Origin of the sequence: Pseudomonas lopnurensis, assembly GCF_015070855.1 — a bacterium.
GTDB lineage: Bacteria > Pseudomonadota > Gammaproteobacteria > Pseudomonadales > Pseudomonadaceae > Stutzerimonas > Stutzerimonas lopnurensis.
Genome location: NZ_JADDIX010000092.1, coordinates 100,982 through 147,462, shown reverse-complemented (window position 1 = coordinate 147,462; position 46,481 = coordinate 100,982). Strand labels below are relative to the sequence as shown.

General features: G+C 64.2%; 54 protein-coding genes (1 of these 54 cut by a window edge). 24 read left to right on the top strand and 30 right to left on the bottom strand.

Features of this window, described 5'->3' with window-relative positions; genetic code table 11:
• Positions 1-120 precede the first annotated feature (120 nt).
• The 14 genes from queC to aspS form a co-directional block, all read right to left on the bottom strand.
• Positions 121-795 (bottom strand): 7-cyano-7-deazaguanine synthase QueC, encoded by a 675-nt coding sequence (gene queC, locus IN820_RS19765; RefSeq protein WP_193682591.1) that lies wholly within the window; start codon positions 793-795, stop codon positions 121-123.
• Positions 796-854: 59 nt separating this feature from the next.
• On the bottom strand, positions 855-1,502 hold the full coding sequence (queE, locus tag IN820_RS19760) for a 7-carboxy-7-deazaguanine synthase QueE (RefSeq protein ID WP_193682602.1): 648 nt from the start codon (positions 1,500-1,502) through the stop codon (positions 855-857).
• A gap of 120 nt (positions 1,503-1,622) precedes the next feature.
• The gene (gene ybgF, locus IN820_RS19755; RefSeq protein ID WP_193682590.1) at positions 1,623-2,429 is read right to left on the bottom strand and encodes a tol-pal system protein YbgF; all 807 of its coding nucleotides are present in this window, start codon (positions 2,427-2,429) and stop codon (positions 1,623-1,625) included.
• Between the two features lie 6 nt (positions 2,430-2,435).
• Positions 2,436-2,939 (bottom strand): peptidoglycan-associated lipoprotein Pal, encoded by a 504-nt coding sequence (gene pal, locus IN820_RS19750; RefSeq protein ID WP_193682589.1) that lies wholly within the window; start codon positions 2,937-2,939, stop codon positions 2,436-2,438.
• A gap of 48 nt (positions 2,940-2,987) precedes the next feature.
• The gene (gene tolB / locus IN820_RS19745) at positions 2,988-4,289 is read right to left on the bottom strand and encodes a Tol-Pal system beta propeller repeat protein TolB (RefSeq protein WP_193682588.1); all 1,302 of its coding nucleotides are present in this window, start codon (positions 4,287-4,289) and stop codon (positions 2,988-2,990) included.
• The gene (gene tolA / locus IN820_RS19740) at positions 4,286-5,284 is read right to left on the bottom strand and encodes a cell envelope integrity protein TolA (RefSeq protein ID WP_193682587.1); all 999 of its coding nucleotides are present in this window, start codon (positions 5,282-5,284) and stop codon (positions 4,286-4,288) included. The genes tolB and tolA overlap by 4 nt, the downstream gene beginning before the upstream one ends.
• The gene (tolR, locus tag IN820_RS19735) at positions 5,284-5,724 is read right to left on the bottom strand and encodes a protein TolR (protein ID WP_193682586.1); all 441 of its coding nucleotides are present in this window, start codon (positions 5,722-5,724) and stop codon (positions 5,284-5,286) included. Before tolR ends, tolA begins: the two co-directional genes overlap by 1 nt.
• Before the next feature lie 11 nt (positions 5,725-5,735).
• Positions 5,736-6,428 carry a protein TolQ gene (gene tolQ, locus IN820_RS19730; RefSeq protein WP_193682585.1) on the bottom strand — a complete coding sequence of 231 codons (693 nt, stop codon included), beginning with the start codon at positions 6,426-6,428 and terminating at the stop codon, positions 5,736-5,738.
• Between the two features lie 3 nt (positions 6,429-6,431).
• Positions 6,432-6,875, bottom strand: coding sequence for a tol-pal system-associated acyl-CoA thioesterase (gene ybgC, locus IN820_RS19725; RefSeq protein WP_193682584.1), 444 nt, complete (start codon positions 6,873-6,875; stop codon positions 6,432-6,434).
• 51 nt (positions 6,876-6,926) lie between these two features.
• Positions 6,927-7,979, bottom strand: a complete 1,053-nt coding sequence (gene ruvB, locus IN820_RS19720) for a Holliday junction branch migration DNA helicase RuvB (protein WP_193682583.1) — start codon at positions 7,977-7,979, stop codon at positions 6,927-6,929.
• A 3-nt stretch (positions 7,980-7,982) separates the two neighbouring features.
• Positions 7,983-8,588, bottom strand: coding sequence for a Holliday junction branch migration protein RuvA (gene ruvA, locus IN820_RS19715; protein WP_193682582.1), 606 nt, complete (start codon positions 8,586-8,588; stop codon positions 7,983-7,985).
• A 188-nt stretch (positions 8,589-8,776) separates the two neighbouring features.
• Entirely contained in the window at positions 8,777-9,301 is a 525-nt protein-coding gene (gene ruvC / locus IN820_RS19710) for a crossover junction endodeoxyribonuclease RuvC (RefSeq protein ID WP_193682581.1), read from the bottom strand.
• Between the two features lie 273 nt (positions 9,302-9,574).
• On the bottom strand, positions 9,575-10,324 hold the full coding sequence (locus IN820_RS19705; RefSeq protein ID WP_193682580.1) for a YebC/PmpR family DNA-binding transcriptional regulator: 750 nt from the start codon (positions 10,322-10,324) through the stop codon (positions 9,575-9,577).
• Positions 10,325-10,410: 86 nt separating this feature from the next.
• The gene (gene aspS / locus IN820_RS19700; protein ID WP_193682579.1) at positions 10,411-12,186 is read right to left on the bottom strand and encodes an aspartate--tRNA ligase; all 1,776 of its coding nucleotides are present in this window, start codon (positions 12,184-12,186) and stop codon (positions 10,411-10,413) included.
• Positions 12,187-12,609: 423 nt separating this feature from the next.
• Here aspS and IN820_RS19695 point away from each other — a divergent pair, with 423 nt between their 5' ends.
• Positions 12,610-13,080 carry a Dps family protein gene (locus IN820_RS19695; protein WP_193682578.1) on the top strand — a complete coding sequence of 157 codons (471 nt, stop codon included), beginning with the start codon at positions 12,610-12,612 and terminating at the stop codon, positions 13,078-13,080.
• 693 nt (positions 13,081-13,773) lie between these two features.
• Positions 13,774-14,379, top strand: coding sequence for a cold-shock protein (locus IN820_RS22895; protein ID WP_313025739.1), 606 nt, complete (start codon positions 13,774-13,776; stop codon positions 14,377-14,379).
• A 235-nt stretch (positions 14,380-14,614) separates the two neighbouring features.
• Here the strand turns inward: IN820_RS22895 and IN820_RS19685 are convergent, their stop codons facing one another.
• Together IN820_RS19685 and IN820_RS19680 are read right to left on the bottom strand one after the other, a co-directional pair.
• On the bottom strand, positions 14,615-14,821 hold the full coding sequence (locus IN820_RS19685; protein ID WP_193682577.1) for a SlyX family protein: 207 nt from the start codon (positions 14,819-14,821) through the stop codon (positions 14,615-14,617).
• A 2-nt stretch (positions 14,822-14,823) separates the two neighbouring features.
• A complete protein-coding gene (locus IN820_RS19680) occupies positions 14,824-15,246 on the bottom strand; it encodes an HIT family protein (protein WP_193682600.1) in 423 nt (140 codons plus the stop codon).
• Positions 15,247-15,688: 442 nt separating this feature from the next.
• Between IN820_RS19680 and IN820_RS19675 the strand changes: the two genes are divergently transcribed.
• The 4 genes from IN820_RS19675 (at position 15,689) to IN820_RS19660 (ending at position 20,355) form a co-directional block, all read left to right on the top strand.
• The gene (locus IN820_RS19675; RefSeq protein ID WP_193682576.1) at positions 15,689-16,951 is read left to right on the top strand and encodes an OprD family porin; all 1,263 of its coding nucleotides are present in this window, start codon (positions 15,689-15,691) and stop codon (positions 16,949-16,951) included.
• Positions 16,952-17,115: 164 nt separating this feature from the next.
• Complete coding sequence (locus tag IN820_RS19670; RefSeq protein WP_193682575.1) at positions 17,116-18,831, top strand: proline--tRNA ligase; 1,716 nt, start codon at positions 17,116-17,118, stop codon at positions 18,829-18,831.
• 9 nt (positions 18,832-18,840) lie between these two features.
• Positions 18,841-19,776, top strand: a complete 936-nt coding sequence (locus IN820_RS19665) for a hypothetical protein (RefSeq protein ID WP_193682574.1) — start codon at positions 18,841-18,843, stop codon at positions 19,774-19,776.
• A 6-nt stretch (positions 19,777-19,782) separates the two neighbouring features.
• Complete coding sequence (locus tag IN820_RS19660) at positions 19,783-20,355, top strand: lytic transglycosylase domain-containing protein (protein WP_193682573.1); 573 nt, start codon at positions 19,783-19,785, stop codon at positions 20,353-20,355.
• Between the two features lie 184 nt (positions 20,356-20,539).
• Here IN820_RS19660 and IN820_RS19655 read toward each other — a convergent pair whose 3' ends face one another.
• Positions 20,540-20,998 (bottom strand): TlpA family protein disulfide reductase, encoded by a 459-nt coding sequence (locus IN820_RS19655; RefSeq protein ID WP_193682572.1) that lies wholly within the window; start codon positions 20,996-20,998, stop codon positions 20,540-20,542.
• A 233-nt stretch (positions 20,999-21,231) separates the two neighbouring features.
• Between IN820_RS19655 and IN820_RS19650 the strand changes: the two genes are divergently transcribed.
• Entirely contained in the window at positions 21,232-21,624 is a 393-nt protein-coding gene (locus IN820_RS19650; protein WP_193682599.1) for a hypothetical protein, read from the top strand.
• A 395-nt stretch (positions 21,625-22,019) separates the two neighbouring features.
• Here the strand turns inward: IN820_RS19650 and IN820_RS19645 are convergent, their stop codons facing one another.
• Entirely contained in the window at positions 22,020-22,214 is a 195-nt protein-coding gene (locus IN820_RS19645; protein WP_193682571.1) for a hypothetical protein, read from the bottom strand.
• 149 nt (positions 22,215-22,363) lie between these two features.
• Positions 22,364-23,596, bottom strand: coding sequence for a virulence factor BrkB family protein (locus IN820_RS19640; RefSeq protein WP_193682570.1), 1,233 nt, complete (start codon positions 23,594-23,596; stop codon positions 22,364-22,366).
• 163 nt (positions 23,597-23,759) lie between these two features.
• Here IN820_RS19640 and arsC point away from each other — a divergent pair, with 163 nt between their 5' ends.
• The 3 genes from arsC to IN820_RS19625 are packed head-to-tail and all read left to right on the top strand — an operon-like array spanning position 23,760 to position 25,118.
• On the top strand, positions 23,760-24,113 hold the full coding sequence (arsC, locus tag IN820_RS19635) for an arsenate reductase (glutaredoxin) (protein ID WP_193682598.1): 354 nt from the start codon (positions 23,760-23,762) through the stop codon (positions 24,111-24,113).
• Entirely contained in the window at positions 24,110-24,715 is a 606-nt protein-coding gene (gene wrbA / locus IN820_RS19630) for an NAD(P)H:quinone oxidoreductase (RefSeq protein ID WP_193682569.1), read from the top strand. Before arsC ends, wrbA begins: the two co-directional genes overlap by 4 nt.
• Positions 24,708-25,118: a DUF2069 domain-containing protein gene (locus tag IN820_RS19625; RefSeq protein ID WP_193682568.1), complete on the top strand. Its 411-nt coding sequence runs from the start codon at positions 24,708-24,710 to the stop codon at positions 25,116-25,118. The genes wrbA and IN820_RS19625 overlap by 8 nt, the downstream gene beginning before the upstream one ends.
• Before the next feature lie 126 nt (positions 25,119-25,244).
• On the opposite strand, the gene hda is transcribed toward IN820_RS19625, so the two are convergent.
• The 3 genes from hda to IN820_RS19610 are packed head-to-tail and all read right to left on the bottom strand — an operon-like array spanning position 25,245 to position 28,148.
• Positions 25,245-25,949, bottom strand: coding sequence for a DnaA regulatory inactivator Hda (gene hda / locus IN820_RS19620; RefSeq protein ID WP_193682567.1), 705 nt, complete (start codon positions 25,947-25,949; stop codon positions 25,245-25,247).
• Positions 25,946-27,043 (bottom strand): AI-2E family transporter, encoded by a 1,098-nt coding sequence (locus IN820_RS19615; RefSeq protein ID WP_193682566.1) that lies wholly within the window; start codon positions 27,041-27,043, stop codon positions 25,946-25,948. Before IN820_RS19615 ends, hda begins: the two co-directional genes overlap by 4 nt.
• Positions 27,044-27,086: 43 nt before the next feature.
• Positions 27,087-28,148 (bottom strand): DUF2066 domain-containing protein, encoded by a 1,062-nt coding sequence (locus IN820_RS19610; RefSeq protein WP_193682565.1) that lies wholly within the window; start codon positions 28,146-28,148, stop codon positions 27,087-27,089.
• Positions 28,149-28,471: 323 nt separating this feature from the next.
• On the opposite strand from IN820_RS19610, the gene purM reads away from it, so the two are divergent.
• The 5 genes from purM to dapC are packed head-to-tail and all read left to right on the top strand — an operon-like array spanning position 28,472 to position 32,869.
• Positions 28,472-29,530, top strand: a complete 1,059-nt coding sequence (gene purM / locus IN820_RS19605; protein WP_193682564.1) for a phosphoribosylformylglycinamidine cyclo-ligase — start codon at positions 28,472-28,474, stop codon at positions 29,528-29,530.
• Positions 29,530-30,171 carry a phosphoribosylglycinamide formyltransferase gene (purN, locus tag IN820_RS19600; RefSeq protein ID WP_193682563.1) on the top strand — a complete coding sequence of 214 codons (642 nt, stop codon included), beginning with the start codon at positions 29,530-29,532 and terminating at the stop codon, positions 30,169-30,171. The genes purM and purN overlap by 1 nt, the downstream gene beginning before the upstream one ends.
• Positions 30,172-30,179: 8 nt before the next feature.
• Positions 30,180-30,890, top strand: a complete 711-nt coding sequence (locus IN820_RS19595; protein WP_193682562.1) for a DUF3108 domain-containing protein — start codon at positions 30,180-30,182, stop codon at positions 30,888-30,890.
• A 57-nt stretch (positions 30,891-30,947) separates the two neighbouring features.
• Positions 30,948-31,616, top strand: coding sequence for a COG3650 family protein (locus IN820_RS19590; protein WP_193682561.1), 669 nt, complete (start codon positions 30,948-30,950; stop codon positions 31,614-31,616).
• A 56-nt stretch (positions 31,617-31,672) separates the two neighbouring features.
• The gene (gene dapC, locus IN820_RS19585) at positions 31,673-32,869 is read left to right on the top strand and encodes a succinyldiaminopimelate transaminase (protein ID WP_193682560.1); all 1,197 of its coding nucleotides are present in this window, start codon (positions 31,673-31,675) and stop codon (positions 32,867-32,869) included.
• Between the two features lie 43 nt (positions 32,870-32,912).
• On the opposite strand, the gene IN820_RS19580 is transcribed toward dapC, so the two are convergent.
• Positions 32,913-33,074 carry a hypothetical protein gene (locus tag IN820_RS19580; RefSeq protein WP_193682559.1) on the bottom strand — a complete coding sequence of 54 codons (162 nt, stop codon included), beginning with the start codon at positions 33,072-33,074 and terminating at the stop codon, positions 32,913-32,915.
• A gap of 13 nt (positions 33,075-33,087) precedes the next feature.
• Entirely contained in the window at positions 33,088-33,333 is a 246-nt protein-coding gene (locus IN820_RS19575; RefSeq protein WP_193682558.1) for a hypothetical protein, read from the bottom strand.
• Positions 33,334-33,450: 117 nt separating this feature from the next.
• On the opposite strand from IN820_RS19575, the gene IN820_RS19570 reads away from it, so the two are divergent.
• From IN820_RS19570 to IN820_RS19550, 5 genes are all read left to right on the top strand, one after another.
• Positions 33,451-33,780 (top strand): thioredoxin family protein, encoded by a 330-nt coding sequence (locus tag IN820_RS19570; protein ID WP_193682557.1) that lies wholly within the window; start codon positions 33,451-33,453, stop codon positions 33,778-33,780.
• A 95-nt stretch (positions 33,781-33,875) separates the two neighbouring features.
• Positions 33,876-34,247, top strand: a complete 372-nt coding sequence (locus IN820_RS19565) for an ArsC family reductase (RefSeq protein ID WP_193682556.1) — start codon at positions 33,876-33,878, stop codon at positions 34,245-34,247.
• A 43-nt stretch (positions 34,248-34,290) separates the two neighbouring features.
• On the top strand, positions 34,291-35,325 hold the full coding sequence (gene dapD, locus IN820_RS19560) for a 2,3,4,5-tetrahydropyridine-2,6-dicarboxylate N-succinyltransferase (RefSeq protein WP_193682555.1): 1,035 nt from the start codon (positions 34,291-34,293) through the stop codon (positions 35,323-35,325).
• A 92-nt stretch (positions 35,326-35,417) separates the two neighbouring features.
• Positions 35,418-36,623, top strand: a complete 1,206-nt coding sequence (locus tag IN820_RS19555; RefSeq protein WP_193682554.1) for an aminotransferase class V-fold PLP-dependent enzyme — start codon at positions 35,418-35,420, stop codon at positions 36,621-36,623.
• Positions 36,620-37,033 (top strand): SufE family protein, encoded by a 414-nt coding sequence (locus IN820_RS19550; RefSeq protein ID WP_193682553.1) that lies wholly within the window; start codon positions 36,620-36,622, stop codon positions 37,031-37,033. Before IN820_RS19555 ends, IN820_RS19550 begins: the two co-directional genes overlap by 4 nt.
• Before the next feature lie 39 nt (positions 37,034-37,072).
• Here IN820_RS19550 and IN820_RS19545 read toward each other — a convergent pair whose 3' ends face one another.
• The 3 genes from IN820_RS19545 to IN820_RS19535 form a co-directional block, all read right to left on the bottom strand.
• Positions 37,073-38,194, bottom strand: coding sequence for a beta-ketoacyl-ACP synthase III (locus IN820_RS19545; protein WP_193682552.1), 1,122 nt, complete (start codon positions 38,192-38,194; stop codon positions 37,073-37,075).
• Between the two features lie 251 nt (positions 38,195-38,445).
• On the bottom strand, positions 38,446-39,366 hold the full coding sequence (locus IN820_RS19540) for a c-type cytochrome (protein ID WP_193682551.1): 921 nt from the start codon (positions 39,364-39,366) through the stop codon (positions 38,446-38,448).
• Positions 39,363-40,013: a c-type cytochrome gene (locus IN820_RS19535; RefSeq protein ID WP_193682550.1), complete on the bottom strand. Its 651-nt coding sequence runs from the start codon at positions 40,011-40,013 to the stop codon at positions 39,363-39,365. Before IN820_RS19535 ends, IN820_RS19540 begins: the two co-directional genes overlap by 4 nt.
• Positions 40,014-40,276: 263 nt before the next feature.
• Here IN820_RS19535 and IN820_RS19530 point away from each other — a divergent pair, with 263 nt between their 5' ends.
• A complete protein-coding gene (locus tag IN820_RS19530) occupies positions 40,277-40,801 on the top strand; it encodes a hypothetical protein (protein ID WP_193682549.1) in 525 nt (174 codons plus the stop codon).
• 108 nt (positions 40,802-40,909) lie between these two features.
• On the opposite strand, the gene IN820_RS19525 is transcribed toward IN820_RS19530, so the two are convergent.
• Positions 40,910-41,134: a DUF3820 family protein gene (locus IN820_RS19525; protein WP_193682548.1), complete on the bottom strand. Its 225-nt coding sequence runs from the start codon at positions 41,132-41,134 to the stop codon at positions 40,910-40,912.
• Positions 41,135-41,453: 319 nt separating this feature from the next.
• On the opposite strand from IN820_RS19525, the gene IN820_RS19520 reads away from it, so the two are divergent.
• On the top strand, positions 41,454-42,848 hold the full coding sequence (locus tag IN820_RS19520; RefSeq protein ID WP_193682547.1) for a cytochrome B6: 1,395 nt from the start codon (positions 41,454-41,456) through the stop codon (positions 42,846-42,848).
• A gap of 151 nt (positions 42,849-42,999) precedes the next feature.
• A complete protein-coding gene (locus IN820_RS19515; RefSeq protein ID WP_193682546.1) occupies positions 43,000-43,524 on the top strand; it encodes an ankyrin repeat domain-containing protein in 525 nt (174 codons plus the stop codon).
• 68 nt (positions 43,525-43,592) lie between these two features.
• Here IN820_RS19515 and IN820_RS19510 read toward each other — a convergent pair whose 3' ends face one another.
• Positions 43,593-44,675 carry a diguanylate cyclase gene (locus IN820_RS19510; protein ID WP_193682545.1) on the bottom strand — a complete coding sequence of 361 codons (1,083 nt, stop codon included), beginning with the start codon at positions 44,673-44,675 and terminating at the stop codon, positions 43,593-43,595.
• Positions 44,676-44,897: 222 nt separating this feature from the next.
• Positions 44,898-45,368 carry a Cys-tRNA(Pro) deacylase gene (gene ybaK / locus IN820_RS19505; protein ID WP_193682544.1) on the bottom strand — a complete coding sequence of 157 codons (471 nt, stop codon included), beginning with the start codon at positions 45,366-45,368 and terminating at the stop codon, positions 44,898-44,900.
• Positions 45,369-45,439: 71 nt separating this feature from the next.
• On the opposite strand from ybaK, the gene glpD reads away from it, so the two are divergent.
• Positions 45,440-46,481, top strand: partial view of a glycerol-3-phosphate dehydrogenase gene (glpD, locus tag IN820_RS19500; RefSeq protein WP_193682543.1) — the 5' portion only. Its footprint extends 503 nt past the window's final position; the window shows 1,042 of its 1,545 coding nt (coding positions 1-1,042); it begins with the start codon at positions 45,440-45,442; the stop codon falls past the right edge of the window.

Here is a 46,481-nt window from a genome sequence, read left to right as displayed (position 1 = left end):
GACCAATTGGTTAAAAGCCAACTGCTCTACCAACTGAGCTAACGACCCAATGCGGGGCGCATGATACTGATTTGATTGATTAAATCAAAGTTTTTTTTAAAAAATCTCAGCGAAGAGCTTTTAGCGATAACGGGTCGGGTCGGCCAGCCCGGCCTCGGCGAAGCCCGCGGCACGCAAACGGCAGCTGTCGCATTTCCCACACGCACGCCCATCCTCGTCCGCCTGGTAGCAGGAAACGGTCATTGCGTAATCCACACCCAGGCGAGCGCCTTCCTGAACGATCCGCGCCTTGCTCATATCCTGCAGCGGCGCCTGGATGCGGAAGCCTACCCCTTCGACACCGGCCTTGGTCGCCAGATTGGCCATGCGTTCGAAGGCCTCGACGAACTCCGGGCGGCAATCCGGGTAGCCCGAGTAATCGACCGCGTTGACACCGATGAAGATGTCCCGGGCACCGAGCACCTCGGCCCAGCCCAGCGCCAGCGAGAGGAACACGGTGTTGCGCGCCGGCACGTAGGTCACGGGAATGCCTTCGCTCGGCGCCTCCGGCACGTCGATGCTGTCATCGGTCAATGCCGATCCGCCGATGCCGTTCAGGTTGAGCCCTATGACCTTGTGCTCGGCCACGCCCAATTGCCTGGCAACTCGCTCGGCGGCCTGCAGCTCGGCGCGGTGCCGCTGGCCGTAGTCGAAGCTCATGCTGTAGCAGCGGTAGCCCTGGTCGCGCGCGATGGCCACGACCGTGGCCGAATCGAGCCCACCGGACAGCAGGATGACGGCTTTCTTCTCATTCATTTCGCGATTCCCTCAAAACGGATGCCGGCCGCCGCAAGGAAACCGGCGGACCTGACGACTCAATGCCCTGGTGCGTCGTTCCAGATGATCTTGTGCAACTGCAGTTGCAGACGCACCGGCAGATTGTCCGCAACGATCCAGTCGGCCAGTGCGCGCACGTCCACCTGGCCATGGCTGGGCGAGAACAGCACTTCGCCGGCCCGCTGATCCAGGCGGTACTCGATCAGCTTGGAAACGGCCCAGTCGTAATCCTCACGGGAGCAGATGACGAACTTCACCTGGTCGTTGGGCGTCAGGTAGCCGATGTTCTCGTAGCGGTTGCGCTGCACCTCGGCCGAACCCGGCGTTTTCAGGTCCAGCACGCGGCTGACCCGCTCGTCCACGGCGGAAATATCGAGCGCACCACTGGTTTCCAGCGATACCGCGTAACCGGCATCGCACAGCTGCCGCAGCAACGGCAGGCAGTTCGGCTGAGCCAGCGGCTCGCCGCCGGTAACGCAGACATAACGGGGATTGTAGGCGCCGACGCGTTCGATGATCGCATCGAGCGGCAGCGGCTCTCCGCCACTGAATGCATAGGCGGTATCGCAATATTGACAGCGCAGGGGACAGCCGGTCAGGCGAACGAACACGGTGGGCAGACCACTGGTACGTGTTTCCCCCTGCAGCGAGTAGAAAATCTCGGTAATTCGCAGGGTCTGGTGCATATCGGCCACGGGCGTGACGGCTAAACAGGCCATCCGCCTCCGTTGCGGGAAAAGGGTGGCGATTCTAACGAAAAAACCCGCGCAATGGGCGGGTTCATTCGTTCACGCCGTCGGGATTGGTCAGCGATTGAGCTGACGCTGAGCCAGCTGCGCAGCCGAGGTATTCGGATATTGCGCGATGACCTCGCGCAGGATGCCCTGCGCCCTGTCACGATTGCCCAGGCGCTGCTCCACATCGGCGAGCTTGTAGAGCGAATCCGGCACCTTGCTGTGCTGCGGGTATGCCTGACTGACCTTGGCGAACGCTTGCCCGGCGCCTTGCAGGTCGCCTTTGGCCAGATTCACCTCACCCAGCCAGTACTGGGCGTTGCCGGCGTACCGGCTGTTGGGGTATTTGCGCAGGAATGCCGCGAAGGCCTGGCTGGCCTTGTCGAAATCCTTCGCCTTGATGAGATCGAAGGCGGCGTCGTAGTACAGCTTCTCCTGCTCCGGATCACCCGCCTGGCTGCCGGCCTGGGCCTGGCTGGCAGCCGGGGCGTCGACATTGGCGGCGGCGGGCTCGCGGGCAGGCCCAGCCTGATTCGCACCGGCGGCTCCGCCCGACAGGCGTCGGTCGAGATCCTGGTACCGCTCCAGCCCCTCCTGCTGCAGGCGCTGGATCTGATTCTGTTGTTCCTCGAGCATGCCGCGCAGTTGCGCGATCTCCTCCTGCATCTGCTGCAGTTGCATGAAGAGCATGCCCTGCGCCGAAGACGGAGCCGCAGCCCCGCCTCCGGCATAGGCACCGTCATTGCTCGGCGCGCTCGTGGAGTAGCCGGGGCTGCCGCTGCCGGCACCCTGTTCGTAATCCACGACCGGCACTTGGGCCGCCGCGATGAGCGGCAGACCGAGCACTGCGAAAGTCAGAGCATGACGGTACTTGCGCATGACGAATTACTTACGCAGTTCGACGCGACGGTTCTGAGCCCAGGACTGCTCGTCGTTACCCATGGCGACCGGACGCTCTTCGCCGTAGGAAACCAGTTCCAGCTGAGCCGGGGAAACACCCTGCAGGACCAGGTAACGCTGAACGGCCTTGGAGCGGCGCTCGCCCAGAGCCATGTTGTACTCGCGGGTACCACGCTCGTCGGTGTGGCCTTCCAGAACGACGCGAGCGCCGTTGCCTTTCAGGTCCTTGGCGTGAACGTCCAGCGCGCGCATGGCTTCCGGCTTCAGGTCGGAGCTGTCGTATTCGAAGTAGAAGGTGGTGATGGCGCGCAGAGCGGCTTCTTCGCTCAGGCTGCCGTCGATGGCGCCGGAATCGGCACCGTAACCAGCGTTCGGATCGATAGCGCCCGAGCCTTCGCCCGAATCGTCGCCGCCCTTGGAGGAACAACCGACAGCAACAGCCATGGCCAGAGCCAGAGCGGTGAACTTACCGAATTTCAGCATTTCCATCTGTAACAACCCCAGGTGTGTTTTTGGTTAAAAAGCGTTGATACCGCATCAGTTCAGGTAAGGGGACCAGGACGGCTCTCGGACTTCGCCTTGAGCTGTAGGAAGCGGGAGCCTAACGCGTCCGTTGATGGACACGAGCATCAAGACTCCCCGGCCCTGCTGGCGGGTGGCGTAGATTAGCATGGTGCCATTAGGCGCAACAGTGGGTGACTCATCCAGACTGGTATCCGAAAGTATCCGCAGATTGCCGCGTTGCAGGTCCTGCGCGGCGACCTTGAAATTGGTATAGCCGTCCTGGCGGTGGATCATCACCAGGGTCTTCTCGTCGGCCGACAATTTCGGGTTGGCGTTGTAGTTGCCCACGAAGGTCACGCGCTCGGCCGCATTGCTGCCCAGCCGCTGCTTGTATACCTGCGGCTTGCCGGCACGGTCGGACGTGTAATAGATGGTCTGACCGTCGGCGCCCCAGAAGGGTTCGGTGTCGATGGCGTAGTGATTGGTCAGGCGCTGCAACTGCCGAGAGCCGAGGTCCATCACGTAGATTTCCGGGTTGCCATCCTTCGACAGCACGAAGGCCAGGCGATTGCCGTCCGGCGAGAATGCCGGCGCACCATTCAGGCCTTCGAAACTGGTGATCTGCTCGCGCCGCCCGGTGTCGACATGCTGGATGAAGATACGCGGGCGCTTCTGCTCGAACGAGACATAGGCGATGCGACGACCATCCGGCGAGTAGCGCGGCGAAAGGATCGGCTCGCGCGATTGCAGCAGGGTCACCGCACGGGCACCGTCATAATCGGAACGCTGCAGGGTATAGCGGGTATTCGTGCCGCCCAGGCGCTCGGCGGTCACGTACAGCAGGCGGGTGGAAAAGGCGCCCTTGATGCCGGTGAGCTTCTCGAACGACTGATCCGCCGCGTAGTGCGCCATGTCGCGCAGCTGCTCCTGGCTACCGCCGACGGTTCCGCTCATGACCTGCTGCTCGGTGGCCACGTTGAACACCTCGTAGCGTACCTGCAGGCGGCCACCCGACGGCTCGATGTTGCCCACCATGACGTACTGGGCGCCGAGGGCTTTCCAGTCACGATAGATGATCTCGCTGCCACGGCTGGGCATGCTGATCATGTTCTGCCGTGGGATCGGCTGGAAGATGCCGGAGTTGCGCAGGTCATTGCCGACGATCTCGGCCATGTCCTCGGGCAGCACGGTACCGCCCTGCCAGCCGAAGGGAACCACGGCAATGGGGATGGCTCTGTCGGCACCACTGGTGACGACGATGTTTTTCTCCTGTGCAACCGCGCTGCCCAGCAGGCAGCAGAGCAGGACAAGTAAACCTCGAAGGGAGTTGATCACAACGCTAGATCCTCAGGCGTAAATGTCATTTTGAATGACCGATAGGGCTGGAATTCCTGGGGGGTGAGCCCCTGCATTTCCGTCAGCCGTCCGATGTTCTTCACTGCGGCCACCGCAGAGTTGTCGAATGGCACGTCACCGCTCGATCTCGACACGCTGACGTTGGTGATGGTGCCATCCGGAAGCATGTTGACCTGGAGCTGAACCGTCATGTTGTTGCGCGCCGACGGCGGGCGGGTCCAGCCTTCTGCCGCACGCAAGCGAATCAGATCGTCGAAATTTCCAGACGTTTGATCGCCCTGAGTATCCGCCAAGGCCTGCTGACGCTGGGTATCTTCGGCGAGCAGTTCGGCGAGCGCCTGGGCCTTCTTGTCTTCCGCCGCCTTGCGCGCCGCCTCGGCCGCGGCCTTCTTCTTCGCCTCTTCGGCTGCCTTCTGCTTCGCGGCCTCAGCCGCCGCTTTCTTCTTGGCTTCCTCCGCCGCTTTGCGCTTGGCCTCTTCGGCGGCCTTCTTCTTGGCCTCTTCCGCTGCTTTTTTCTTGGCCGCCTCTTCTGCAGCCGTCTTCTTGGCGATTTCGGCCTGCTTCTGCTGCTCGACCTTCTTGGCCTCTTCAGCCTTCTTCGCCGCAGCCGCCTTTTCAGCCGCCGCTTTCGCCGCCTCGGCCTTTCGAGCCTCCTCGGCTTTCTTTTGTTCCGCCGCCCGGGCCGCCGCCTGCTTCTCCTGCTCCTGCTTGCGCTGCTCCATCTGCTCGGTTTCGAACTGCTTGGCAGCGGTCTTCTGCGCCTCCCCGGCGATCTTCTGGTTGGTCTGGGTGGTCGCCTGGCTCTGCGATTTCAGTTGATACAGCGTAGCCTGCACGATCGGCTTGGACGGCGGCAGTTCCGGCGTCATGCCGAAGCTGACGAAGAGCATGCCGAAGATGATGACGTGCAGGCCGACCGCCAGCACGGTCGGCCAGAAGTAGCTCTGCGAAGGCGACGACTCACGCTGCTGCATCAAGGAGCCTCGGTGATCAGGCCGACGTTGCCCACGCCCGCATCCTGCAGACCACCCATGGCAGCCATGACCGAGCCATAGTCCACGGCCCTGTCGCCACGAATGAACACCTGGGTGTCCGGCCGCTGACGCATGATCGCCACGACCGCCCGGGTCATGTCCTCGAGCGCGACGGCTTCGTTACCCTTGCTCTCGGTATCCACTTCACTGCCGACGTTCCAGTAATAGGACTTGTCGGCCTTGATGGAAATGGTCAGCACCTGCTTGTCGTTGTCCTGCGGCAGGACCTCGCTGCTGACCCTGGGCAGGTCCACCTTGACGCCCTGGTTGAGCATCGGTGCGGTCACCATGAAGATCACCAGCAGCACCAGCATCACATCGATGTAGGGCACCACGTTCATCTCGGCGACGGGCTTGCGTCTGTTGCGGATTCTGGCCATGGCCGTGGGCCTCAATCTTCGGTGGTATGGACTTTACGGTGAAGGATGGCCTGGAACTCGTCGGCGAAGGTGTAGTAGCGGCCGATGAGCATCTCGCCACGCGCGGCGAAGCGGTTGTAGGCAATGACCGCGGGGATGGCGGCGAACAGGCCGATCGCGGTGGCGATCAGCGCCTCGGCGATCCCCGGAGCGACGGTCGCCAGGGTGGCCTGCTGGACCTGAGCCAGGCCGCGGAAGGAGTTCATGATCCCCCAGACGGTGCCGAACAGGCCGATATAGGGGCTGGTGGAACCGACGGTGGCAAGGAACGGCAGGCTCTGCTCGAGCTTCTCCTCCTCCCGCGAAATCGCCACGCGCATGGCACGGTTGACGCCGTCCATCACCGCATCGGGATCGACGCCCGACTGTTGGCGCAGACGGGAAAATTCCTTGAAGCCGGCGCGGAAGATCTGCTCGACACCCGAATCCGGGTCCGGATTGCTGCCGGCCTGGCGATAGAGCTTGGACAGGTCGATGCCCGACCAGAAGCGCTCCTCGAAGGTATCCAGCGCTCGCTTCGCGGCGCGCAGCATGTTGCCGCGCTGAAAAATCAGAATCCACGAGGTCACCGAAGCGGCGACAAGGATCAGCATGACCAGTTGCACCACGAAGCTGGCGTTGCTGATCAGGCTCCACATGGACATGTGATCGACGTTGGCTTCCACGCTTTACTCTCCTGCAGGGGGTAGACCCGCGCCAGCGAAGGCTGCGCGCAGCACTTCGGGAATGACCCGGGGTTTCAAACTTTCGGCACGTACGCAGGCCACCAGCACCTGCCCCTCACAAAGCAGCACATCGTCCACCGCGCGCCGGACCTGCTGGCGAAAACGCAGGCTGGCACGGTTCAGCGCGACCACCTCGGCACTCACCAGCAGCTCGTCGTCCAGGCGCGCCGGCGCGAAATAGCGCGCCTCGCTCGAATGCACGACGAACAGCAAGTCCTCGCCGGCCAGCTGCGACTGGGCGAATCCCAGGCTGCGCAACCGCTCGGTACGAGCTCGCTCCATGAATTTGAGGTAGTTGACGTAGTAGACAATGCCGCCCGCATCGGTGTCCTCGTAATAGACTCGACAGCGGTGGGTGAAGATTTCAGCTCCGGCTTGCGCGCGCATACTAGTGCTCGGCCCTGTAAATGCCAATCGGGTAAGAGAACAATATTTTCTTCAAACTGTGTCGTCGCCGAACAGGTCCGGCGTCGGGACGTCGCCCATGCGTTTCGGCAGGTTCAAACCGAAGTGCAGGTAGGCGTGCCTCGTGACCACGCGGCCACGTGGCGTGCGCATGATGTAGCCCTGCTGGATCAGGTAGGGCTCGAGCACGTCCTCGATGGTGTGTCGTTCCTCGCTGATCGCCGCCGCCAGGCTGTCGACGCCCACCGGCCCGCCATCGAACTTCTCGATCAGGGTCAGCAGCAGGCGGCGATCCTGATGGTCGAAGCCGCGTTCGTCGACATCCAGCATGTTCAACGCCAGGTCGGCGATCTGCCGGGTGATCTCGCCCCGCCCGCGCACTTCGGCGAAGTCCCGCACCCGGCGCAGCAGGCGGTTGGCGATCCGCGGCGTGCCGCGCGCGCGGCGCGCGATCTCGAAGGCACCTTCGGCTTCGGTCGGCAGCCCGAGGATGCCGGCGGAGCGGCTGACGATGGTCGCCAGGTCCTCGGTGGAATAGAACTCCAGGCGCTGGACGATCCCGAAACGATCACGCAGCGGGTTGGTCAGCATGCCGGCACGGGTGGTCGCCCCGACCAGGGTGAACGGCGGCAGGTCGAGTTTGATCGAACGCGCCGCCGGTCCCTCGCCGATCATGATGTCCAGCTGGAAGTCCTCCATCGCCGGATACAGCACCTCCTCGACGATCGGTGAGAGGCGATGGATCTCGTCGACGAACAGCACGTCGCCGGCTTCCAGGTTGGTCAGCAAGGCCGCGAGATCGCCCGGGCGCTCGAGCACCGGGCCCGAGGTGCTCTTGATCGACACACCCATTTCCTCGGCAATGATGTTCGCCAGGGTGGTCTTGCCGAGACCGGGCGGGCCGAAGATGAGGGTATGGTCGAGCGCTTCGCCGCGGCCCCTGGCGGCACGGATGAACAGGTCCATCTGCTCGCGCACGACCGGCTGGCCGATATAGTCGGCCAGCCTCAGCGGGCGGATGGCGCGGTCCAGCTGTTCGTCGCGGTCGCGACTGCCGGCGGTGACAAGACGATCGGCTTCGATCATGCCTTACACCATGCCCTTGAGGGCTCGGCGGATCAATTCTTCACTGCTCAAACCGTCTTCCTGTATGGCGGATACCGCGCGGCTGGCCTCCTGCGGCTTGAAGCCCAGGGAGATCAACGCGCTGACCGCATCGTTCTCGGCGCTTGAGACTGCCGTTTTACTGCTGGGTTCCACCACGAAGGTGGCAATGGCCGGCATGCTTTCCCAGGCCTTGAAGCGATCCTTGAGCTCGACCAGCAGGCGCTCGGCGGTCTTCTTGCCGACGCCTGGAATCTTGACGAGTACCGAAGTGTCCTGGGCCTGCACGCAGCGCACCAGTTCGTCCACCTCCAGTCCGGACATCAGCGCCAGCGCCAGCTTCGGCCCTACCCCATTCAAGCGGATCAGCTCGCGGAACAGCTCGCGCTCGCGTTTTTCGAAGAAGCCATAGAGCAGTTGCGCATCCTCACGCACCACCAGATGGGTATGCAGGGTCACCGGTTCGCCGGCCGCCGGCAGACGATAGAGCGTCGTCATCGGCACCTCGACTTCGTAGCCGATTCCATGCACATCGAGGATCAGGTGCGGCGGCTGCTTCTCCGCCAGGGTGCCACGCAAACGTCCGATCACAGTCCCGCTTCCTCCACGGCCGCGAAGCCCGGCTCCCGGCCAATCGAATTGTTTCCGCCCATGGCGTAATGCCGTTCGGATAAGGCAGAGATTACTTCGTAGGAGCGCGCCATGCGCGCGAATCGTGGGCGTGGCCCGCTCCTACATGTTCCTGCATCCCACTTGCGGCCCATGGCGGACGATCACGATTACAGCCGCAGACGCCCGCCGCGCCGCTTGGCGCCGACCAGTCCATGAGGGATCAGGCTTTGCCGATGATGGGCATGGCACAGCGCGATGGCCAGCGCATCGGAAGCGTCGATCTGCGGTTTCTGCACAAGCTTGAGCAGGTGCATGACCATCATCTGCACCTGCTGCTTGTCCGCGCCGCCCGTGCCGGCGATGGCCTGCTTGACCTGGGTGGCGGTGTACTCGGCGATCTGCAGGCCCGCCTCGGCACCGGCGACGATGGCGGCGCCTCGCGCCTGGCCGAGCTTCAGCGCCGAGTCTGCATTGCGCGCCATGAACACCTGCTCGATGCCCATGGTCACCGGGCCGTAGGTACGAATCACCTCGCTGACGCCGCAGAACACCGCCTGCAGCCGCTCGGACAGCTCGCCGCTGCCGGTGCGAATGCAGCCGGAGGCCACGTATTCGCAGCCGCGCCCGGTGTCGCGCACCACCCCGTAGCCGGTGATCCGCGACCCGGGGTCGATTCCCAAAATCAGCGTCATGCCCATGGCCGTGCTGTCTATTTATCCAGTGAGCGAGTATACGGAGGCGCCACCCGCAGCGCCACCGGCGCCGTCACAGGGCGCGCCGTCCACCATGGCAATGGCAACCACGCGGGTTTCACCCGCCCTACGGTTCGCACGGTGCTCGCTCTGACGTAGGGCGGGCTGCAACCCGCCAAGCGCGGCCCGCATCTGCACCAGAGCCCCGGGATGGCACCCACAAAAAACCGGAAGCGCATCAGGCGACTCCCGGCTTTTCTGGCGCCCGACAACTCAGCCCAGCTGCTGCATGATCTCGTCGGAAATCTCGGCGTTGTGGTAGACGTTCTGCACGTCGTCCAGGTCTTCCAGCGCATCGATCAGGCGCAGCACCTTCTGCGCCGTCTCGACGTCGGTGACCGGCGCCGCGATCGACGGGATCATCGCCACCTCGGCCTCGTCGCCCTTGAATCCCGCTTCGGTCAGCGCCTCGTTGACCGCGAGGAAGTCGGCGAAGCTGGTATAGACCTCGACCGAACCGTCTTCCTGGCTGACCACGTCATCGGCACCCGCCTCCAGCGCAGCCTCCATCAGGGCATCCTCGTCGACGCCTGGGGCATAGCTGATCTGCCCCTTGCGCTCGAACATGTAGGCCACCGAACCATCGGTGCCCAGGTTGCCGCCATGCTTGCTGAAGGCATGGCGCACTTCGGCGGCGGTACGGTTGCGGTTGTCGGTCATGGCCTCGACGATGATCGCCACGCCGCTGGGGGCATAGCCTTCGTAGCTCAGCTCGACCATGTTGTCGGCATCGCTAGAGCCGGCGCCGCGGGCGATGGCGCGATCGATGGTGTCGCGGGTCATGTTGGCGGTCAGTGCCTTGTCCACGGCCAGGCGCAGGCGCGGGTTGTCGGCCGGCACGCCGCCGCCATGCTTGGCGGCCACGGTCAGTTCGCGGATCAACTTGGTGAAAATCTTGCCCCGCTTGGCGTCCTGGCGCTCCTTGCGGTGCTTGATATTGGCCCATTTGGAATGACCAGCCATAACTCACTCCTATCAAGTTCTGAGCTGCAAGCCGCAAGCTACAAGCCTCAAGCAAGGCTCTTGCAGCTTGAAGCTTGCAGCTGCCTTTATTCCGCCTTGGGCTGCTCGCGCAGGCGGATGTGCAGTTCGCGCAGTGCCTTGCTGTCCACCGCACCCGGCGCCTGGGTCATCACGTCCGCGGCGCTCTGGGTTTTCGGGAAGGCGATCACTTCGCGGATCGACTGTGCGCCGGTCATCAGCATCACCAGGCGATCCAGGCCGAAGGCCAGGCCACCGTGCGGCGGCGCACCGTATTTCAGCGCATCGAGGAGGAAGCCGAACTTCTCTTCCTGTTCCGCCTCTTCGATGCCGAGGATGCGGAACACCGCCTGCTGCATTTCCTTGCGGTGGATACGGATGGAACCGCCACCCAGTTCGGTGCCGTTGAGCACCATGTCGTAGGCGCGCGAGAGCGCGGCGGCCGGGTCGGCCTCCAGCGCCTGCGGGGAGCACTTGGGCGCGGTGAACGGGTGGTGCAGCGCACTCAGCGAACCGTCGTCGTTCTCTTCGAACATCGGGAAGTCGACCACCCACAGCGGCGCCCAGTCGCAGGTCAGCAGCTTGAGGTCATGGCCGAGCTTGATGCGCAGCGCGCCCAGCGCCTCAGACACGATCTTCGCCTTGTCGGCGCCGAAGAACACGATGTCGCCGTCCACCGCGCCGACGCGATCGAGGATCACGTTGAGGTTGTCCTCGGGGATGAACTTGACGATCGGCGACTGCAGGCCCTCGACACCCTTGGCGCGCTCGTTGACCTTGATGTAGGCCAGCCCCTTGGCGCCGTAGATGCCGACGAACTTGGTGTAGTCGTCGATCTGGCTGCGCGGCATGCTCGCCGCACCCGGTACGCGCAGGGCGGCGACGCGACCTTTCGGATCGTTGGCCGGACCGCTGAAGACCTTGAATTCGACCGCGCTCAGTTGGTCGGCGACGTCCACCAGCTCCAGCGGGATGCGCAGGTCGGGCTTGTCCGAGCCGTAGCGGCGCATGGCCTCTTCGAATGGCATGTGCGGGAACTCGCCGAATTCCAGGCCCAGCACTTCCTTGAACAGCTTGCGGATCATGCCCTCGGTGATGGCCATGATGTCCGCCTCGTCGAGGAAGCTGGTCTCGATGTCGATCTGGGTGAATTCCGGCTGGCGATCGGCGCGCAGGTCTTCGTCGCGGAAGCATTTGGCGATCTGATAGTAGCGGTCGAAGCCGGCCACCATCAGCAGTTGCTTGAACAACTGCGGCGACTGCGGCAGGGCAAAGAAGCTGCCAGGATGGGTGCGACTGGGGACCAGGTAGTCACGCGCGCCTTCCGGAGTGGCACGGGTCAGGATCGGCGTCTCGACATCGAGGAAGCCGTTCTCGTCCAGGTAGCGGCGAATGCTGGTGGTGATGCTCGAGCGCAGCTTGAGCTTCTCCGCCATTTCCGGGCGACGCAGGTCGATGAAGCGATAGCGCAGGCGGGTCTCCTCGCCGACGTCGCTGTATTCGTTGAGCGGGAACGGCGGGGTTTCCGACTCGTTCAGCACTTCCAGTTCGTAGCCCAGCACCTCGATGGCACCGGAGGCCATGTTCGGGTTGACCGCTCCGGCGGGACGCAGGCGCACCTTGCCGGTCACCTTGATCACGTATTCGCTGCGCACGCGGTCGGCGGTGGCGAAAGTCTCGGCACGATCGGGATCGAAGACCACCTGGGCCAGGCCTTCACGATCGCGCACATCGAGGAAGATCACCCCGCCGTGGTCACGACGGCGATGAACCCAGCCGCAAAGAGTGATTTCCTGGCCGTCCAGGCTTTCGTTCAGTTGGCCGCAATAGTGGCTGCGCATCATGGTGGTGTTCGCTTCTCGTATCTTGAATTCGTTGGGGCGCTCGAGCCGCGACAGGCAGACGGCACCGTAGCTGCGTCTGTGCGGAAACGGGCATCTGCTGCCAGCCGTGCCGCACTGCGCAAGGGTGCCTGCCTCTACCAGCATGGCGATCGAGCCGCCGGGCACAAGGGCGGGATTATATCCGCATAATCGCCACGGCGCAGCCGTCGGCCGGCCGATCAGGCGATTGGCCGTAGACGATGATTGAACTCCGCCCGAGACAGCGCCTTCTTATTGATGAGCATCAACTCCAGGGGCCGCATCGTTTCACCACGCGAGGCGTTTTTCTGGCATAACTAACAACGCCCGTTGACGTTTCATCGACGGCCGCGCCAGCGCTGAAACGTCAACAGACCTCACGTACCACCCCACCAGGAGAGAAACATGGAAATCAACATCGGCATCGCCGAACAGGACCGCGCCGCCATCGCCGAAGGCCTGTCCCGCCTGCTCGCCGACACCTACACCCTGTACCTGAAGACCCATAACTTCCATTGGAACGTCACCGGCCCGATGTTCAACACCCTGCACACCATGTTCGAGACCCAGTACACCGAACTGGCGGTGGCGGTGGACGACATCGCCGAGCGCATCCGCGCCCTGGGCTTCCCGGCACCGGGCACCTACGCCGCTTACGCCCGCCTGTCCTCGATCAAGGAAGAAGAAGGCGTTCCTGCCGCCGAAGAGATGATCAAGCTGCTGGTCGAAGGGCAGGAAGCGGTCGTCCGAACTGCCCGCGGCATCTTCCCGCTGCTGGACAAGACCAGTGACGAGCCGACCGCCGACCTGCTGACCCAGCGCATGCAAAGCCACGAAAAAACTGCCTGGATGCTGCGCAGCCTGCTGGCCGCCTGAGCCTCCAGAAGGCGGAGGCGCACTGAGGCGCTTCCGCCCTCATCCCCCCAACGCATCCCCCCCGCGAACCACGGCCGTAGCAGTGAAGCAAACATCGCTTCGATGCCCGGCACCGTCCCAATTAAAACAAGGGTGCGCTACATGCCCCACAGGCGCCAAAGCCCGGCGGTGCGCGCGCACCTCACGAAAAGGCCACGCCCCCCCCTTATGCGTTGCAGGGCCCCGTTCGAAGTGCTTGCCGCGGATGTTGCGTGAAACACCCCGATATCGGGCAATCGGGCGCAAGCCGGTAGGTTGGCGCTGAGCGCAGCGAAGCCCAACAGGCCCTGGCATGACGCGTTGGGCTCGTCGCTTCGCGCCTCAGACTGCGCACCCCAACCCAACCGGCTTATCGCCCATTTCGTCGCGAACCGTGCTGCTGCGGCTTGCACTGGTATCTCAACAGGCACCGGGCCTGCATTCGCCGCAAGGGCGCGTGGCCCACAAGACCGGAGTCGCCGACTGCTTTTCCTGCGCGGAGCGGTCAATGCTCATTTGAGCGGCCCCCTCCTTTGCTGTTAAATACGCCGCGCTGCAGCCCGGGCCGCGCGACTCGTCAGACCGTGTTCGCTCCTGCCTGACGAACCTTCCACCAACGCGCATCCGGCAGCTGCCGCTTTTCCTGTCGTGTCATCAACCGTGAGCCCTATAAGAATGCTTAAGATCGTCCATGTCCTGGCAGGCGTCATCGCCCTGCTGTTGTCATTTGTTCCCAGTCTGCGCGGCGGCATGCCGCTCCTGCTACAGCCCGAAGCCCTGTGCCTGCTGATGCTCGGCCTGCTGAATGTCCAATTCATCCCTTCCGCCCAACTGGCTGACGGCCGCACCCGCCCGGTGATAATCGCGGCGTCCGCACTACTGTTGCTCGCCGTCGTATTCCAGGCCGCCGTCCTGCTCGCCCCGCTGGCGGAAATCGCCGGCCAGCCCGCCACCCTGGCCAGCCTGCTGCTCGCCTTCGTCGCGATACTGCTGCACCTGGCTACGACCCAGGCCGGCAACATGCAACCCAAGGCGCGCGCGCGCGCAAGCGCACCATCCGCCATCGGCCGTGAGACCGGCACGGTGAAGTGGTTCAACACCTCGAAAGGGTTCGGCTTCATCTCGAGAGATGGCGGCGACGACGTGTTCGTGCATTTTCGCGCCATTCGCGGCGAAGGGCATCGCGTCCTGGTCGAAGGCCAGCGCGTGGAATTCACCATCATGATGCGCGACAAGGGACTGCAGGCCGAGGATGTCATCCCGGTGCAGCCCGGTCGCTGAACCACTCGCAGGGTGCGCTTCGCCCACCGCATGCGCCGAGGCCTGGCGAAGCGACCCCTACGAAAAGGCTATGCCCCCTTGCGTGTTGCATGGGGGCCGCAGGCTGGGTCGGGGCGCGTAGCCTGAGGAGCGCAGCGACGAAGCCCAACACGTTCGTGGTCATACCTGTTGGGCTTCGCTGCGCTCAGTGCCAACCTACCGGCAAGCGATCGCGGCCAGCCCCTGGCCCCGCCACTCAATAATGCGGTGGCGGCGCCTCATCCCCCCCCGTATCCAGCGTGCTCTGCATTTCCTCCTGGCGCCTGGCCAATGCACCCAATTGCAGTTGCACGCGCTCGATGATCCGTTGCTGCTCGACCACCACATCGTTCAAGGTCTGAATCGTATCGTCCTGAAACGCCAGACGCGTCTCCAGATCGGCCACTCGCGATTCCAGATCCATAATCATTCTCCAAAACGGAAGTGATCGGTCAGCACCAGCCTGAGCTTATCCCTGATGGCCGCCACCTGCTCGGCGGTGTACGGCTTCGCCGCCTGCCGCCCCCAGACCGGCGCCGGCCAGGCCGCATCGTCGCGACGCCTGGCGATGACGTGCATGTGCAGCTGCCCGACCACGTTACCGAGCGTCGCGATGTTCATCTTGTCCGCACCGAAGGTATCCTTCAGCGTCTCGGCCAGCGACGTGGTTTCCTGCCATAGCGCCTGCTGATCCGCAGCGTCGAGCTGAAACAACTCACTGATTTCCTCGCGTCGCGGCACCAGGATGAACCAGGGGTACTGCGCATCATTCATCAACAGCAACCGGCAGAGCGGAAAATCACCCAGCGGCAAGGTATCCTGCTCCAGGCGTGAATCGAGAACGAACATAGGGCTCTCCCGTTCGGCAACAACCAAAAGAATGAACAGCGCGGCTGCGCTGCATCGACTGCGAAAAGGATACTCCATGCATTCGCCACCACAAGAACCCGCTCAGCGAACGCACCAATGCAGCGCCACGCCGGAGAGAGACGGCCTCGTTTCGGTGCAAACAACGTATCAGCCGCCCGAAAACCGCCATGGAAATCACTATTTTTCGATTTGAGTACGTTTCTTGCTGAGCCTTTCACGGAACGCGGCTTCAAAACGTCGCAGCAGATAAAGCGCTGCTTGCTCTAGCGCATCGCTAGGGCTAAACAGTACATTCTCTGTATGGCTTTTGTGCCAAGCGCAATCATCTGGTAAAAGCCTGACCGGAACCCAAGAAGTTGCATCTTTTTCGCTCACGTGTCGAAAAAGTAAGCACCGTTTAAAACCAAAGGAGCAATCACCCATGAAAGTGATGAAGTGGAGCGTAATCGCGCTGGCCGTAGCGGCGGGCACCTCCCAAATGGCATTCGCCAGCCAGCAGTCGGAAGCCAATGGCTTCGTCGAGGGTGCGAAGCTGGATCTGTTGCTGCGTAACGCGTATTTCCTGCGTGACCATGGCGACGGAGTACAGGATCAGTCCCGCTGGGGCCAAGGTTTCATCGCCACCTTCGAATCCGGCTTCACTCAAGGCACCATCGGTGTAGGCGTCGATGCCTATGGCCTGCTGGGTGTCAAACTGGATACGGGCAAGAGCCGTGAAGACGGCGGCATCGCCTTCTTCGGTACCGACAGCAGCGGCAAACCGCACGACGACCTGTCCGAAGCCGGCGCAGCCATCAAGTTCCGGGCTTCCAACACCGTACTGAAGTATGGCAACCAGATGCCATCGATGCCGGTCCTGGCTCACGACACCACTCGCCTGCTGCCGCAGACCTTCACTGGCACCCTGCTCACCAGCAATGAAATCGAGGGGCTGGAGCTCAATGCAGGCCGCTTCACTGGGCAAAACAACCTGACTCAAACCGGGCACGATAACGGCGGATTGAAATCAATCGACGTGCTCGGCGGCACTTACAGCTTTACCGATAACCTCAGCGCCTCGCTGTACTTCTCGGACGTCGAAGACGTCTACAACAAGAAGTACGCCAACGTTAACTATGTAATGCCGTTCACCGAGGATCAGTCCTTGGCGCTCGATTTCAACATCTACAAAACCGACTTTGACAACGGCTCGGTTGCCGCAACCGACTGGGGTGGAGATGGTGTCAGCGATGAAAACACCATCTGGAGCCTGGCTGCCACCTACAGCGTAGGCGCCCATGCCTTCATCCTCGCGCATCAGCGCGTCTCGGGAGACGCCGGCTACGCCTACGATTATGGCGACGGCGGCAATGGCATTTATCTGGCCAACTCCTTCCTCTCCGACTTCAACTCGAAGGACGAGCGCTCGTGGCAGGCTAGCTATGAGCTGGACTTCAGCGGCTATGGAGTACCGGGGCTGTTCTGGAAAACCGCTTACCTGCGCGGTAGCAATATCGACCTCGGCAACGGTGATCGGGGCACCGAGCGCGAGATCTTCAACCAGGTTCAGTACGTCATTCAAAGTGGACCTGCCAAGGATCTCTCTTTCAAATTGCGCAACTCGATTCTGCGTACCAGCAATGGTTACTGGAACGACATGAATGAAATCCGTGCCTTCGTCGAATACCCGCTGAGCATCCTGTAACACAGGCGCCCAGACTATTCGAAGCGAAATGGAGCCCGGCGAAAGCCGGGCTCTTTCGTTTCCAGGAGCCGCGCCAATCCATCCTCCCGCATCCTGTACGCCGCACCCCGCGCGCCGTACAATGCCGAGCCAAATTCCAGCCTCTGCAAGGACATAACGGCCACATGCGCACCAGTCAGTTCCTGCTCTCGACCCTCAAAGAAACCCCATCCGATGCCGTGGTCATCAGCCACCAGTTGATGCTGCGTGCCGGGATGATCCGCAAGCTGGCATCCGGTCTGTACACCTGGATGCCGATGGGGCTGCGCGCGCTGCGCAAGGCCGAGGTTATCGTCCGCGAGGAAATGAACAAGGCCGGCGCCCTGGAAGTATTGATGCCGGCCATCCAGCCGGCCGAACTGTGGCAGGAATCCGGCCGCTGGGAGCAGTACGGCCCCGAACTGCTGCGCCTGAAAGATCGCCATGATCGCGAGTTCTGCGTCGGCCCGACCCACGAGGAAGTCATTACCGATCTGGCACGCAACGAGTTGAACAGCTACAAGCAGTTGCCAATCAACTTTTACCAGATCCAGACCAAGTTCCGCGACGAGATCCGCCCGCGCTTCGGCCTCATGCGCGGGCGCGAGTTCCTGATGAAGGATGCCTACTCCTTCCACCTCTCCCAGGCGTCGCTGCAGGAAACCTACGACCGCATGCACGAGGCGTACTGCAACATCTTCACCCGCCTGGGCCTGGACTTCCGCCCGGTACAGGCCGACACCGGCTCCATCGGCGGCACCGGCTCCCATGAATTCCACGTGCTGGCCGAATCCGGCGAAGACGATATCGCCTTCAGCGACGCCTCCGACTACGCCGCCAACATCGAGAAGGCCGAAGCCATTCCGCGCGAAACCGAGCGCGCCGCCGCCAGCGAAGAACTGCGCCTGGTCGATACACCGAATGCCAAGACCATCATCGAGCTGATCGAGCAGTTCGACCTGGCGATCGAGAAAACCGTGAAGACGCTGGTCGTGCATGGCGTCGAGGAAGGCCAGCTGATCGCCTTGATCGTGCGTGGCGATCATGAACTGAACGAGATCAAGGCCGCCAATCTCGAGCAGGTCGCCAGCCCGCTGGTGTTCGCCTCGGAAGCGGAGATTCGCGCCGCGATCGGCGCCGGTCCCGGCTCACTGGGCCCGCTGAACCTGCCGATCCCCTGCATCGTCGATCGCTCGGTGGCGCTGATGAGCGATTTCGGTGCCGGTGCCAACATCGACGACAAGCACTACTTCGGCCTGAACTGGGAGCGCGACCTGCCGCTGCCGCAGGTCGCCGACTTGCGCAACGTCGTCGCCGGCGATCCGAGCCCGGACGGTCAGGGCACGCTGGTGATCAAGCGTGGCATCGAGGTCGGGCACATCTTCCAGCTCGGCACCAAGTACAGCGAAGCCATGAACTGCCAGGTAATGGGCGAGAACGGCAAGCCGGTGACGTTGACCATGGGCTGCTACGGCATCGGCGTGTCGCGCGTGGTCGCCGCCGCCATCGAGCAGAACTACGACGACCGCGGCATCCTCTGGCCGGACGCCCTGGCGCCCTTCCAGATCGCGCTGGTACCGATGAAATACGAGGCCGAAGCGGTTCGCGAGACGACCGACAGGCTTTATGCCGACCTCACCGCAGCCGGCTATGAAGTTCTGCTCGACGACCGTGACAAGAAGACCAGTCCCGGCGTCAAATTCGCCGACATGGAGCTGATCGGCATTCCGCATCGCATCGTCATCAGCGACCGCGGGCTTGCCGACGGCACCCTGGAGTACAAGCACCGTCGTGACGCCCAGCCGCAGGCCGTTGCCGCGGCCGACATTCTGTCCTTCATCAATTCGCGTGTTCATCGCTGACCGGAAATCATGCTCAACCGACATGTAGTCGTTTCAACCAGCGCCGCGGTTTGCGCGGCGCTTCTCCTTGGCGGCTGCGCCAACCACCTGCCCCAGCGCAGCGAGCACGAGGCACGCACCGAACGCAAGCTGCTCGACCACAGCCTGCGCATCGAACTCGGTGAACCGCAGGTGCTGGAACTGCCACAACGACGCATCCGGGTCCAGGAGCAGAAAACCTTCGAAGTCACCGACTTCGAAGTCACCCGCCGCTATGATCGCTACACCCCCTATCAGCCCTGGCGCGAGCTGTATGAAATCCCCCTGGGCGTGGTCGCGGTGGTCGCCGGCGTCGGCGCCAACGTGCTCAACGTGGTCATGCTCGGCAACATGCCGGAGCGCGCCACGCGCGATTGGATCAGTTACGGTTTCGCCGGCATCAACCCATTCATGAACACCGAATCCAACGGGCGCTCGCAGCAGAACCTCGCCAGCCTCGACGAGCAACGCCGGGACGCAAGGCTCGAATACACCAGCCTGCCGTGGGCCGAGCGGCCGATAACGGTGATCGCCGGCCCGCATACCCATGAACTCGCCACCGACCGCAATGGCGTGTTGCGCCTCAATCTGCTCGACGGGACCTTCGCCGACCAGGACATCACCCAGGTGGGCAAGTTGCTGCTGAGCGTCGAGGACCAGCAGGACGGCACCCGCGCCGATGCCGCCTTGCTGGTCAGTCACAAGCTGCGCGGCAAGCTGCAGGAAGCACACGAGCTGATCTTCGACGATCTCGAGGGTGACGACGTGGCGCAATGGGTGCATCGAGTCAGACGCCTGTCCGAACTCGGCCTGGAAGAAGAAGCCAGCGAACTCGAGCAGAGCCTGATCGAGCTGACCCGCAACGATCCGGAGCTGCAGCAGCAATTCCTGCGCAGCCTGCTCGACGGTGCCACCCAGGGAGACTGAAGCCCCATGAGGGTGCGTGACCTTCTGTTGTCGCTGCTGCTGACCCTCACGCTTCCAGCGGCAGCCAACATCCGCCAGGCCCCGGACCCCGAGCTGCGCGAGCTGATGCAGCGCACCGTGGCCGAGGCGGACAGTTTTCAGGATCGCTTCGATGCCGAAGTCTGGCTGGTCGACATGTCCAGCCGGCTCGAACGCTACATGCCTAATGCAGGGGAACGCCTGGCACTGCTCAGGCTGGTTCATGGCGAGGCGAGCAAAGCCGGCCTGAAGCCGGAACTGGTGCTGGCACTGATTCATGCCGAGAGCCACTTCGACCGCTTCGCCATTTCCAGCGTCGGCGCTCAGGGAATGATGCAGGTGATGCCCTTCTGGAAGGCGGAGCTGGGCCGGCCGCAGGACAATCTCACCGACAACGCCACCAACCTGCGCTATGGCTGTACCATCCTCAGCTACTACCTGAAGAAGGAAAACGGCGACATCAACCGCGCGCTGGCCCGCTACAACGGCAGCCTCGGCAAGAACCACTATCCGGCGAAGGTGATCGGCTTCTGGCAGGACTTCTGGTACGTCAGGCCTTGAAGACCGCTCTCAGCTGGACGCTAGGCACGCTCGCGATCCGCGCCATCGCCATACCGGCGCTTTTCGTAGGGCACGCTATACGCACCGCCAGGACTCGGTGCACGCGGTGCGCACAGCGCACCCTACGGGCCGCGCCGGATATCGGCTGGCAGGGCGCGAAACCCAACGCGCGAAGCATCGCGGACTAGCCTCCTTTCAGCCTCGCCAGATGCCCGGCAATACCCTCGGCGGTCTGCTCGCCCACCAGCCGCTCACGCACCTTGCCCTTCTCGTCCACCAGGTAGGTCACCGGCAGCACGGCACTGCGCGGCAGTTGAAGGCGCTCGGCCGGATCGTCGCTGAGCACCCTGAAACGAATCCCCAATGCCTCGGCGGCCTGGGCCAGCTCTTCGCCACGCAGCTCGTCGAAGTTGACGCCGAGCACCTCGACCTCATCCGTCGTCTCGGCCAATGCATTGAGCTCCGGAATCTCGGTACGACAGGGACCGCACCATTCGGCCCAGTAGTTGATCAGCAGCCAGCGCCCTTCGAGCTGGGCGGCGGTGACGTCGCGCCCATGCTGGTCGACCCCCCAATCCTTCTCGCAGCCGGCGAGCAGCAGGCAGGCGAGCAGGACGAGCAAAGGAGCGAGTGGCTTGGTCATAGTCGAAAATCCCCACGGCACGGACCCTGGCAGCATACCGCTTCCCTGCGCACATGGCACCGCGCCCGGTCCGGCGCCGCATCCTGACGCCTGAATCGATGAGTGCCAAGGAACCGGCGCATTTTCGCCGTTCTGCGAGTTCGGTCACGCACGACGACGCTCGAGCGCACAGTTTTGCCGAAACGGCGCTGACTATAATTCGGCACCCGCCACCGATAGCCCGTAGCGAAGCCATGTCCAAACTCCATGACAAACTGATCGGTACCGTTCCCTCGCGCATCGTCGAACAAGCTTCCATCGCCCTGACGTCATACGAAGGCCGCATAACGGAGTTCAATGTCGCCAGCTGGTTGCAGGTGCAAGGACATGCGGGGCTGTCGGTATCGCTGGTGGTCAAGTACCGCGACGGTCAGCAACAGCGCGAAGCCGCGGTCGATCATGGGCGAACCGATGCGGTCGGCAAGATTCTGCTCTCGGGCATTGCCCGGCTGCCGGTCAAGCACAGGATCGAAGACCTGCAGGTTCATCTGCGCCCCACCACCGCGGTGACGGCGATCACCATCGACGAGCTGTTCGTACACCCGGTCGAGCCTGTTGCAGCTGACAGGAAGACGGCCCAGGCGTAGTCGATTGTCTTGGAAGTTCGTTATCCATGAGTCGCCACGACTCGGGAGAAGCGCAAGAGCTCTTCGGGCGTAGGCGCCTGGGAGACGCCTACTCCTTGCTGGCGATCCCGACCATCATTGCCGATGATCGCCAGCAAGCTGGCTCCTACAACATAATGTCCAGTGAGTTAACAACCTAGACACTAGGGTCTGTTGACGTCTCGCTACGCCCATCAGTCTGGAAGAAAGCGCTGCGCGATTTTCGATACGGTGGTCGGCGTGCAGGGCGTACGCTGTAGGAGCGAGCCATGCTCGCGATATCTCGCAGTTGCCAAGGGTTCGCGAGCATCGCTCGCTCCTACGAAAAGCTTTTTTTGCAGCGACGTCGTTCGCGATGAACGGCAACGGCCCCGCCCCTAGCTACTCGCCTTTTTCGGTTTCGGCAGTAGTTCGTCAAGACCGGGCTGCCGCGCCTTCTCCGGCACTTCTGCACGCTCAACCAGCGACTCGGGCCATTGCGTGAAACGCAGGCCAGTGAGGCGGTTCAACGATTCGAGCGCCGCGCCTGGCGCCCGCTGGTGCAAATAAACAATGGTGCGTTTGCCGTTCATGACGCCGTCCTTTCCAGCCGCAAGCAAGACATAGCCAGAAACGTGCCATGCGCCGTAATCGCGGCTGCGCCCCAAAAGCCGCGGTGCCTGGCGTCCAACACGCCGTTGGCAATGGCAAAGTGCCTGAAACGACCAGCGCATTCACACCCTTACTGACGATTTTTGTCACCGCTCGCCTGCAGCCAGTCGGCCAGGCTGCCACCGAACAGGTTGGTCTGCTCCCTCTGCAGCAGTTCGAGGGAGCGGCGCAGCATCGGATACCACGGCTCGTCGAGCTGCTCGGGCAGTTGCACCCGTGCCGAGAGTGGCCAGGGATTGCAACGCAGCAGCTGGTCCAGGCTGTAATTACCGAGATCGCGGCACAGCACCCAACCATCGGAGCCGGTGCGGCAGACCAGTTGCTCACGCTCGAGGAATTCGAGGATTTCGTCCCATTCATCCTCCGGCAGGCGCAGCCCCGCCTTGTGCAGATCGCGCAGACGCAGCTCCCGGCCCTCCTGCTGACGTTGATGCAGATGACGCAGCAGCATCAACATGACCACCAAACGCGGCAGGGGGCGGCGGCGCCACTGCTGCGACGACGACAACCCGCAAACCAGCTCCGCGCCGAACAGCACGATCATCCACGACAGGTAGATCCACAACAGGAACAGTGGTACCGCGGCGAAGGCGCCATAGATCAGCTGGTAGCTGGGAAAATAGCTGACGTATGCGGCAAACAGCTGCTTCGCCGCCTCGAACAGCACGGCAGTGAACACGCCGCCCACCAGCGCGTGGCGCAGCGGTACGCGGGTGTTCGGCACCGCGGCGTAGATCAGAGTGAAGGCCGCCACGCTGAGCAGCAGCGGCATCATCTTGATCACCGCGCCCACCCCGATCACCGCGTTGGGACCGGAAATCAGCGACAGCGAGGTGATGTAGGTGCTGGTGGCGAATCCTGCGCCCAGCAGCAGCGGCCCGAGACTGAGAATCGCCCAGTACAGCAGGAAACTGGACATCCCCCTGCGCGGCTGCCGCACCCGCCAGATGGTGTTGAAGGCCTTTTCGATGGTCAGCAGCATCATCAGCGCCGTCGCCATCAGGAAACCGACGCCGAACCAGGTCAACTGGCGCGCCTGACCGGTGAACGCCACCAGGTACTCCTGGATGGTGGCCCCGGTGGAAGGGATGAAATTGTTGAATATGTAGAACTGGATCTGCTCGCCGACGCCCTTGAACGCCGGGATCGCCGACAGCATGGCGAACGTCACGGTCATCATCGGCACCACGGCGAACAGCGTGGTATAGGTCAGCGCCGCCGCGCTGTGCGGCCCCCGATCGGCCAGGAAGCGCCTGACCAGGAAGCGGATGAACTCCAGCATATTGTCGATGCGCTGCTGCATCCCTTCTCCTTGAATGGGCTGAAACGTCGGCAAAAGGCACCCACCGTCTTGTAGCCCGGACCAGGCGAACATGGCTCCTTCCGCATCAGCGGAGCGCCGCCTTTCGGCCGGCACCCCGGAGAAGGTTAGAATGGCCACCTCAACCGGCGAGACGCAACCACAAATGACCGAACTCACCCTGTATCACAACCCGCGCTGCTCCAAATCGCGCGGGGCACTGGAACTTCTCGAGGCCCGCGGCCTGACGCCCGACATCGTGCGCTATCTGGAAACGCCACCCAGCGCAACCGAACTCGAGGCCCTGCTGGGCAAGCTCGGCCTCACCCCGAGGCAGCTATTGCGCACCGGCGAAGAAGAATACAAGAGCCTCAACCTGGCCGATCCCGCCCTCGGCGACGCGCAGCTCATCGAGGCGATGGTCGCGCACCCGCGCCTGATCGAGCGCCCGATCCTGATCGCCGGCGACAAGGCGATCGTCGGCCGACCTCCGGAAAAAGTGCTGGAGATCCTGCCGTGAACGCCCCTTACGTCCTGGTGCTGTACTACAGCCGTCACGGCGCCACCGCGGAGATGGCCCGGCAGATCGCCCGCGGCGTGGAGATGACCGGCCTGGAAGCGCGCCTGCGCACGGTGCCGGCGGTCTCCGCGGAATGCGAAGCGGTGGCCCCGACGATTCCCGACTCAGGCGCGCTGTACGTGACGATCGACGACCTGAAGCACTGCGCCGGCCTGGCCCTCGGCAGCCCGACGCGCTTCGGCAACATGGCCGCGCCGCTGAAGTACTTCCTCGACGGCACCAGCAGCCTCTGGCTCACCGGCGAGCTGGTCGGCAAACCCGCCGGCGTCTTCACCTCCACCGCCAGCCTGCACGGCGGCCAGGAAAGCACCCTGCTGTCGATGCTGCTGCCGCTGCTGCACCACGGCATGCTGGTGCTCGGCCTGCCTTACAGCGAGAACGCCCTGCTGCAGACCCGTGGTGGCGGCACGCCCTATGGCGCCAGCCATCATGCCGGCGCGGACGGCAAGCGCCTGCTCGACGAACATGAAATCGCCCTCTGCCGCGCCCTTGGCCAGCGGCTGGCACAGACCGCCCAGCGCCTGGAGACTGCCCGTGGCTAGAAAGCCGAAACCACTGCCGTCGCTGGACTGGCTCAAGCCCCGGATCAAACTCAGCCGGGCGATCAGCCTCGCCAGCTTCCTCGGCCTGGCCGTACTGCTGGTCGTCTGGAACCTGGCGTTCGCCGATCTGCACGGTGCCCGTACCTGGGTCGTACTCAGCATCCAGCTCGTCCCGCTGCTGCTGGTCGCGCCCGGCATCGTCGCCGGCAGTCCGCGCGCGCACGCCTGGACCTGCTTCATCGTCAACCTGTACTTCATCCAGGGCGTACTGGCCGCCATCGACCCGGCGCGCATGCTCTATGGCTGGCTGGAAGCCGCCATCAGCCTGACGCTATTCATCGCCGCCCTGCTCTACACCCGCTGGGGCTATCAGTACGAACGCAAGGCCGCGGGCGAGAGCTGAAACACGCCAGATCCCGCACCGCGCAGGAGCGAGCCATGCTCGCGAATGCAGCCCACGCGAAAGCCTCTCGCGGGCACGGACTCGGCGCCTCCTACGAAAATCGCCGGGCGCTGTGAAATCCGCGCCCTACCAGCCGAGGGTTTCCTTGAGAAAGGGAATGGTCAGCTTGCGCTGCGCCTGCAGCGAAGCCTGGTCGAGCCGGTCGAGCAGTTCGAACAGTGCGCTCATGCTGCGCGAGCCACGGGTCAGGATGAAGCGACCGACATCGTCCGGCAGGGTCAGGCCGCGGCGCGAGGCGCGCAGTTGCAGCGCACGCAGCTTGTCCTCGTCGGATAGCTGCTGCAGCTGGAATACCAAAGCCAGGCTCAGCCGCGACTGGAGGTCGGGCAACTGGATCGCCAGCTCGCGCGGCGATGCGTCGGCGGCCAGCAACAGCCGCCGGCCGGCATCGCGCAGGCGGTTGAACAGATGGAACAGCGCCTCCTCCCACACCGGGTCGCCCGCCACCGCGTCGAGATCGTCCAGGCACACCAGTTCGCTCTGCTCGAGATTGTCCAGCAGCGCCGGACCGTACTCGGCCACTTCGGCCAGCGGCAGATAGACCGCCAGTTCGCCGCGCTCCTCCACCCTGAGGCAAGCCGCCTGCAGCAGGTGGCTGCGACCGACCCCGGCCTGCCCCCAGAGATAGATCAACTCGTCGGACCAGCCTGCGGCAGGCGAGCACAGGCGCTCGACATAGCCGAGCGCCGCGGCATTGGCGCCGGGATAGAAGTTGGCGAAGGTGGCGTCGTCGCGCAGACGGACGCCCAGGGGGAGCTGGATGGGTTTCATGGTTGACTGGGTGGTTCGGCCGGTGTGCCGGCAGGCTCGGCGTAAAGGTCCGAGAGTTTATACAGATCGTGCACGTGGCGCAGCAGAACCATGATCACCGCCGCCACCGGCAACGCCAGCAATACTCCGGTGAAACCGAACAATTGGCCACCGGCGAGTACCGCGAAGATCACCGCCACCGGATGCAGGCCGATGCGATCGCCCACCAGCAGCGGCGTCAGCAGCATGCCCTCGAGCATCTGCCCGACCGTGAACACCGCCGCCACGCCCAGTAACGGGTAGGGGGCCAGCCCGAACTGGAACAGCACCGCCACCACCGCCGTACCGATACCGACGACGAAGCCCATGTAGGGCACGATGCTGGCAAGTCCGGCCAGCACGCCGATCAGCAGGCCGAGTTCCAGCCCCACCAGCATCAGGCCGCTCGCATAGATGATCGCCAGGGCCAGCATCACCAGCAGTTGACCGCGCAGGAAGGCGCCGATCACCTCATGGCATTCGCTCATCAGGCGCACCACCATGCCTTCGCGCCGGCGCGGCAGCAGACTGCGCAGCTTGGCCATGATCAGGTCCCAGTCGCGCAGCAGGTAGAAGCTCACCACGGGTATCAGCAACAGATTGCCGATCCAGGCCAGCAGCGCCAGGCTGGATGCGGTAGCCCGGCTGAGGACCATTCCGAGCACGTCGGTGGTGCTGCCCAGGTGCGCAGAGAATGCCGCCCTGAGCTGGTCGAAACGCCAGAAGTCCTCTTCCAGCCCGAATTGCGCCTGCACCCAGGGCAGCGCCTGCTGCTGCAGCCAGTCCAACGCCAGCGGCGCCAGTTGATAGAGATGCATCAACTGCTTGCCGAGCATCGGCAGCAGCACCAGCAGCATCAACAGCAGCAGAAGACTGAACAGGCTGAACACGGCGATCACGCCCCAGGTGCGCGACAGCCGCCAGCGCTCCAGGCGATCGACCAGCGGATCGCCCAGGTAGGCCAGCAGGGTGCCGATCAAAAAAGGGGTCAGGATCGGCGTCAGCAGATACACCAGCCAGGCGCACAGCAGCAGCCCGGCCAGCCAGAGCCAGCGATTCGAATCGGTGATGGTCATGGTTAACGCCTTGTTTGCAGGACCGCGGGGCCGGAATGCGCCATCACCAGCGATAACGCAGCACTGTGCCGGTTTCCGCTGCCGGCGCCGCCGGCTCGCTGGCAGGCTCGCCGAATTCGCCTGGTTCGTCCACGGGTTGCTGCGCGTCCAGCGGCATTTCATCGGCGCTGACTTCCTGCAGCCGGGCCAGCGCCAGTTGCGCGCGCAGCTGTTCGGGGCTGGCGTTCACGCGATAGACCAGGCGATCGCTGTCCACCCGCAGCAAGCGACCGCCGAATGGCTCGAGCAGCCGATCCAGCTCGGCAAAGCGCGCGACATCGGCCCCGAGGATTTCCAGGGTGATGTCCGAAGTGGAACCGGGCGCGACCACATAGCGCGGCGCCAGGTACTGACTGACCGCCAGCATCACCGCATCGGCCAGCGCCTCGGGGCTTTCCCCCTGCGCCTTGCCGTTGCGCTGCTCGTCGTCGAGCCAGACCGTCCATTCGGCCTGCCAGCCGGACTCCGCTTCACGCGCATGAGTGGCCAGCAGGACATCGGCATCGTAGCGCTCGGACGGCTCGCGCAGGGCTTCGCGGCCATCGCTGGCGAAGGTTTCCGGCGTCGCCAGCAACTGTTCGGACAGATCCGCCAGGGGCAGGCGCAGCGGCAGGCCGCGATGCTGTGCGGCGGCGCGCAGGACGGCGGCATTGCTCTGGCCATCGCCGACCAATTGCGCGCCATCCACCCGCTCGATCAGCCACCAGGCCAGCACCGTCGGCCGATTCGCCCCCCACAGCGATACGCCCGCGCGACGCAGGCTGCGCTCGGTGGTGCCGGGGTCGAACTCGACGACGATGTGCTCGTCCTCGTGGCCGTATTTGCTGATCAGTTGCTGCGGATCTTCCCGCAACGCGGCGACCGCCGGCTGCTTGGCAACTTCGGCGTCACCGGTCAAGCGCAGCAGCAGCGTGTCGAATGCACGTTGCAGCGCCTCGGCCTGGCCTCCGGCCTGCTGGCTGGAAACGGGTTCACGCACCTGATACAGGCCGCTGAGCGGCTCCGCCAGGCTGGGCAATGCCGCCAGCGCGAAGCACAGGGTGAGGAGGCGGGAAATAAGGCGCATGATCGATTCTCGCAAGCTGGCCAGAGGTTCCGGCCATGGAATGTGGAATAAGGCCTACACCTTAAACAGGCGACCTGAGCGCGGCAACCGCCACGCAGGGAGCCGGCTCACAGTTCGCCCAGCCAGCCCGCCAAATCGCCCTGGCGCTGCTTCGCCTTCGAAGGGCGGGATGGCCGCTATGCCGCAAGCCTGATAAAATCGCGCGCTTTCCGCGGACCGGTTCCGGCGCTTGCCCAAGCCCGGCAAATCAGCGCCTTCGCACAGGTGCTGGATGCAGTCTCTGCCCGGTCGACACCCGCATTCCTTCCACAGGTCCGGACTCTATGAGCAAGCAACCCTCCCTCAGCTACAAGGACGCTGGCGTCGACATCGATGCAGGCGAAGCGCTGGTCGAACGCATCAAAGGCGTCGCCAAACGCACCGCGCGCCCTGAAGTGATGGGTGGCCTGGGCGGCTTCGGCGCGCTCTGCGAAATCCCCGCCGGCTACAAGCAGCCGGTGCTGGTTTCCGGCACCGACGGTGTCGGCACCAAGCTGCGCCTGGCGCTGAACCTGAACAAGCACGACAGCATCGGCCAGGATCTGGTCGCCATGTGCGTCAACGACCTGGTGGTCTGTGGCGCCGAGCCGCTGTTCTTCCTCGACTACTACGCCACCGGCAAGCTCAACGTCGACGTGGCGGCTACCGTGGTCACCGGCATCGGCGCCGGCTGCGAACTGGCCGGCTGCTCGCTGGTCGGCGGCGAGACGGCCGAGATGCCGGGCATGTACGAGGGTGAAGACTACGACCTGGCCGGCTTCTGCGTCGGGGTGGTGGAGAAGAGCGAAATCATCGACGGCTCCCGGGTCGCGGCCGGCGACGCGCTGATCGCCCTGCCCTCCTCCGGCCCGCATTCCAACGGTTATTCGCTGATCCGCAAGATCATCGAAGTCGCCGGCGCCGACATCGAGAACATCCAGCTCGACGGCAAGCCGCTGACCGAGTTGCTGATGGCGCCGACACGCATCTACGTCAAGCCGCTGCTCAAGCTGATTGCGGACACCGGTGCGGTCAAGGCCATGGCCCACATCACCGGCGGCGGCCTGCTGGACAACATCCCGCGCGTACTGCCGGAAGGCGCCCAGGCGGTGATCGATGTCGCCAGTTGGAATCGTCCGGCCGTATTCGACTGGCTGCAGGAGCAGGGCAACGTCGACGAGCACGAGATGCACCGCGTGCTCAACTGCGGTGTCGGCATGGTCATCTGCGTCGCCCAGGATCAGGTCGACGCCGCCCTCGCCAACCTGCGCGCCTCCGGCGAAGCTCCCTGGGTGATCGGCCAGATCGCCAATGCCGCGGAAACCGCGGAGCGCGTCGTGCTGAACAATCTGAAAGCCCACTGATGGCCTGCAACGTCGTCGTCCTGATCTCCGGATCGGGCAGCAACCTGCAGGCGCTGATCGACAGCCAGGACGAAGACAACCCGGCCCGCATCCGCGCGGTGATTTCCAACCGTGCCGATGCCTACGGGCTGCAGCGGGCGCAGGCGGCAGGCATTCCCACCCGGGTGCTGCCACACCGGGATTTCGCCGATCGCGAGGCGTTCGACGCCGCGCTGATGCAAGCCATCGATGCCCACCAGCCTGACCTGGTGGTATTGGCCGGATTCATGCGCATCCTCACGCCCGGCTTCGTCCGTCATTACCGCGGCCGCCTGCTGAATATCCATCCGTCGCTGCTGCCCAGGCACAAGGGCCTGGACACCCATCGCCGCGCGCTCGAGGCCGGCGACAGCGAACATGGCTGCAGCGTGCACTTCGTCACCGAGGAACTGGACGGCGGCCCGGTGGCGATCCAGGCGACCCTCGCGATCGAGCCCGGGGAAACCCTCGACGATCTGGCCCAGCGGGTCCACGTCGCAGAACATCAAATTTATCCGCTCGCCATGCGCTGGTTCGCCGAGGGGCGCTTGCACCTTGCCGAACAAGGCGCGATGCTGGATGGCGCTACTCTACCGGCCTCAGGCTACCCGATCAGAACCTAGGAGATACCATGCGTCGCGCCTTGCTGCTCGCCCTCGCCGTGCTGACCCTGCCGGCACACGCCCTGGACCTCAAGCCGTTTTCCGCCAGCTACACCGCCGACTGGAAACAGGTTCCGGTCAGCGGTACCGCCGAGCGCAGCCTGGAGCAGCTGGACAACGGCCTGTGGCGCCTGGATTTCGAGGCTTCCATGCTGGTCGCCAGCCTCAACGAGCGCAGCACCTTCCGCGCCGAAGGCGACACCTTCCTGCCGGAGTCCTACCGCCTCAAGCGCAGCGGCCTGGGCAAGGGCAAGCGCGTCGAACAGCGCTTCGACTGGGAAGGCAAGCAGGTCGAGGGCAGCGACCGCGGCGATCCGATCAAGCTGCCGCTGCACCGCGGCCTGCTGGACAAGTCCACCTATCAGTTGGCGCTGCAGCACGAAGTGGCAGCGGGCAAGCAAAGCATGAGTTACCAGGTCGTCGATGGCGACGAGATCGAAACCTACGACTTCCGCGTGCTCGGCGAGGAAAAGGTCAGCACCAAGGTCGGCCAGGTCGACGCCATCAAGGTCGAGCGCGTGCGCGATCCGACCCAGAGCAAGCGTGAAACGATCCTCTGGTTCGCCAAGGACTGGGACTACCTGCTGGTCCGCCTGCATCAGGTGGAAAAGGATGGCAAGGAATACCAGATCATGCTCGAAGAGGGCAGCGTTGCCGGCAAGTCCGTCAAAGGCAACTGATCTTCCGCGGCGGCCTTCCATGGCTGCCGCTCCCGTTCGAAACTTTCGGGTGTCTCGATGACCCTTTCCCGCACTCTGCTGCTCGCCCTGCTGCTGCCTCTGGCGGGTTGCCAGACGTTCTTCACCGAACGCGCCCCGGCCTCGCGCCCGACCGAACGGCTGCAGGGAGAGGTGCAACGGGTCGATGGCGAACTGCAGTTCCGCACCTGCCTCGGACAGCGCACGCTGAAGCTGCTGGACCCGGCCGCTACCGGCCTGGCGGATGACGCGCTGGAATTGATGGCCGGCAGCGACGAGCGCCTGTTCGCCGATCTGCGCGGCACGCTCGACCAGCCGGTCCCGGGCGCCGATGGCCAACTGACGCTGAGCCGTGTGTATCGCCTGCAACGCGAAGGCCATGGCTGCAACGAAGAGAGCTTCAAGCGCCTCCTGCTGCGCGCCAGCGGCAACGAGCCGGGCTGGATGCTGACCGTGACCACGCGCGGCATGCTGCTCGCGCGCCCGGACCAACCGCCGGTAGCCCTGCCCTACCTGGAAGAACGGCTGCCCGGCGGACAGCTCAACCTCAGCAGCGAAGCCAACGACCTGCAGTTGGAACTCTGGGTCGCGCCGCAACGCTGCGTCGACAGCGCCAGCGGAACCATCAACCACCTGACGGCGGAGTTGCGCCTGGACGGCCAGACCCTGCGCGGCTGCGCGCATTACGGCGGCGCGCGCGACGACTGAATTCACGAATGCGGGGCGTTCGCCGCGCGTCATCCTGTCCTGAAAGAACAGTACCCATGAACAACGCCCTGAACCTGCTGCAACCCTACCCCTTCGAGAAACTGCGCGGTCTGCTCGCCGGCGTGCAGCCACCGGCCGACAAGCGCCCGATCGCCCTGTCGATCGGCGAGCCCAAGCATCGCTCGCCGGATTTCGTCGCCCAGGCGCTGGCGGACAATCTCGATCAACTGGCCGTCTACCCGACCACGCTCGGCCTGCCGGCGCTGCGTGAAGCCATCGCCGGCTGGTGCGAGCGCCGTTTCCGCCTGGCCGAAGGTGCGCTGGACCCGGCGCGCCAGGTGCTGCCGGTCAACGGCACGCGCGAAGCGCTGTTCGCCTTCACCCAGACCGTAGTCGACCGCGAAAGCGACGGCCTGGTGGTCAGTCCCAACCCGTTCTACCAGATCTACGAAGGCGCGGCGCTGCTGGCGGGCGCCACACCGTACTACCTGCCGTGCCTGGCGCAGAACGCTTTCAATCCGGACTTCGACGCGGTGCCGGTCGAAGTCTGGCAGCGTTGCCAGATCCTCTTCCTCTGCTCACCGGGCAACCCGACCGGCGCGCTGGTGCCGCTGGAGACCTTGCAGAAGCTCATCGCGCTGGCCGACGAGCATGACTTCGTCATCGCCGCGGACGAGTGCTACAGCGAACTGTATTTCGACGAGGCCAATCCCCCGGCGGGCCTGCTGACCGCTTGCGCGGCACTGGGCCGCAACGATTTCAAACGCTGCGTGGTCTTCCACAGCCTGTCCAAGCGCTCCAATCTGCCGGGGCTGCGTTCGGGCTTCGTCGCCGGCGATGCCGACATCCTCCAGGCCTTTCTGCTCTACCGCACCTACCATGGCTGCGCCATGCCGGTTCAGACGCAACTGGCCAGCATCGCCGCCTGGAACGACGAGGTCCACGTGCGCGCCAACCGCGAGCTCTATCGCGCCAAGTTCGATGCGGTGCTGGAAATTCTCACGCCGGTCATGGACGTGCAGCGCCCGGACGGCGGCTTCTACCTCTGGCCGAAGACGCCGATGGACGATCAGCAGTTCGCCCGCGAGCTGTTCGCCAGCGAACATGTGACCGTGGTGCCCGGCTCGTACCTGTCGCGCGAAGTGGATGGCTTCTCTCCGGGCGCCGGGCGCGTGCGCATGGCGCTGGTCGCGCCGCTGGCGGAATGTGTCGAGGCCGCGCAACGCATCCGCGCCTTCGTCGGCAGCCGCTGACGGGCCACGAATGCCGGGCGCCCTGGCGCCCGGTTGCGCCGGTTCAGGCAACGCCGGGCGGAATCCCGTCCTTGCCGTAATCGCGCAATTTTTCCAGATTCTCCGGTTTCATGTGTTCCGGCACGTCGGCAGCCTTGTGCTCGTCGCATGGTTCGCGCCGGCCTTCGCCACGTTGCTCGTCGATACGCTCGTCATGTTCGCTCATGCGGGCCTCCTCATCAGATGGCGTGGTCCTCCCAGATCAGCTGACCCTCGTCGCTGACTTCTATCACTTTAGTCAAAGCCGCCTCGGCAATCGCCTCGGCCTCCGAGGCCAGCGCATAGGTGCGCCCGTTGGCGACCTCGAAGATATGCAGGTGCTCGTCGCTATCACGCCGCTTGATGGCGATCACCGCCTCGAATGCGTCGCCGGCCGGCACCGCCGAGGAAATCGCCTCGAAATTCTCGAAATGCTTGCGCGCCATACACTCCACCTCACCGTTGCGATTGTCATCAATGGACAACGACACCCTGGTAAAAGGTCTGAACCGACGCATTCGACGGACGCTCTGAACCTACATGAGCAACCCGGGAGAAACTTCATGACCATGAACGAACACTACGCTCGAATCGAGCCGACCCGTGCCGAAGTGGACACCATGGACGGTCCCGTATTGCTCGAGTTCGGCACCCCCTGGTGCGGCCACTGCCGCGCCGCCCAGCCGCTGCTGGCGGCGGCACTGGCCGGCCGCTCGGGCATCCGGCACCTGAAGATCGAAGATGGCCCCGGCCGGCCGCTGGGGCGTTCGTTCCGGGTAAAGCTGTGGCCGACCCTGATTCTTCTCGAACAGGGCCAGGAACTCGCGCGCGCGGTGCGCCCGCAAAGCGAACGCGCCATCGAACAGGTATTGGGCGAGGCTGGCAAGGCCTGAGCGGAACGCGCAGACGGCTCGAACACGGCGGCATTGGCCAGCCACCCGTGGCATAATTCGCAGTCCAGTTTTGCAGGAGTTTGGAGAGTCGTTCTATGTCCGGAGAAAACCAGGGATTGCACCTTTACGGCATCAAGGCCTGCGACACCATGAAAAAGGCTCGTAACTGGCTCGACGAACACGGACTGAGCTACGACTTCCACGACTACAAGAGCGCCGGCATCGACCGCGCCCACCTCGAAGCCTGGTGCAACGAACACGGCTGGCAGATCGTACTCAACCGTGCAGGCACCACCTTCCGCAAGCTGGACGACGCGCAGAAGGCCGATCTTGACCAGGCCAGGGCCATCGAGCTGATGTTGGCCCAGCCGTCGATGATCAAACGTCCGGTACTCGATCTGGGCGACAAGACCCTGATCGGCTTCAAGCCCGATCTCTACGCTGCCGCATTGGCAGCCCCGAACTGACAGCCGCCCGCAGCGACGGCGCGGCCACGAAAAGGATAATCACATGCCTGCAACTCTCTTCAGCCTCGCCTTTGGCGTTGGCACCCAGAACCGCCAGGGCGACTGGCTGGAAGTCTTTTACGCGCAGCCGCTGCTGCAGCCGGCCGCCGAACTGGTCGCCGCCATCGCACCGCTGCTGGGCTACGCCGGCGGCAACCAGGCGATCGCCATCAGTACCACCCAGGCCGCCCAGTTGGCCGATGCACTGAAACCGCTGGGTGCCACTCAGCATGCATTGCTGACGCGCCTGGCGGAAAGCCAGCGGCCGCTGGTGGCCACGCTGCTGGCCGAGGACGCGGCGCTGACCTCCACTCCCGAGGCCTATCTCAAGCTGCACCTGATCTCCCATCGCCTGGTCAAGCCGCACGGCCTGAACCTGACCGGCATCTTCCCGCTGCTGCCCAACGTCGCCTGGACCACCCAGGGCGCGGTGGATCTGGGCGAACTGGCCGAACGCCAGCTGGAAGCACGCCTGAAGGGCGACCTGCTGGAAGTGTTCTCGGTGGACAAGTTCCCGAAGATGACCGACTACGTGGTGCCGGCCGGCGTGCGCATCGCCGATAGCGCCCGCGTGCGCCTCGGCGCCTATGTCGGTGAAGGCACCACGGTGATGCACGAGGGCTTCATCAACTTCAATGCCGGCACCGAAGGCCCAGGCATGATCGAAGGCCGCGTCTCGGCTGGCGTCTTCGTCGGCAAGGGCTCGGACCTGGGTGGCGGCTGCTCGAGCATGGGCACGCTGTCCGGTGGCGGCAACATCGTCATCTCCGTCGGCGAAGGTTGCCTGATCGGCGCCAATGCCGGCATCGGCATTCCGCTGGGCGACCGCAACACCGTGGAATCCGGCCTGTACCTCACCGCCGGCACCAAGGTCAGCCTGCTCGACGAGAACGATCAGTTGGTCAAGGTGGTCAAGGCTCGTGAACTGGCCGGCCAGACCGACCTGCTGTTCCGCCGCAACTCGCAGACCGGCGCCGTGGAGTGCAAGACCCACAAGTCGGCCATCGAGCTGAACGAGGCGCTGCACGCGCATAACTGACAGGAGCAGCCGCAAGCTGCAAGTCACAAGCGCCAAGCAAGGCCAACGGCCGCACCTTGCCGCTCTACCTTGCAGCTTGAAGCTTGAAGCTTATGGCTCTGACATCCCCCTGGCGTGCCGACTTCCCTGCCCTGGCCGTGCTCGAAGCGCAGGGCCAGACCTATCTCGACAGCGCCGCCACCGCGCAGAAGCCGCAGGCGCTGATCAATGCCCTGACCGGCTATTACACCTGCGGCGCCGCCAACGTGCACCGTGCCCAGCACCAGCCGGCCGAACGCGCGACCCGCGCCTACGAGGATGCACGGATCAAGCTGGCCAAGTGGCTCAACGCCGCCTGCCCGACCGAGATCGTCTTCACCCGTGGCGCGACCGAAGCGCTGAATCTGCTCGCCTATGGCCTGGAGCACCTGATCGAAGCCGACGACGAAATCGTCGTCAGTGCCCTCGAACACCACGCCAACCTGCTGCCCTGGCAACAGCTGGCCATACGGCGCAACGCCCGGCTACGCGTGCTGCCCATCGATGCCGATGGGCGGATCGACCTTGGGCCAGCGTCCGAACTGATTGGCCCGCGCACCCGCTTGCTCGCCGTCAGCCAGTTGTCCAACGTGATCGGCAGTTGGCAACCGCTCGGCGAGCTGCTGACCCTGGCCAAGGCCCGGGGTGCGCTGACCATCGTCGATGGCGCCCAGGGCGTGGTCCATGGCCGCCACGATATGGGCAGGCTGGGCTGCGATTTCTACGTGCTGTCCAGCCACAAGCTCTACGGCCCGGACGGCGTTGGCGCCCTCTACGGCCGCGGCGAATCCCTGCTGCAGCTGCGCCACTGGCAGTTCGGCGGCGAGATGGTCCGGGTCGCCGACTACCAGAGCGCCGAGTTCCATGCCGCGCCACTGGGCTTCGAGGCCGGCACGCCGCCGATTTCCGGCGTGATCGGTTTCGGCGCCACGCTGGATTATCTGGCAGGCCTCGACGCCGCCGCCGTCACCGCGCACGAACAGGCCCTGCACGATCGCCTGGTTGCCGGCCTCGAGGCACGTGAGGGCATCCGCCTGCTCGGCGCACCGCAGACCGCGCTGGCCAGTTTCGTGGTCGACGGCGTGCACCATGCGGACCTCGGCCACCTGCTCACCGAACAGGGCATCGCCGTGCGCAGCGGCAATCACTGCGCCATGCCCTTGATGAAGCACCTCGGCCTGGACGGCGCGACCCGCGTTTCGCTCGGGCTGTACAACGACGACGCGGATCTCGAGCGCTTCTTCCGCGCGCTGGACCAGGCCCTGGAGCTGCTGCGATGAACGAACTGCCGCAAGCCGCCCGCGAGGCCCTGGCACTATTCGGCCAGGCGCCCGGCTGGGAACAGCGCGCGCGCCTGCTGATGCAGTGGGGAGAGCGGCTGGAGCCGGTCGCCGATGACGAACGCAGCGACGACAACCTGGTAGCGGGCTGCGAGAGCCGCGTATGGCTGCTCGGCGGGCAGCAGGACGGTCACTGGCAGTTCCGCGCCACCAGCGATGCCCGCCTGCTTCGTGGCCTGCTGGCCGTGCTGCTGGCGCGGGTCAACGGGCTGGATGCGGCCGCACTGGCGACGGTGGACATGGCCGACTGGTTCGCCCGCCTGGGCCTGTCGCGGCAACTCTCGCCCTCGCGCAGCAACGGCATGAACGCCGTGCTGCGACGCATGCACGAGTTGACCGGGCAGCGCTGACCCGGTGCAAGCGGCAGGCCGCACCGGGACGCAGGAGGATCAGCGCTTGCGCAGGATCACGCTGCCGATCGAGTAGCCGGCGCCGAACGAACTGAGCACCCCGAAGCTGCCGCTGGGCAGGTCGTCCTGGTGCTTGTGGAAGGCGATCACCGAACCGGCCGAACTGGTGTTGGCGTAGGTGTCGAGGATCACTGGCGCCTCCTGCTCGGTGGCGTCGCGGCCCAGCAGCCTGCGCACGATCAGGTGGTTCATGTTGAGGTTGGCCTGGTGCAGCCAGAAGCGCTTGACCGACTCCACCGCGATGTCGGTCTCGCTCAGGTGTTCGCCGATCAGCTCCGCCACCATGGGGCAGACTTCCTTGAACACCTTGCGCCCTTCCTGGATGAACAGCTTGTCCGGGTCGTTCATGTGCTCTTCGGCGGCACGGTTGAGAAAGCCGAAATTATTGCGGATGTTGTTGGAAAACTCGGTCACCAGCTTGGTGCTGACCACCTCCCATTGATGCTCGGAAGTCGCCAGGTCCGCGCGCTCGATGATCACCGCCGTGCAGGCATCGCCAAAGATGAAGTGGCTGTCGCGGTCGCGGAAGTTCATGTGCCCGGTGCAGATTTCCGGGTTGACCATCAGAATCGCCCGCGCCTGGCCGAGCTTGACGCTGTTGACCGCATTCTGGATGCCGAAGGTGGCCGAGGAGCACGCCACGTTCATGTCGAAGCCGAAGCCCTTGATACCGAGCGCCGCCTGTACTTCGATGGCGATGGCCGGATAGGCGCGCTGCAGATTGGAGCAGGCGACGATCACGCCATCGAGATCAGCCGCGGTCTTGCCCGCGCGCGCCAGCGCTTGCTCGGCGGCCTTCACCGACATCTCGCAGAGGATCGACCACTCGTCGTTGCTGCGCTCGGGAATCCGCGGAACCATGCGCTCGGGATCGAGAATGCCGGCCTTGTCGGTGACGTAGCGGCTCTTGATGCCCGAGGCCTTCTCGATGAAGGCCGAGCTGGATTCGGCCAGCGGCTGGATTTCGCCCGCCTCGATGGCGGCGGCGTTGGCGCTGTTGAAGCGGTGCACGTAGGTATTGAAGGACTCCACGAGTTCATCGTTGGAGATACTGCTGGCAGGGGTGTAAAGGCCGGTACCGCTGATTACGACGTTATGCACGGTCGTTCCTCTCGAATATTGGCTTGATCGTTCTGACGTTGGGACGGAGCAGCGATGGCCTCGGCCGATCACGATCATTCCAGCGCCTCTTATGGCGGCTATTGTGCACGAAAAGCCGAAAGAATCCGTAACATTGCGTAGATTGAAGGGCCAAAGGGGCGAACGATCCGGCACATTGCTCGGTGACCGTACAGTCCGAATGCGAAGAGGGCGCCCCAGACGCCCTCGCGTTGCACCAGGCGCTTGGCGGGTTACTCGATACCCTGTCCCAGCACGACGCCATCGACCTTCTGGCCGTACAGGTTGACGCCATCGTTGGCGTGGTAGCGGAGCCGGGTCTTTTCCACCGAACCCTCGACCAGGCGTGGGTCCTGCGGCCGTTCGTGGCTGTTCATGTAGGCGGCCACATGCCAAGCCTCGTCGCCACTGAGCGTGCCGCCCTTGCCCAGCGGCATGCTTTCCTTGATGAAAGCCGCCGCCGTATTGATGCGATGCATCCCGGCCCCCCAGTTGAACGAGTCCCGCCCCCACAGCGGCGGGAAAACGTAGACGTCCCCGGCCTTCTGCCCCTGGCCGTTGTCACCGTGGCAGACCGCACACTGTTCGGCGTAGATCTGGCGGCCCTTGGCGATATCGAAGCCATCCTTGGGCTGCGGCACTTCGGGGTAGGCGCGCCCCGGCAGTTCCTGGCCCGTCGGCGCACCGGTGGACAGCCAGTAGGAATAGGCGGTCAGCGCGTTGATTACATGGCTGTCGGCTGCTGGTGGCGTGCCATTCATACTGAACTGGAAGCAGCCCTGCATACGCTCGGCATAGCTGTTCACCTTGTCGTTCTTCTTCCGGTACGCCGGGTACATCGGATAGGCACCCCATAGCGGCGCGGAATTGGCCTTGCGTCCCTGCTCGGTATGGCAGTTGGTGCAATTCATGCCGTTGCCGACATATTCCGCTGCGTATTTCTGGGTATCGACGAAGATCGCCCGCCCCTGCTCCACCAGTTCGCCATAGGCATTGGCCGGCAGGTCCCTTTCCTGCGGCGGCTGGAAATACGGCTCGCCTGCCGTCTTGGAGGCTTTCTGCGTCAGTTGGGATTGGTCGTCCATGCTGATCTCGGCGGCCTGCAGCGAGCCGCCAACAGTCATGGCCAGGAGTGCGGAGATCACGGCTTTCATTGGCTGGCCTCCTTGAGCTCGAGGCCGGCGAAATAGTCGGATGCGGCCTGAACTTCGACATCGGTCATCGAGCGGGCGATATGGCCCATCAGATCGTTCGGGTCGTTCTTGCGGGTTCCCTGCCGCCAGGCCTCAAGCTGAGCCCGGAGGTACTGCGCGGACTGCCCGGCCAGCGGTGGGAAACTCTCGCCGACGCCAACGCCCCCGGGGCCGTGACAGGCAACGCACTCCGGAATGTTGCGCTCCCAGGCACCACGCAGGGCCAGGACCTCACCGGCGCCTTCGGCTTTCTCGCCACGACCGACGCCGGCCATGGGCGGTGCGGGCATCGCCGCCAGCGCCGCGGTAACGGCTTGAATCTCCTCGTCGCTCAATGCCGCGGCGATCGGCTGCATGATCGGATTGGCCCGGCTCCCCGAACGAAAATCCTCGAGCTGCTTGGCGCTATAGCCGGCCGCGAGACCGGCCAAGCGAGGGAAACCACCGGCCGCCATGCCCCTGCCATCGGCGCCATGGCAAGTGCCACAGGCCATGGCGGCGGGATTGGCGCCTCCTTGTGTATAGATCTTTTGTCCATCGGCAGCCTGTGCCTGCATCGCCAGCAACAATGCAGCCACGCCTGCCAGGGGCCAGCGGGGGAATGTCATGAAGAGAGCCTCGTCAGCGCTGTCGTTATTATCGTGCAGCCCGCCTCGGCATCGCTTCGCTCGACGCTCTCGGCGAAACGACCGCGGGCGACCTGTCGCAGTGATGGAAGCTATCACAGCACTCCGACCCGCCTCTAGAAAAAGAATAAGCTTAGAACTCATTCGAATATAACCAAGCAAAACGCTGCGGCAATGCCGTGCCGCGCGTGCGCGCGACGTCGGTCCTTGGTTATCCTTGTGCGCCCTCCCCTGCAGGATCTTCCATGAAAGCCTCCCTTCTCGAACTGGTCACGCTCATCAGTTCCGGCTGCATGACCGAGGAAGAAATCGCCCGGATAGCCGACGAAGCCGACCAGGCCTATGCCGATCCCCAGGCCTTCCTACAGGCCAACCCGGACATCAACTACGACGACAGCTTTCCGATCCCGCTCGGCGAATGGGTGGTGATCGGCAGCCTGCCGGACACCGTGCTGTTCCAGGCCGATGACTACGAGCAATTGTTCAGCCAGATCGTCGCATCCTTCGGCGACAGCGTGAACTTCGTGCTCAAGCCCAAACAACTGGCCAAGACCGAGCCGCTGAAGGCGCTGAACCGCATCCAGGTACAAATGAGCAGCCTCTACCCGGAGAAAGGCGGCTACGTGCTGGTGGACTTCAGCGAGCCGCTGGACGACGAATTGCAGGCGGTGCTGGTGTACACCTGCGATCTGCAGCGGATGATGCAGCTGGCGGTGCAGGTGGGCATCTATGCCATGCCGGCCCTCGAAGCGCTGCGCGCGGAGGCGTAGGTTGGGTGGCAGCCCGTGAAGCCCAACGAGCGTGGAATCAGGCCCAGGGCTTCGGTGCGCCGTTGGGCTTCGGCGCTACGCCCGTTGGCGGAACGCCGGCCGACCAGCCTACCGCCTGTCGGCGTTTCGCCGCAGCGGCTCCAGCAGGGGCGACAGGCCGTTATGGTCGATCTCCTGCATCAGCGCCAGCAGGCGGCCCAAGTCACCGGGCGGGAAGCCGACCCGGGCGAACCAGTTGAGATAATGCCCGGGCAGGTCGGCGATCAGGCGCCCCTTGTACTTGCCATAGGGCATCGTCTGGGTGACCAGACGTTCGAGGTCTTCGGGTTTCATGGCGACTATGGTGGGCGGAATCCAGGCGGCGCATAGTGCCACAGTCGCGACCGAGGATGCCCACTGCCGGCCCCGAAGCTGGCGCATTGCCTTTTACCGATTGCGGATAAAAAGTTCCTACAAGAAACGAGGCGATATAAGGCAATACGCCATATAGATCGCAAAGGCCCGCGCTACGGCCTCTGTCAGCTTGCACCCCGTTTCGGTTGAAAAATCAATCTTCCTGATAGCCTGTCTCTATTTTCTCCCCCGGCCGTTCTGGCCTAGGCCTCTTTTACGGGCTCGTCCGTCCGTAAGCCATTGCGAGGAGAAAAAGAAAATGACTGCACCTCACGCCAGGGCCTGTCTCGCCGCCGCGCTCGGCATCGCCCTCACATGTGGTGGCGCTCGAGCCGCCGAAGACGAGGTCCCCACCAGTTATTCACCGGTGGTGATCACCGAGAAGTTCGAAACGATCATGCAACGCATGGCCGCCGACAAGGACGGCATCCTGAAAAAGCACCAGGACCTGCTGGAACAGCGCTACGACCTCAGCGACAAGCCCGCCGAAGGGCTGCAGATGACCCGCGGCAAACCGATCCAGGGCGGCGTGCGGGTCAAGCTGCCGAGCGGTACCAACTGGGATGAACTGGCCGAACTGAGCCCCGACGATATCCGCCAGCAGAAGCGCTTCCCCCTCGGCTTCATGCCGCTGCCCCACCCCAATCATCCCGAGGGCGGGATGATCTTTCCGCAATTCCACATCGACGAGGTGAACCGGATCGAGGGGCGCGACCTCACCCGCTTCGACCTGGACTTCGACCTGCCGGACCACTTCCTTCCCGAGTTCCCGGCACCGATCTTCCTCACCACCCGGCCGGACTTGGGCGACGTCTCCCAGGGCAAGCTGGTGAACATCCGCAATTTCTTCGAGCTGTTCAACGGTATCCTCAATCCCAAGCAGCTCGAAGGCCTGCGCCTGCTGGTGACGCCTTTCCCGCAACAGCAGTTCAACGCCACCGATGACCGCCGCAGCGAACACCCGCACACCGGCGTCGCCTGCCTGGATTGCCATGCCAACGGCCACACCAACGCCGCCACCCACCTGGCCGGCGATGTGCGTCCGCAGAAATTCCGCCACCGCATCGACACCCCGACCCTGCGCGGGGTGAACATCCAGCAGATCTTCGGCTCGCAGCGGGCATTGAAATCGGTCGAGGACTTCACCGAGTTCGAACAGCGCGCCGCCTACTTCGATGGCGATCCGGTGCTGGCGACGAAGAAGGGTGTGAACGTGCTCGAACGCGGCAGCCAGGTGCATTTCATGGGCGAGTTCCAGGCCCTTCTCGACTTCCCGCCGGCACCCAAGCTCAACGTCGAAGGCCGCCTCGACCCGACCAAGGCCAGCGAGCAGGAGCTGCGTGGCGAGGAGCTCTTCCATGGCAAGGGCGCCTGTGCCGGTTGCCACGTGCCGCCCTACTACACCGACCACTTGATGCACGATCTGAAGACCGAGCGCTTTTACGAACCGCAGGAGTACAACGGCGTCATGGCGGTCGGCGACGGGCCGATCAAGACCTTCCCGCTGCGCGGCATCAAGGAGTCGCCGCCGTACCTGCATGACGGCCGCCTGCTGACCCTGGAAGACACCGTGGAATTTTTCAACCTGGTCCTGCAGCGCAACCTGAACCAGCAGGAGAAAGCCGATCTGGTCGCCTTCCTGCGCACCCTCTGAGAGCCGCATCCGGCGCCCCGCTCCGGGGCGTCGGATAAAGGCCGCCTATTTCGCGCATAGAAAGGCTTCGCTGGCACGCCTCGGCAACCGGGACGACAATGGCGGCCAACACGGCGAACGTATTCGCCGCCTTGCCAACGGAGGACCCGCGATGTCGCAAGCGCCCAAGCAAACCCCGGAACTGGATGACGCCACACTGGCCTTCGCCGAGCAGGTCTTCGACAGCGCGCGCGCCGGCGACAGCGCCCGTCTCGGCGAGCTGCTGGCGCAAGGCATGCCGGCCAACCTGCGCAACCATGCCGGCGACAGCCTGCTGATGCTCGCCAGCTACCACGGCCACCTGCAGGCCACCCGCACCTTGCTGGAGCACGGCGCCGACCCGCAGCTGCGCAACCATCGCGGCCACACGCCGCTGGCCGGCGCGGCCTTCAAGGGCGACCTGGCGATGATCGAGCTGCTGCTGGCGCACGGCGCCGACATCGAGGGTCGCTGCGAAGATGGCAAGACTGCGCTGATGATGGCGGCCATGTTCAACCGCACGGAAATCGTCGAATACCTCGTCGCCCACGGCGCCGATCCGCGGGCCACGGACGCCAGCGGCGCCACGCCACTGGCCGCCGCGACCATGATGGGTGCAACGGATACCCAGGCACAGCTACGAGGCTTGCTCGGCTGATTTTGCGCATCGGCGCTAGCCGGCGGCCGGGGCATCCAGGCGTTGCCGTCGCGTAGCGTCCGCCTGGATCACTCGGCCACGGGTGCCAATGCCGGCGTCCATTGCCGCTCGGCGATGGCGATCCGGTTGCGCCCCTGGCGCTTGGCCTCGTAGAGCGCCAGGTCGGCCGCCTTGAGCCAGCCGAGCGCGTCTTCTATGCGCGGATCGTACTGCGCGATACCGATGCTCAGGCTGATGCTCAACCTGGGCGCCAGGGTAAAGTCCAATTCGGCGATCTCGTTCCGCAGACGCTCCAGCACCTCCCAGGCATCCCGAGCGCGCGCGCCCGGCAGCACGGCGCAGAATTCGTCCCCACCGTAGCGCCCGGGCATATCCTCGCTACGCAGGTTGCGGCGGATGCACTGGCCGACCTGACGCAGCAGTTCGTCGCCGATGACGTGCCCGTATCGGTCGTTGACGTGCTTGAAGTCATCCAGATCGATCAGCGCGAGGCTGGCGATGCCTCCGCTGCGCTTGCAATGAGCGAATTCCAGCTGCAGCAGCTCGTTCCAGTAGCCGCGATTGAACAGCCCGCTCAGGCTGTCGGTACGGCTCAGGCTGCGCAACGCCCGCTTGTTCTCGCCCAGTTGATACGCCAGGCGATAAAGCACCATGCCGATGGTCAGCGGATGCACGATGAGCATCGGCAGGCAGGCATACATCTGTGCCTGGCTGGTTTGCGGGGAGAAACCGAAGCCCAGCAACAGTACCGAGACCAGCATGCCCAGCAATTGCGCCACCAGCCCCTGCAGGACGAAGCGCGCGCCGCCGGTCGCGGTATTGTTCATCGCCAGCATCGACAGCAGCACTGCCGATGGCAGGACGTTGAACTCCATGACGGCGATCCAGAAACCGCCCATCAGCGAGTCGAACAGCACGAAGCGCCTTTCGGTAAGCGATGCAGAAAGCGACCGCCTGGACAGATTCAGTGCCACGATCGGCCAGACATAGCAGAAGCCGATCAGCAGTCCCCAGAGCCACAGGGATGTCTCACGCTCCCAGAGCACCGCCGCGACGCAGAAGAAACCCACCGCCAGGCCGATGGCACGCGGGTAGAACGCACGCCGGGCGAAGGAAGCCCCCGGCTTGGGGAGTACGGCAGAGGGGTTCACGAGCGCACCCGCTATTCAGGACTGGAACGGCGCACAATATAGCTCGACGCCATCATGGTGGGCGACAAGTCGTCGTGGGTTGCCGGGGCAGCGAAGGTGGGCTCAGGCTGGGAAGATTGGCATTGCTGTCTGGTTTGGCCTGCTCTGAAGCTTCGGGGCTCAATCGATAATGGGTTAGCCCGAACACTCAGACCAGGCCGACCACCTGCACTCCTCGCCCACTCAACCCCGCCCGATAGGGGCAAAAAGCGCCCCGGTCTGCTCGGCCAGCACTGCGGGCGCCAGTTCCACCTCGAGCCCCCGGCGGCCGGCACTCACATGGATGGTCGGCTGCGCCTGCGCAGAGCTGTCGATAAAGGTCCGCAGGCGCTTCTTCTGCCCCAGCGGGCTGATGCCGCCGACCAGATACCCCGTGGCACGCTGTGCCGCCATCGGGTCGGCCATTTCCACCTTCTTCACACCCGCCGCCTGGGCCAGAGCCTTGAGATCGAGCGTTCCGGCAACGGGAACCACGGCCACCAGCAATTCGTTCCTCTCGCTGCAGGCGAGCAGCGTCTTGAATACCCGGGCCGGCTCCAGGCCGAGCTTTTCCGCCGCTTCCAGACCGTAGGAAGCGGACTTGGGGTCATGTTCGTAAGCGTGCACGCGATGTTCGGCACGGGCTTTCTTCAGCAGATCGATGGCGGGTGTCATTGCTTTGTAGTACGAGTGGTTGACGAATGCCTGTACCTTAACAGCCAAAGAAACGGTGGTTACAAGCGCCCATGAATCATCCTCCTCTCGCACCGCTCGCGGAAGTCTACGATCTGGCCGTGATCGGTGGCGGCATCAATGGCGCCGGAATCGCTGCGGATGCCGCCGGACGCGGTCTCTCGCTGATTCTCTGCGAACAGGACGACCTCGCCGGACATACCTCCTCGGCCAGCAGCAAGCTGGTGCATGGCGGCCTGCGCTATCTGGAGCATTACCACCTGCGCCTGGTGCGCGAAGCGCTGGCCGAACGCGAAGTACTGCTGGCCAAGGCCCCGCACATCATCAGGCCCCTGCGTTTCGTGCTGCCCTACCGCCCACATCTGCGCCCGTCGTGGATGATCCGCACCGGCCTGTTTCTCTACGACCACCTCGGCAAGCGGGAAAAGCTGGGTGGCTCGCGAAGCCTGCGCTTCGGTGCCGACAGCCCGCTCAAGGCCGAGATCAGTCACGGTTTCGAGTATTCCGACTGCCGGGTCGACGATGCTCGACTGGTGGTACTCAATGCCATGGCCGCACGCGAGCAGGGCGCGCACATCCACACCCGCACCCGTTGCGTCAGCGCGCGCAGCAGCAAGGGGCTCTGGCATCTGCATCTGGAACGGGTGGACGGCAGCCGTTTTTCCGTTCGCGCCCGCGCGCTGGTGAATGCCGCCGGCCCCTGGGTCGCGCACTTCATCCAGAACCAGCTCAGGCAGACCCCGCCCCACGGCATTCGCCTGATCCAGGGCAGCCATCTGGTGGTGCCGAGGCTCTACGAGGGGGACCATGCCTATATCCTGCAGAACGAGGACCGGCGCATCGTCTTCGTGATTCCCTATCTCGACCGGTTCAGCCTGATCGGCACCACCGATCACGAGTACCGTGGCGATCCGGCCCAGGTGAAGATCACCGAGGGCGAGATCGACTACCTGCTGGCCGTCGTCAACGCGCATTTCCGGCGCCCGCTGTCACGCGCCGACATACGCCACAGCTACGCCGGCGTCAGGCCCCTGTGCGACGACGAGTGCGACCTGCCTTCGGCCATTACCCGCGACTACACCCTGGCGCTGAGCA

Excerpts from the sequence above, each read along its gene's own strand:
- queC (WP_193682591.1), bottom strand. The coding sequence starts at position 795 with ATGAATGAGAAGAAAGCCGTCATCCTGCTGTCCGGTGGGCTCGATTCG.
- queE (WP_193682602.1), bottom strand. The coding sequence starts at position 1,502 with ATGCACCAGACCCTGCGAATTACCGAGATTTTCTACTCGCTGCAGGGG.
- ybgF (WP_193682590.1), bottom strand. The coding sequence starts at position 2,429 with ATGCGCAAGTACCGTCATGCTCTGACTTTCGCAGTGCTCGGTCTGCCG.
- pal (WP_193682589.1), bottom strand. The coding sequence starts at position 2,939 with ATGGAAATGCTGAAATTCGGTAAGTTCACCGCTCTGGCTCTGGCCATG.
- tolA (WP_193682587.1), bottom strand. The coding sequence starts at position 5,284 with ATGCAGCAGCGTGAGTCGTCGCCTTCGCAGAGCTACTTCTGGCCGACC.
- tolR (WP_193682586.1), bottom strand. The coding sequence starts at position 5,724 with ATGGCCAGAATCCGCAACAGACGCAAGCCCGTCGCCGAGATGAACGTG.
- ybgC (WP_193682584.1), bottom strand. The coding sequence starts at position 6,875 with ATGCGCGCGCAAGCCGGAGCTGAAATCTTCACCCACCGCTGTCGAGTC.
- ruvB (WP_193682583.1), bottom strand. The coding sequence starts at position 7,979 with ATGATCGAAGCCGATCGTCTTGTCACCGCCGGCAGTCGCGACCGCGAC.
- ruvC (WP_193682581.1), bottom strand. The coding sequence starts at position 9,301 with ATGACGCTGATTTTGGGAATCGACCCCGGGTCGCGGATCACCGGCTAC.
- IN820_RS19705 (WP_193682580.1), bottom strand. The coding sequence starts at position 10,324 with ATGGCTGGTCATTCCAAATGGGCCAATATCAAGCACCGCAAGGAGCGC.
- aspS (WP_193682579.1), bottom strand. The coding sequence starts at position 12,186 with ATGATGCGCAGCCACTATTGCGGCCAACTGAACGAAAGCCTGGACGGC.
- IN820_RS19695 (WP_193682578.1), top strand. The coding sequence starts at position 12,610 with ATGGAAATCAACATCGGCATCGCCGAACAGGACCGCGCCGCCATCGCC.
- IN820_RS22895 (WP_313025739.1), top strand. The coding sequence starts at position 13,774 with ATGCTTAAGATCGTCCATGTCCTGGCAGGCGTCATCGCCCTGCTGTTG.
- IN820_RS19685 (WP_193682577.1), bottom strand. The coding sequence starts at position 14,821 with ATGGATCTGGAATCGCGAGTGGCCGATCTGGAGACGCGTCTGGCGTTT.
- IN820_RS19680 (WP_193682600.1), bottom strand. The coding sequence starts at position 15,246 with ATGTTCGTTCTCGATTCACGCCTGGAGCAGGATACCTTGCCGCTGGGT.
- IN820_RS19675 (WP_193682576.1), top strand. The coding sequence starts at position 15,689 with ATGAAAGTGATGAAGTGGAGCGTAATCGCGCTGGCCGTAGCGGCGGGC.
- IN820_RS19670 (WP_193682575.1), top strand. The coding sequence starts at position 17,116 with ATGCGCACCAGTCAGTTCCTGCTCTCGACCCTCAAAGAAACCCCATCC.
- IN820_RS19665 (WP_193682574.1), top strand. The coding sequence starts at position 18,841 with ATGCTCAACCGACATGTAGTCGTTTCAACCAGCGCCGCGGTTTGCGCG.
- IN820_RS19660 (WP_193682573.1), top strand. The coding sequence starts at position 19,783 with ATGAGGGTGCGTGACCTTCTGTTGTCGCTGCTGCTGACCCTCACGCTT.
- IN820_RS19655 (WP_193682572.1), bottom strand. The coding sequence starts at position 20,998 with ATGACCAAGCCACTCGCTCCTTTGCTCGTCCTGCTCGCCTGCCTGCTG.
- IN820_RS19650 (WP_193682599.1), top strand. The coding sequence starts at position 21,232 with ATGTCCAAACTCCATGACAAACTGATCGGTACCGTTCCCTCGCGCATC.
- IN820_RS19645 (WP_193682571.1), bottom strand. The coding sequence starts at position 22,214 with ATGAACGGCAAACGCACCATTGTTTATTTGCACCAGCGGGCGCCAGGC.
- IN820_RS19640 (WP_193682570.1), bottom strand. The coding sequence starts at position 23,596 with ATGCAGCAGCGCATCGACAATATGCTGGAGTTCATCCGCTTCCTGGTC.
- arsC (WP_193682598.1), top strand. The coding sequence starts at position 23,760 with ATGACCGAACTCACCCTGTATCACAACCCGCGCTGCTCCAAATCGCGC.
- hda (WP_193682567.1), bottom strand. The coding sequence starts at position 25,949 with ATGAAACCCATCCAGCTCCCCCTGGGCGTCCGTCTGCGCGACGACGCC.
- IN820_RS19615 (WP_193682566.1), bottom strand. The coding sequence starts at position 27,043 with ATGACCATCACCGATTCGAATCGCTGGCTCTGGCTGGCCGGGCTGCTG.
- IN820_RS19610 (WP_193682565.1), bottom strand. The coding sequence starts at position 28,148 with ATGCGCCTTATTTCCCGCCTCCTCACCCTGTGCTTCGCGCTGGCGGCA.
- purM (WP_193682564.1), top strand. The coding sequence starts at position 28,472 with ATGAGCAAGCAACCCTCCCTCAGCTACAAGGACGCTGGCGTCGACATC.
- purN (WP_193682563.1), top strand. The coding sequence starts at position 29,530 with ATGGCCTGCAACGTCGTCGTCCTGATCTCCGGATCGGGCAGCAACCTG.
- IN820_RS19595 (WP_193682562.1), top strand. The coding sequence starts at position 30,180 with ATGCGTCGCGCCTTGCTGCTCGCCCTCGCCGTGCTGACCCTGCCGGCA.
- IN820_RS19590 (WP_193682561.1), top strand. The coding sequence starts at position 30,948 with ATGACCCTTTCCCGCACTCTGCTGCTCGCCCTGCTGCTGCCTCTGGCG.
- dapC (WP_193682560.1), top strand. The coding sequence starts at position 31,673 with ATGAACAACGCCCTGAACCTGCTGCAACCCTACCCCTTCGAGAAACTG.
- IN820_RS19580 (WP_193682559.1), bottom strand. The coding sequence starts at position 33,074 with ATGAGCGAACATGACGAGCGTATCGACGAGCAACGTGGCGAAGGCCGG.
- IN820_RS19575 (WP_193682558.1), bottom strand. The coding sequence starts at position 33,333 with ATGGCGCGCAAGCATTTCGAGAATTTCGAGGCGATTTCCTCGGCGGTG.
- IN820_RS19570 (WP_193682557.1), top strand. The coding sequence starts at position 33,451 with ATGACCATGAACGAACACTACGCTCGAATCGAGCCGACCCGTGCCGAA.
- IN820_RS19565 (WP_193682556.1), top strand. The coding sequence starts at position 33,876 with ATGTCCGGAGAAAACCAGGGATTGCACCTTTACGGCATCAAGGCCTGC.
- dapD (WP_193682555.1), top strand. The coding sequence starts at position 34,291 with ATGCCTGCAACTCTCTTCAGCCTCGCCTTTGGCGTTGGCACCCAGAAC.
- IN820_RS19555 (WP_193682554.1), top strand. The coding sequence starts at position 35,418 with ATGGCTCTGACATCCCCCTGGCGTGCCGACTTCCCTGCCCTGGCCGTG.
- IN820_RS19550 (WP_193682553.1), top strand. The coding sequence starts at position 36,620 with ATGAACGAACTGCCGCAAGCCGCCCGCGAGGCCCTGGCACTATTCGGC.
- IN820_RS19540 (WP_193682551.1), bottom strand. The coding sequence starts at position 39,366 with ATGAAAGCCGTGATCTCCGCACTCCTGGCCATGACTGTTGGCGGCTCG.
- IN820_RS19535 (WP_193682550.1), bottom strand. The coding sequence starts at position 40,013 with ATGACATTCCCCCGCTGGCCCCTGGCAGGCGTGGCTGCATTGTTGCTG.
- IN820_RS19530 (WP_193682549.1), top strand. The coding sequence starts at position 40,277 with ATGAAAGCCTCCCTTCTCGAACTGGTCACGCTCATCAGTTCCGGCTGC.
- IN820_RS19525 (WP_193682548.1), bottom strand. The coding sequence starts at position 41,134 with ATGAAACCCGAAGACCTCGAACGTCTGGTCACCCAGACGATGCCCTAT.
- IN820_RS19520 (WP_193682547.1), top strand. The coding sequence starts at position 41,454 with ATGACTGCACCTCACGCCAGGGCCTGTCTCGCCGCCGCGCTCGGCATC.
- IN820_RS19515 (WP_193682546.1), top strand. The coding sequence starts at position 43,000 with ATGTCGCAAGCGCCCAAGCAAACCCCGGAACTGGATGACGCCACACTG.
- ybaK (WP_193682544.1), bottom strand. The coding sequence starts at position 45,368 with ATGACACCCGCCATCGATCTGCTGAAGAAAGCCCGTGCCGAACATCGC.